A 56,576-nucleotide genomic window follows, 5' to 3' on the forward strand; every position below is an offset into this window, starting at 1 on the left:
ATATTTCTAGCAATAATAACTAGGCTTTTATTTTTCTCTAAAAGCGCAGCGTCTCTAACCCTCTTTGTGATTAATTTGCTTAAAGATTTTTTGCACAAAGAGAAAAGAATGAGAAGTAAATGAGAAAGATAGCCACGAGCCAACAGCGGCTAGGCTTATATTTCTAGCAATAATAACTTGGTTTTTATTTTTCTCTAAAAGCGCAGCGTCTCTAATCCTCTTTGTGATTAATTGGCTTTAAAATGAGCATTTAGAAGAGGGTGTAAAAACTGACAGCCTAAGTGGCTTTCACATACAGCTCAATATTGTTTGGCTTTACAGCTTCTAAAAAGCTAAGTTTATTCGCTGTATCAATCAGTATTTGCTGTTGTTGCTTTTCAAGCTTTAACTCGGCGCTTAATAGCTCTTGGCGTATTTTTGCATAGTCGCTGATACTTTCTTGATTGGCTTTTAAATAACGACGAGCGGCGCGCAATGGCTTAAGTGCCTGCGTATCAAACTCATTAATCGACGCTATTAACGCACTGAGCTGCTCGGCATTAATGCTCAGCTTAAGTGAGTCTAAATACAGCAAAAATAAGCACAGATTAACGTTTTTACCTTGCTGGTTTTGCAGTGCCAGCAAGGTTTGTTGTTGCCCTGGCTTTGCGTACAAAGCGCAGGAAAATTGCCAAAACTCGTTTTTATTGAGCAAGTTCATCGGCAAAGGCCTGCTCTTTTTCTTCCATTTCTTCAAGCGCCATCAGTAGCTCTTCTTCAGTGTTGTTTACTTTAGGGGTAAGCGTTGCTTGCTTAGCAATTAGCTCCTTTAACTGGGCTTTGTTATCGTCGTTGTAGAGTGTGTTGTCGCCAAGGGCTACTTCAACTTCGCTAAGCTCTGCAGTAAATTTATCGAGCTGCTTTTCAAGCTTTTCAATTTGTTTTTTAAGTGGTTGAATGGCTTTTCTAAACTCAGCTTCTAGGCGCTTTTGCTCTTTACGGTTAACGCTTGGATTTGCTTTTGGCTCGTCAGGTTGATGGCTTTTAGCGGCTTCTTTATTTGCATTGAGTAACCATTGGTAATACGCATCTAAGTCGTAACCAAATTGAGTGACTTTGCCATCATCCACTAAATAAAATTCATCGGCGGTGTTTTTAAGCATGTGGCGATCGTGCGATACGGTAACCATGGCGCCTTCAAAGCCTTGTAGTGCCATTACTAGCGCGTGGCGCATTTCTAAATCAAGGTGGTTAGTTGGCTCATCAAGTAGTAGTAAATTGGGCTTTTGATACACCAACATGGCTAGCACTAAGCGGGCTTTTTCACCGCCCGAAAACGGCGCCACGGGTTCAAGTGCTTTATCGCCAATAAATGCAAAGCCACCTAAAAAGTCACGCAATGATTGCTCTGTGGCTTGTGGGTTTAAGCGTTGAATATGGGTCACTGCGCTGGCTTTTAAATCAAGCGATTCAAGTTGGTGCTGCGCAAAGTAACCTATATTTAAGCCATGGTGCTGAACCACTTTACCTGCTTGAGGCTCAAGCTCGCCCGCTAATAGCTTTATAAGCGTTGATTTACCCGCGCCGTTACGACCGAGTAACGCAATACGGCTGCCAGGAACTAGGTTTAGCGCGATATTATTTAAAATAGTGACATCGCCATAACCTGCTTTTGCTTTATCTAGGGTCATTAGCGGGTTAGGCAGGGCTGTTGGCTCGGAAAATTCAAAGTCAAACGGTGAGTCGGCATGCGCAGGTGCCAGTTTTTCCATACGTTCGAGCGCTTTAACACGGCTTTGTGCCTGTTTGGCCTTACTGGCTTTGGCTTTAAAGCGAGTTATAAACTGCTCAAGATGGGCAATTTGCTCTTGTTGTTTTTCAAACATTGCTTGTTGTTGTAACAAGCGCTCTGCTTTTTGGCGTTCAAACTGTGAGTAATTACCTTTGTACACATTAATAAGCTGTTTATCGACATGCCAAATTTGATCAACCACTGCGTCTAAAAACTCACGGTCATGAGATATAAGTACCAAGGTGCCTGTGTAGGCGCGTAAAAAGCGCTCAAGCCAGTAAACGGCATCTAAATCAAGGTGGTTGGTAGGCTCATCGAGTAATAGTAAGTCGGCATCGCGAATAAGTGCTTGTGCAAGGTTTAAACGCATACGCCAACCACCAGAAAACGCGCTTACAGGGTTTTCTATTTGGTGATTAGCAAAACCTAAGCCGTGCAGCAACTCACCCGCTTTTGACTCTATGCTGTAGCCTTTAATATTTTCAAGCTGAATATGTACTTTGGCTTGGGTGTCACCATCGTTTGTTTGCTCAGCTTCACGCAGGGCAATGCGCAATGCATAGTATTCAGGGTGACCTTGAAGTACATAATCAATGGCGCTTATTTCAAGGGCTGGGGTTTCTTGTTTTACAGAGGCAATAGACCAATCTTTAGGTATATTGCAATCACCCGCATCGAGTTGCAGCTCAGATTTTAATAAACTAAATAAGGTAGATTTACCACAGCCATTAGCGCCAACTAAGCCCACTTTGTGCTGTGGAAATAAAGTAGCCGAGGCATTTTTTAATAAGGCTTTTCCGCCACGAAGTAGTTCTATTTCTGAGATTTGGATCATGAATGCGTTACTTTACTGTGCCCTGGTTAAGTTGGCGCTATCATACCATAGAACGTATTGCTCTTATCAAGCGTATCAACATAGGAAGTTATACGATAAAATATGTGCAGTTCAAACCACAGGAAAAATGTTGTGAGACAAAAGAAGCGATTTATTGCTGGTGCATCGTGCCCTGAGTGTAAAGCCATGGATACCATGATGCTGTACAGAGAACATGATGTTGAAAAAGTAGAGTGTGTAGAGTGTGGCCACAAAATGGCGCAACCCGATAACGCTGTTCAGGCATCTACTCGCCAATTTGAACAAGTAATTGGTGTATTTAAACCGGGCGATTAACCCGGTTTTATTTTGTCGGGTGCTTAGTAATGTGGCGGAGGCGGCTCTTGCATTTGCGACATTAGCGACGGCTGCTGCGCTTCTTTAAGTTTTTCTGCTAGTAACTCAGTTTGGCGCTTCATTTTTGCAAGCTGCTGTTGGTGTGCTTTTAGTTCGTCATTTAATATTTCTATTGTTTCGTCTTGAAAAGCAACTTTTGCCTCAAGCTCCATTAAACGATTTTCAATTGTGTTCATTTGCTTCTCGTATTGTAAAGTGCTCTGCAATTCCGCTCGAGCTCTCGGTTAACAACGACTTGCCGTTATCTATAAACGTTACATCTAGCACCACAGCCGATTTAGGCTTACTGCCTTCACGTGGTGTGACTTGCCAAGTTTGAATTTTCTCTCCGCTGGGTAACTGCCATAAATCAACGCGCTTATTGGGCGAGCCTGTGGCCAGCAATGTACCTTGTTCGTTAAAGCGTACCGCAGTAAAAATTTTCTGACGCGCAATATACGCCAGTTTACTCACAAGATCACCTGTAGTCAGCTTCCATACATGTGCTTGCTTCATACTATCTGCGGTAAATGCGTAGCGACCTTGTGGGTCTAGGGTTACTTGGGTAACACGCGTCGGGTGATTAAAGCGATGAATTACTTGCCCCGTACGTGTATCCCAAAAATAAGCAACGTAATCGTTTGAGCCGCTTAAGGCGTAGCGCCCATTAGGCGATAAATCAACGGTGTTTACTTTGTCTTGGTGGCCTAAAAACTCAATGCGGCGTCCGGTTTCTAGGTTTAAAAATACCACTACGCCGTCGCTTCTGCCGTATAAAACACTGCGGCCTTGGTTACTTATCGCAATATCGCGAATAGTGGCTTGTTGAATTTTATAATAGCCGCGGTTTTCGCCGCTGCTAATATCCCACACGGCAAAGGTGGTTTTTTCTGCGGTAACAGCCACGCTATTATCAAACGCAATAGCCACAGCATACACTAGGCTTTCTTGTGATTGCTGTTGAAACCATTGATATTTTAGCACCTGCTGTTGATTATCCCACAGGGCGACCCCATGGTGAATGGAGGAGACTAGGCTGTATTTACCATCGTTAGATACTGCCGAGGAAAACGCACCCTGTGCTGCGTGTTCAAAGCGTTGTGCAGCTTGCTGTTTTTGATCGCTACAAGCTAGGGCTAATAAACAGCTAAAAGCGATTAAAAAAGTACGAAATATCGACATATTACAGGTATTTCCTCTTAACTCTTAGTGACTGAGAGGTTAGACTAGGTCACGTTGAAGGCCTAGGGTGTTTGTCTAATCACTATAATAGGTTAGGTTTTAATTTAGTTAGTTATTAAACAAGCAGCCTATCATGTAGGCCGTTAATCTTTAACTAGTAATAATACAATAAATGACAACTGCAAAGTGTGTCGGAGATTTAAAATGAAAAAGACGATTAGATTGTCATTGATTGCAGCGTCGGTTTTAGCGCTTACAGCTTGTAATCAAGAAGCAAAACAAGAACAAGCTGAAGTTAAATTAGACACTGTAGAGCAGCAGCAAGCATACGGTATTGGTGCATCAGTAGGTAACTTTTTAAATAAAGACCTAGCTGATAAATCAGAGATTGGTATTGAACTAGACCAAGCACTATTAATTCGTGGTTTTGAAGACGCGCTTGCTGGTAATGCAAAAATCGATGAAGAAAAAATCCGTGAAGTGCTAACTGAGCTAGATACATCAGTGCGTGCAAAGCAAGAAGCTAAAGCTAAAGTTGAGTCTGAAAAAAGCAAAGAAGCAGGTAAAAAATACCTAGAAGAAAATGCTAAAAAAGAAGGCGTAACAGTAACTGAGTCAGGTCTACAGTACGAAGTACTTAGCGAAGGCGAAGGCGAAAAGCCAGCAGCAACAGACGTAGTTAAAGTACATTACAAAGGTACTTTATTAGACGGCACAGAGTTTGATAGCTCTTATGCGCGTAACGAGCCAACTACTTTCCCTCTTAACCGTGTAATTGCGGGTTGGACTGAAGGTTTACAGCTTATGTCAGTAGGGTCTAAGTACAAGTTCACTATTCCTTCTGAACTTGCTTACGGCGATCGTGACCTAGGTAAAATTCCAGCTAACTCAACGCTTGTTTTTGAAGTAGAACTACTTGAAATACAAGATGACGAAGCACCTGCGCAATAAGCGGTAGCTTATAACGCAAAAAGGGACCATAACGGTCCCTTTTTTGTAGGCTATTTTATTAATCTGTGTGGTTAGAAAACAAATTATCTATTAGCTCATCTTCTAGTTCAAAACGTGCTTCTAACGTTTCGCCAAGTACCGACAAATCGTTATCAAACTCTGCTAATAAGTCCTCTTTATCTACTTCTGCGTATTTATCGTTAAAATCTAAAGCAATATCTGTTGTGCTAGAAATGCGCGGGTAAATTGTATTTGCCAGCTCTTGGCTTTCAAGGCCCTTGCTTTCACAGGCTTTTGCAATGTCATCGTACACTTCAAAATGGCCGGCAGATAAGTAATCCATTAAAATTTGGCAAAATGATTGAATTTGTTCTGGCTCTGGTAAGGCGTGATCTTTTTTGTCGTATGGCGAAAACCCAGCCATTTTACAATAAAGTACAATTAACTCTTGGCGCTCGTTTAACCATTTATCAATGACAGTATGGCTACCACCCCATTTTTGTTGAGCTTTCTCTACGCGCGTCAGCATTACTGTTCTCCTAAGCTGGGTCACTTTTATGGTTAAATTTAAACTTTCTTATACATCAAGATATATTTTATTTAAGTGTATATCAACAAGTAAAAGGTATGAGCTGGTGCATGTGTGTATTTATTGTAGGTAAATTATTATTTTATTGCAGGCAAGAAAAAACCACCGGTTAAGGTGGCTTAATTTCTTGTTTTGGCCTGTTAATACAAGCTTTCTTATTGTTATAGAAGATTTTTGTTATTTTTATTATAAATATTTTTGTTATTGTTGTTTAAGATTTTTATTATTGTTCTTGTTAACGCGGGACAAACAATACCAAGGTTTTTGTTATGTTGCAAACATATTAACAAAAAGTTTTTATTGTTAGTTCTTTTTGGTTATTTAACACTCAAATGTGACTAAATAAGCAACAAACTAGGTTCTGTTAGCTGTAACACATGTTTTACGAGCTTAGCGATAGAGAGCCGGAGAATATGGTGGTACAATCTTGAACAATTTCTATAAGCCTCAGGATTATTTACGCTATGAGCGAATTAAAAAACGACCGTTATTTACGTGCACTTGCAAAACAACCCGTTGATGTAACACCGGTATGGATGATGCGCCAAGCAGGACGCTATTTACCAGAGTACCGTGCTACACGTGCACAAGCGGGCGATTTTATGAGCCTGTGCCGTAATGCTGAGCTTGCGTGTGAAGTAACACTACAACCCCTTCGCCGTTACCCGTTAGATGCTGCTATTTTATTTAGTGACATTTTAACTATTCCCGATGCTATGGGTTTAGGTTTGTATTTTGAAACCGGTGAAGGCCCTAAATTTGAAAACCCTATTTCGTCACTTGCTGATGTTAAAAAGATTCCTAAGCTAGACCCAACTGACGAGCTTGGCTATGTAATGAACGCAGTAAGTACTATTCGCCGTGAACTTAAAGGCGAAGTGCCACTAATTGGTTTTTCGGGTTCACCGTGGACACTAGCAACTTACATGGTTGAAGGTGGAAGCAGTAAAGTATTTGGTAAAATTAAAAAAATGGCCTTTGCAGAGCCGCAAACACTACATTTACTACTAGATAAACTAGCTGATTCAGTCATTGATTACTTAAACGCACAAGTAAAAGCCGGTGCGCAATCGTTAATGGTATTTGACTCGTGGGGCGGCGTATTAAGTCCGCGCGATTACAACGAATTCTCACTGCAATACATGCATAAAATTGTTGATGGTTTAATTCGCGAATACGACGGCCGTAAAGTGCCGGTAACGCTATTTACCAAAAATGGTGGCCAGTGGATTGAAGCAATTGCAGCAACAGGTTGTGATGCAGTAGGTCTTGACTGGACTATTAATATTGGCGACGCTAAACGCCGTGTAGGCGATAAAGTTGCATTGCAAGGTAATATGGACCCGTCAATGCTTCACGGTACGCCTGATCGTATCCGCCAAGAAGTAGGCACTATTTTAGAAGACTTTGGCACAGGTGATGGCCACGTGTTTAACCTAGGCCACGGTATTACACCAGATGTAGACCCAGAAAACGCCGGTGTATTTATTAATGCAGTACATGAGCTAAGCGCGCAATACCACAAATAACAGCAGTGGTATTAATAGCTATTAAAAAGCCCGCTAATTAGCGGGCTTTTTGCTGTGTAGTAATCGGGTTAAGTAAATAACCTATTTAATCCATTTAACGCCGCAACACGGTAGGCTTCTGCCATCGTTGGGTAGTTAAATGTGGTATTTACAAAGTAGTCAACGGTGTTGCCTGCTCCTTTTTGTTCCATAATGGCTTGGCCAATATGAACAATTTCCGAGGCACGCTCACCAAAGCAATGCACGCCAAGTACTTCTTTGGTTTCACTGTGAAACAATATTTTTAAACTACCAACTTCTGTACCCGCAATTTGCGCACGAGCCAAGTGCTTAAACTGAGCACGACCAACTTCATACGGTACTTTTGCAGCGGTTAGCTGTTGCTCTGTTTTACCTACCGAACTCATTTCAGGAATGGTATAAATACCGGCCGGTATATCTATAATTAGCTTATCTTCGCAATTACCGCAGGCAATAGCATCGGCAGCTATACGGCCTTGATCAAATGCTGCACTCGCTAAGCTTGGGTAGCCAATTACATCACCTACTGCGTAAACGTTGTCTACCTCAGTTTGGTACATTTCGTTGACCTTAAGTTGGCCTCGACCATCGGCTTTTAAACCAATAGCTTCAAGGTTTAGCGTATCGGTATTACCTGTGCGCCCGTTAGCAAATAAAATACAGTCGGCTTTTACACGCTTGCCCGATTTTAAATGCATTACAACGCAATCTGAGCGCGTTTCTATACGGTCAAACTCTTCGTTATGACGAATAACAATACCGCTATTCCAAAAGTGGTAGCTAAGCGCGTCAGAAATTTCTGCATCCATAAAGGCTAATAAGCGGTCGCGTGTGTTTACTAAATCTACCTTAGCGCCTAAGCCTTTAAAGATTGAAGCGTATTCACAGCCAATAACACCCGCACCGTATATAAGTACACGTTGTGGGTCGTGCTCTAGGCCTAAAATAGTATCGCTGTCGTAAATACGTGAATGGCTAAAGTCGACCTCAGGTGGGCGGTATGGGCGTGAGCCGGTAGCAATTACAATGGTTTTAGCGGTAATACGCTCTGCTGAGCCATCAAGGCGCTTAATTTCAACCGTGTGTTTATCTACAAAGCTCGCATCGCCTTGGTACATATGAATGCGGTTACGGTCGTAAAAGCTGCTACGTAAGTTTGACTGCTTAGAAATAACAGAACTTGCATGGCTTAAAATATCAGGAAACGTTAAGCGGCTAGGGCGCTCGCCAACATTAAAAAGTGGGTTTGCTTTGTATTCAATATAGCGGCTAACCGAGTGGCGTAATGCTTTTGAAGGAATTGTTCCCCAATGTACACAGCCACCGCCAACAGCTTGTTGGCGCTCAATAACCGCTACTTTTTTATCGTTTTTAGATAGGTTCATGGCGGTGCCTTCACCGCCAGGGCCCGTACCAATAATTATTGCGTCATATTGGTAAACTACGGGTGCTTTTTTTTGTTCTGGTTGTTTGGCCACAGCCACTCCTAAATTAATTAAAAGAGGCTTTTAATAACCTCGCATTAAGTGCTAGCCATGCCTGTTTTTGATTTTCCCAGGCGGCTTCCAGCTCATGGTATTGTGTCATTAATGCTGATTGTTCACACTGCTTTGCCATGTTATTTTTTTTAGCTTCTAACACTTGTTTTTGTAGTGAACAGTAATTTTGCAGCTTTTTCAGCAGTAAATCGTACTCTTGTTGTAATAATGTAAGCTTATCTTGCGCTAAAGGCAATTTTGAAAGGCGCGTTTGCGTTTTACTCATTAGCGTTTCGGCTTTGGCTTTTTCTATGCGCTCAACCGGGGTGCGCTTTAATTTACTGGCTAAACCGAGCGCTGCTAAAGAGCGGATCATCCATTTTGTTGGGTCGTAATGAAACCACTTAATACCGTTACGGTAATCGCTTGCAAAAATATGGTGGAAGTTATGGTAACCCTCGCCATAAGTAAATAACGCTAAAAAGCCATTATCGCGTGCGGTGTTTTTTTCAGTGTATGGGCGTGAGCCCCAAATATGAGCCAATGAATTAATGAAAAAGGTAAAGTGCTGGCTCAATACTAAGCGTAATAAACCTGCAAGTAGTAGCATGCCCCACACATCGCCTACTAATAAACCAAGCACAAGCGGTAAACCAACATTCATGGCTATAACAAGCTTTAAGTAGTGTTTATGCTGCCACATAACAATTTTATTGCGCTGTAAATCGCGACAATTACTGTAATCGTTATAACTGTCGCCTTGGTAATCACGTAGCATCCAGCCAATATGGCTGTACCAAAAGCCGTTAGTTGCGGCGTAAGGGTCTTTTACTGGGTCATCTACTTGGCCGTGGTGTATACGGTGATCGCTACTCCAGTGCAACGCACTGTTTTGCAAAGCAAATGCGCCACCAAGTGCAAAAATAAATTCTATTGCAGGGTGTACGTTATAGGCTTTATGCGCCCATAATCGGTGGTATCCGGCAGTGATAGAGAGGCCTGCGTAAAACATACAGCCTACAAATGCAATCCAATGCGCGCTGGTAAATCCGTAACTAATGCCGTACCAAGGTACAAGTGTGACAGCCGCCAAAAAGGTTAGGCTAAAAAATAGGACGTTTGTCCAAATAATCGGTGGTTTATTCATCGTTTTTACTCTCAGCGTACAACTGTAAGCTAAAATAGTGTTTCAATCTCTTGGCGTCAAGTATTAGACTAGACAATTCGGCTAATTATCATTAAAACTTCATATAAAATTACTCAGGGAGCTGTGGATGTCGGGTGTTAGAGCACAACAGAAACAAAAAACACGACAAGCCTTAATTGAGGCGGCATTTAATCAGCTTAGTGCTGATCATAGTTTTTCTAATTTAAGCTTACGCGAAGTTGCCCGCGAAGCCGGTATTGCCCCCACCTCTTTTTATCGCCACTTTAAAGATATGAACGAGCTAGGTTTAACCATGGTCGACGAAGCAGGCTTGACCCTTCGCCAACTTATGCGCCAAGCCCGCAGACGTATAGCCAGTGGCGGCAGCGTAATAAATACTTCGGTTGTTACCTTTATGGAGTTTATTGATAACTCAAGCAACCAATTTAGATTACTGCTGCGCGAACGTTCTGGCACCTCAAAAGCCTTTAGAGCCGCCGTAGCGCGGGAGGTAAAACACTTTATTTTAGAGCTTGCGCATTATTTAGAAAGCGAAACCAAGTGCGATTCAATCCATGCTTATATTCAGGCCGAAGCCATGGTAACACTGGTATTTAATGCCGGCGCTGAAGCACTTGATATAGAAGGTCAACAACGCGAAGAACTCATTGAGCGGGTTATTTGGCAGCTACGTTATATTACCCGCGGTGCAGGTCATTATATTCGTGAAACAAATAATCAGGTTTAGCTTAAAAAATTAGCAATAAGTTAATCTAAGCACGCAAGTTTACTCAACACATTAATTTAAGCTAAAAAGTCTATTCGTGTGATTTATAAAACCTGAATATGCTATTTTTAGGTATATAAATTTCTTCAATGTGGGGTTTTTATTCCTTTGTTTGGAATATTTATGCTTGCACCAACTGCTTTGTAATGTTAAAAATAGGCCTCACTGAACACACACACAAGAAACAAGATGCAAAATATTCGTTTAGTTACACTAAAACTTAACCTCTTACTGCTATGGTCAGTGAGCGGGGATTAGTGTGTTTGCATCGAGTTAAACACTAAAAACCCCGCAATTGCGGGGTTTTTTATTATCTCGCGGCTGGGATAAATTGAAATTTGGGTAACAGAGGAATGAGGGGCAGTTATGCAAGACAAAGATAAAGTATGGATTTTTGATACCACCTTACGTGATGGCGAGCAGGCACTTAAAGCAAGCCTTACAGAAGACGATAAAATTCAGCTAGCGCATACTATTAGCCGCTTGAACGTGGATGTGATGGAAGTGGGTTTTCCGGTTTCGAGCCCCGCTGATTTTCGCTCGGTGCAACGTATTGCAACCGAAGTTAAAGGCCCAATTATTTGTGGTTTAGCACGTTCAGTAGCAAAAGACATTGAAGCCTGTGGTGAGGCACTTCGCACAGCACAGCAAAGCCGTATTCATACTTTTATTGCCACAAGCCCTTTGCACCTTGAACACAAATTACGTATGAGCCTAGACGATGCAACGGCCATGGCGGTTAAATCAATTAAATTAGCGCGTAACTACACTGATGATGTTGAGTTTTCGTGTGAAGATGCAGGGCGTACGCCGCACTGGGATTTATGTAAAATTGTTGAGCAGGCAATTAACGCCGGTGCCTCTACTATTAATTTACCTGATACCGTTGGCTTTGTAACGCCAGACGAATACGCCGCAATGATCCGCCATTTAATGAATAACGTGCCGAATATAGATAAAGCGCGTTTAAGTGTACATTGTCATAACGATTTAGGTTTAGCTGTAGCTAACTCGGTAGCCGCGGTACAAGCCGGTGCTCGCCAAATTGAGTGTACAATAAATGGTATTGGTGAGCGTGCGGGTAACTGCTCGCTTGAAGAAGTGGCGATGATCATGAAAATGCGCAAAGACCACTTAAACGTTCACACCGATATTAAAAGCGAAGAAATTTATCGCGCATCTCGCCAAGTGGCAAAAATATGCAATATGCCAGTACAGCCAAATAAAGCGATTGTGGGCGAAAACGCCTTTGCACATAGCTCGGGCATTCACCAAGATGGCGTATTAAAAGCGCAAAATACTTATGAGATTATGTCGCCAGAAAGCGTCGGTGTGCCAAATAACCAATTAAATATGACCTCGCGTTCGGGTCGTCATGTTATTGAGCACCGCTTAGAAGAGTTAGGTTATCAAAAAGCTGACTACGATATGGACAGCTTATACGAAAGCTTTTTAGCGTTAGCTGATCAAAAAGGTACCGTATACGATTACGACCTTGAAGCCATGATTTACTTTAATCAAATTAACGACAAAGACGAAAAATACCAATTAGAGTTTGTAAACTCAGCGTCTAACTCACAGTCGGTAGCCAGCTCTACCATTGGGATGTTAATTGATGGCGAAGCAAAACAAGAAGCTGCTACAGGTAATGGCCCTGTTGAAGCCTCATTTGCGGCTATTGAGCGCTTAACTGGTATGAGCGTTGAAATGATTGAATACAATTTAGAAGCCACTGGTCAAGGCGCAAGCTCGCTTGGTCAAGTAAACATTATTGCTAAATACGATGGTCGCCCTTATCACGGTGCGGGTATTGCTGCGGATGTGGTAGAGGCGTCGGTACGCGCCATGATCCGTGTTTACAACTTAATTTATCGTGCACAAAAAGTGTCTGATTTAAAACAACAAAGGAAAGCAGGATGAGTAAAACAAACTACAGCGTTGCCGTATTAGCAGGCGACGGTATTGGCCCAGAAGTAATGGCAGCAGCAGAGCAAGTACTTGATGCTGTAAGCAATAAGTTTGGTTTTACCCTGAACCGTCAGCATCATGCTATTGGTGGCGCAGCCATTGACGAATTTGGTGAAGCATTACCACCAAAAACGCTAAGCGCGTGTGAAAACGCCGATGCCATTTTATTTGGCTCGGTAGGTGGCCCAAAATGGGAAAACCTACCACCTAATGAGCAACCTGAGCGTGCATCGCTTTTACCGCTTCGTAAGCACTTTGGTTTGTTTTGTAACTTACGCCCAGCACAGCTTTTACCGGCGCTTAGCGCAGCATCGCCATTACGTGCAGATATTAGCGAAAAAGGCTTTGATATTTTATGTGTACGCGAGCTTACAGGCGGTATTTACTTTGGTGAAAAAGGCCGAAGTGGCGAAGGCGCTGAAGAAGCTGCATTTGATACACAAACTTACTCGCGTAAAGAAATTGAACGCATTGCCCGTTTTGCCTTTGAGGCAGCAAAATTACGTAGTAACCATGTAACCTCGGTTGATAAAGCAAACGTGCTTGCATCAAGCGTATTATGGCGTGAAGTCGTTACCGAAGTAAGCAAAGACTACCCAGAAGTCAGTCTAGATTACATATACGTAGATAACGCAGCTATGCAATTAGTTAAACAGCCTAGCCAGTTTGACGTGCTACTTTGCGATAACTTATTTGGTGATATTTTGTCAGATGAGTGTGCGATGATCACAGGCTCAATGGGCTTATTACCATCGGCAAGCTTGAATCAATCGGGCTTTGGTTTGTACGAACCAGCCGGTGGGTCAGCGCCAGATATTGCTGGCAAAGGGGTTGCAAACCCGATTGCGCAAATTTTAAGTGCTGCACTTATGCTACGTTACTCATTAGGCCAAGACGAAGCTGCGCGCACCATTGAAAAAGCCGTAGCCGAAGCCGTAGAAGCAGGCGTTGGCACGCCAGATATCTACCCACAGGGTGGATACAGCACAAGCGATGTGGCAGCTGCCATCGTTTCACGTATTTAATATATAAATCGCAGCACCGTTATGCTGCGACTTAACAAAGTAGGGAATTAGCAAGTGGCCCAAACGTTATACGACAAAATTTGGCAAGCACATACCGTTGCCAGCATAAACGAGCAAACTGATTTACTTTATATTGACCGTCATTTAGTACACGAGGTGACATCACCACAGGCTTTTGCAGGCCTACGTGAAAAAAACCGTACGGTACGTTGCCCAGAAAAAACCTTTGCAACAATGGATCACAACGTATCGACTAAAAGCCGATCACTTGATGCAGCAAGCGAAGTATCTAAAAACCAGTTAATGGCACTTGATGCTAACTGTAAAGAGTTTGGCATTGTACTTTACGATTTAAACTCAATTAACCAAGGCATAGTGCATGTAATGGGGCCAGAACAAGGTATTACCTTGCCTGGCACTACCATTGTATGTGGTGATAGCCATACCTCTACGCATGGTGCGTTTGGCGCATTAGCGCACGGTATTGGTACGTCTGAGGTTGAGCATGTATTAGCAACGCAAACGCTACAGCAAAAAAAGGCAAAATCGTTAAAAATTCAAATTAACGGTGTGCTTCGCCCAACGGTAACCTCTAAAGATTTAATTATGGCGGTTATTGGTAAGTTAGGTACAGCTGGCGGTACAGGTTATGTTGCTGAATTTTGTGGTGAAGGCATTGAAGCACTTTCAATGGAAGCCCGTATGACGCTATGTAACATGAGTATTGAAATGGGTGCAAAAGCAGGTTTAATAGCACCAGATCAAATTACGTATGATTACTTAAAAGGTCGCCCATTTGCACCTAAAGGCGCTGACTTTGACGCTGCAGTTGAATACTGGGAAACCTTAAAATCAGATGAAGGCGCAGAGTTTGACTTGAGTGTTGAGCTTGAAGCTGACGACATTCAGCCGCAAATTACGTGGGGTACAAGCCCAGAGCAAGTAATTGGCGTTGATGAATGCATACCAGATCCTGACCAAGAACCAGATTTAATTAAAGCCGATGCTATACGCAGCGCACTTAGATACATGGACTTAAAAGCCGGCGATAAATTATCAAGCGCGAAAGTAGATACAGTCTTTATTGGTTCGTGTACAAATAGCCGTATCGAAGATTTACGTGCAGCGGCAAAAATTGTTGAAGGCAAGCAAGTAGTCGCAGGCATTGAAGCACTTATCGTACCGGGCTCTGGTCTTGTTAAAAAGCAGGCCGAAGACGAAGGCTTAGCAGATATTTTTAAAGCGGCAGGTTTTGAGTGGCGCGAGCCGGGCTGTTCAATGTGTTTAGCAATGAACGATGACCGCTTAGAAGCGGGCAAACGCTGTGCATCTACGTCTAACCGTAACTTTGAAGGCCGCCAAGGCCGTGGCGGGCGTACGCACTTAGTGAGCCCTGCAATGGCAGCCGCTGCAGCAATACATGGTCACTTTGTTGATATAAGAGGAGAAGCCTAATGAGCGTATTTTTTAGTGGCTTAATGGCCCCACTTGATAAAAACAATGTAGATACAGACCAAATAATTCCAAAGCAGTTTTTAACATCAACCAGCCGTGATGGTTTTGATGCAGCACTGTTTTACGATTGGCGTTACCTAGAAAACGGTGAACCAAATCCTGATTTTATTTTAAACCGCCCATGCTACCAAGGCGCGCAAATATTATTAACCCGCGACAACTTTGGTTGTGGCTCATCACGTGAGCATGCGCCGTGGGCGCTTAAGCAATATGGTTTTGAAGTAATTTTAGCGGAAAGCTTTGCTGATATTTTCTTTAATAACTGTGGCAACAACCAAATGCTAGCCATTGCGCTACCGGCTGATACGCTTGAGCAATTGTTTGTACTTAGTGAGCAACACGACGATATAAACATTCAAATCGATCTTGAAAACCAAACACTAACAAGCGATAAGTTTGCGCCAATTAGTTTTGATATTCGTAAAGACGTAAAAGAGCGTTTATTAAGTGGCTTAGATTTTATTGGTGTGACCGAAACGCTAAATCCACAAATTGATGCGTTTGAAAAACAACTTGCTGCTGAGCGCCCTTGGCAGTAATGAAAAGCAATTAATTACATATGAAAACAAAGCGCGGCTGAGTATATAAGCCGCGCTTTTTTTATGTTTAAGTTTTCTAATTATTAATGTCTAAAATCTGCCATTAGCGCAGGTATGCCTGGCAGCATACCAACAATAGCCATAACGGTAGTTAAAATAACAAACATAATTAGCGGAATAACCCAACGGCTCATTTTAGTTAAATTAGCACTGCGCTCTTTACAGCCAATTAAGCCTAAGTTATCAAGCAGCATAGTTAGAGACCAACCAAAAGCAGGGTTAACCAAGCTTGAGGCAAACACAACAATAGCGGCCGATTGCGTTGTTTTACCTTCGCGTGTCATTTCCATACCTGCCTCTAGCAGCGGAATAAAGACACCTACAATAAGCGCAACACACAGCACGGGTTGCCAAATGGCTAAATCCATTGGGTAGCCCCATAAACCCGCAATAATACAAAATACGGCTGTTAAAATGGCGCCTGCTGGAATAGGGCGTTTAGCAATAGCGGCAGGGACAATGTAAGTCCCCCACGATGAGGTAAAGTTAGCACCACCGGCCAGCGAGCCAAAGGTTTGTCTAACCGATGCGCTTAGCATGGTGTCGTCTATGTTCATTTGAACTTTTTCAGTGCGTTGCGGATAACTAATTTTTTGAAATACTTGATGCCCTAAAAAATCTGGGGACCACATAGCCACAGCCAATACCGCAAACGGCAGTACAACCACAAAGCTTTCAAGCGTAGGTAAGCCAAGCATCCAGCCTGTGTTCTCGCCCCACCAATAAGCTGGGTTCATATTTGGTAAGCCCGGCGCGGTATTAAATTCAAACGGCGCACCGAGTGCAAATGCAACCACACCGCCAATAAGGCAGCTAAGCGGCACAGCTAACCAGCGCTTTTTAAAGTGCTCAAGTAACGCATACAATAAAATGGTCGCCAAAATAACAATAAATGCAATGTGCGCCATATTAATGGCCTCAGCCCATGCAAACAGCTTTTTAACCTGCGAAATTGTGCCAATAAAGCCTAAATATATAAGTAAGCCCCCGCACACGCCTTTACTCGTTAAGCGTGCCAGCAAGCTCCCTCCTTTGGTTATGGCTAAAATAAAGCCAAAGGCACCAATCAGTAAGCCAAACGCCATAGGGTGGCCACCAGCGGCCACCACAATAGGAATAAGAGGAATAAGTGGCCCATGTGTACCCGCTAAGTTAGCGGTAGGTAAAATAAAGCCCGAAAACAAAATAATAAAAATAGAAACAATCAGTAATTCATAGCGTACGTTTTCTAACACAAATGCATCACTTAAACCCAGTGGCGCTGCAAATGTAGCGGCAATAGCACCCACCATAACGACTTTACCTATGGTGCCCGCCATGGCAGGAATAGTATCTTCAAATTCAAAGCGGTAGTCTCTAAAGGGTAAATTAGGCCGCCAGCGCTTAGGCTGCATAATTTGCAGCTCGTGCTCTAGGTATTCGTCGCGGGTTTTAAACTCTGAACTAGCTTTATGCTTATTTTGATAGCTGTTGGCATCATCTACGTGGGATGCGCTTGTTTTTTCTGGCTCGTTACCCTTTGGGGTTACTGACATAGTCCCTCCTGTTACTCGTTGCTTATTTATTAATACGGCTTTTGTTAAAGCAAATGAATAGTGAAGGAGCAGAGTAGATCAGCTTTTACTCAGGAATGTATAGGCAAAAGGTCGTGTATGGCGAAAAAGGTAGCCAATATACCAACAATCATTTATGTGTAGTTAAAAATAATTAATAAAACTCATTATTAATCAAAATATTATGTTCTTTCTGTGCAAGGTGAAAGTGAATTTATTGCAGCTTTTTACAATATAAGCCATTAGTCTAATAACAAAGAAATTACTTATATTCAGCTGTTTTTAGCCACTTGTCGCAGCTATTTCCCATTATTAACTTAAACCGCTATGGTATTAAAAAACTATTATAAGAGTACTTTATGAAATTATTAACGGCAGCAACGTTATTACTTGCCTCATCAGCGGCTATTGCGCGTCCTGCGCCTTTGGTATCTATACCTACACACGATGCATTTTTAAAAATATAGCTGCACATTGTGGTAAAGCGTTTGAGGGCAAAGTAAGCGTAGATAACGCAAAAGGCCCAAGCTCATTTGAGAATAAAAAACTAATTATGCATGTTCGTAAATGCACAGATAGCGAGCTACAAGTACCATTTCATGTGGGAGATGATGCATCGCGTACATGGCTCATTACTAAAACGGGCAGTGGTTTGAGCTTAAAGCATGATCATCGCCATGAAGATGGCAGCGACGATGCCTCAACTATGTATGGCGGTCATACTCTTGATGCGGGTTTTGCACAAATGCAGTCTTTCCCGGCCGATCAATACTCTAAAGAGTTATTTGTAGCACAAGGGATAGCGCAGTCGGCAGGTAATACATGGCAAATGTATATTTATCCTGAGGTATTTACGTATCGGTTAATTCGCCAAGGGCGCGAGTTTAAGGTGGACTTTGATTTAACTAAACCAATTACTCCACCAGCAGCGCCGTGGGGCTACGAAAAATAAACTATTTTTCTTTTTTCTCGGGTGCGTCACATTGTAGTAAAACGTTTAATGGTGGTTGATAAGCGCGTGGTTTAGTAGGAAAACGTTCGTACTCTTGCACGCCTTCAAGCACTTTTAACATAAAGGTTCTGCCGCGGCATAATCTGTCTGCGTGGCGCAGTAAAAACATACTTTGATTAGCAAAGTGTTTGTAATCGTCTGATTGTATTTCTATTTTATAGTTGTCTTCACCAATTTTGGTTTGGTAATAATGTACTTTGTTATCAAAGTCGTATGACTTTTCTTTTTCGCCTACTTCTGCAAAGGCGCTCCCTATACCAGAAAAGGCTAGCAATGCAGCGCCAACAACTAAATGCGGTGTGTATAAGCCTTTCATAAAAATGTATCCTTTAATTTGCGAACTTAATACCCATTAATAAAGCATTAAGTGCGATGTATTTAAGTTAAGTCTAACACCCAAAAAGAGAATATGTGATGTTCAAACAAATAAAACAACTGTTTGCCGCTTTTGACGAGCAACAGCCAAGCATAGAGCAGCATGATCTAAAAACAGCGGTTGCTGCGCTGCTTATTGAAGTAATGCGTGCTGATTCTAAGCTCGACCATAATGAACAACACACCCTGACTGTAACCTTAAAAAAATACTTTAATTTAACAGAATCGGAAGTTGATGAGCTCACCAACAATGCCGCTGGTAGCTTAGATGGGGCTATTGATTACTTTCAATTTTCTAAGCAGATTAACGATCACTGCAGTGCGGCGCAGCGCATTGAAATAATTGAGCTATTATGGCGATTGGCGTATGCCGATGGAGAGATAGACCCCCAAGAAGAGTATGTAATACGCAAAGTGGCTGGGCTTTTATATGTAGCGCACACCGATTTTATCGCTGCTAAATTAGCAGCGACACAATCGTAAAAATTAGCTTAATTTACTAGCAACAGAAACGAGCTGCTGCGTTAATACGCTAACTTTTTCTGCTGTGGTAGGGTCGCTAATTTTTCCATCTTCGTCAAATACAGTAAATGCAGATGGGATAGCGAGCTGATCGGCAAGTACTAACGAGCCAATCCCACTTAAAATATCGCGCACATGGTTTAAGCCGCGCAAACCACCAAGCCCACCCGGTGATGTAGCAAATAACGCCACTACTTTGTTGCGAAATGCGGGGACTGCGCCTTGCTCAGTTCGCGATGCCCAATCAATTGCATTTTTAAGTGCAGCAGTAATTGAGCCGTTGTACTCTGGGCTTGCTAGTAAAATACCATCAGCATTACGCAGTTTATCTTTTAATAGTTGGGCATCGGTGGGTGTGCCTTGCGCTTCAATGTCTTCGCTAAATAATGGCAAATTTAACTCAGCGAGTGTAATTACTTCCACTTCAGCACCGGTTTGCAGAGCAAAACGAGCTGCTTCGTTAATGAGTTTTTGGTTAAAGCTATCTTTACGCAGGCTACCCGCGAGCGCGATAATTTTTGGTGCTGACATAATTAAGACCTTTTATTGGTTGGGTATGACACTAATGTAGCAAATTTTTGCTTGTAGAAAACCCGAATAAACGCAACACTTATGTGCGTATATGCACATAAGTAGAAGGTGGGTAGCGTGGCAATAAAATTTGACGACTGGCAAGACGTAAAAGTTGCCTTTGAAGTGGCAAGGCTAGGTACTTTGACCGCCGCAGCAGAGGCATTAAGTGTGCACCATAGCACAGTGCTGAGACGCATAAATAACTTAGAGAAAAACTTAAATGTACGGTTATTTCATCGCCATGCGCGCGGATATAAAGTAACCGAAAGCGGGGCAAAATTATTTGAAACCGCACAAGCAATAGATAACTCACTCGAAGGTTTACATAATGCCATTGCCGCAGCCGATAGTGAGCTCAGAGGGAGCTTGTTACTGACTACCGTAAGTGGTTTTATGGATATGCTAAGCAACGTGTGTGAGCAATTTCAAACATTGCATCCGCAAGTGCAGCTAGAAGTGATTTTAGAGCAAAAGCGCTTAAGGCTTGACCACGGACAAGCTCATATAGCAATACGTGTAGGCCCCAAACCTGATGAAGGCGACTATATAGCGCAGCACTTAGCTAAGCTATCGGCCGGCCTATATGCGCACAAACGTTATATTGCTAAACACGGCATGCCAAAAACCTTAGATGACTTAAAGCAGCATAATTTTATATCGGGTATTGCGGGATTTAATGCGCGTGTACCGTACTTTAGCTGGGTTGATGAGTTTATTCCTCAGTCGCAAATTAAATTAAGAGTATCAGAAACCTCAGAAGCGGCGCGCGCGGTTATTAAAGGCTTAGGCATAGGGGGGTTGCACCAAAGCGCGATAGAAAATAACCCCGACGTAGTGCCTATATTGCACGACAAATTACATTGGGAGTTTGACTCTTGGTTGGTTACTCACCATTTAGTACACCGCACCGCGAAAGTACAAGCTTTTACTGGCTTATTAAAAACCTACTTTAGTAACATGCCACACGTTAAATAGTTTTTTTAACTTTAATGCCTAGGCGTTTGGCAAGCCTAACTAGGTTGGCTCTGTCGAGTTCAAGGGTTCGTGCAGTAGCTGCCCAATTATAATTATGCTGTTTTAATTGCTCGGTAATAACCGTAAATTGCAAAGATTCAACGGCCTGTTTTAAAGGCTGATGATGGGCAGTGTGGGCGGTAATTGGCGTGCTAACGTGCGCGTTGTTGTTTGGTTGTTGGGTTAAATCGCAGTGCTCGCTTGTAATTGTTATTATTGGGTTTTGCCACTGGCTTTGTTTAGCTTTTAATGCGCTGCGGCTAATAACATGCTCAAGCTCGCGTACATTACCAGGCCAACTGTATTGGTTGAGCAATACTTGCGCTTCAGTGCTTAGCTTTAATTGTTTAATACCTAATTTACGGGCAGTTTGTTCAATAAAATAACCAGCCAGTAAAGTTATGTCGTGCTCGCGTTTATTAAGTGGCGGCACGGTAATAGGGTAAACACTTAGCCGGTGATATAAATCGGCTCTAAAGCGGCCTTGCGCTACCTCATTTTTTAAATCACGATTAGTGGCTGCTATTACCCTTACATCCACATATTTTGGCGTGTCTTCTCCCACTGTTTGTATTTCACCACTTTGCAACACCCGCAATAATTTGCTTTGCATAGCCAATGGTAGCTCGCCAATTTCGTCTAAAAATAACGTGCCGCCATCAGCTAGCTGAAACTTACCTTGGCGGGCATTTTGTGCGCCAGTAAATGAGCCTTTGGCGTGGCCAAAAAACTCACTCTCTGCAAGGTTCTCGGGAAGAGAGGCACAATTTAAGTGAATCAGCGGTTGATCTTTTCGGGCAGAATTTAAGTGAATATTACGCGCTACTAGCTCTTTTCCTACGCCCGTTTCTCCTAACACCAATACACTAAAATTAGAGGCCGCTACGAGTTTTATTTCATTTTTAAGCGTTTGCATTACAGGGCTTTGGCCAATAATTTCGCCGCCATCGCGAGTAAGTGCATCACGCGTTAGCGCTTGTACAAGGGCGTTTGAATGCTGTGCATGGTGTTTGTAATGGGCAAGCTCCAGGGCTGTTTTAAAATGCGCACTGCACAGTGTTTGTAAGGTACTGAGTGTATCTGCGCTAATTCTGCTAAAGGCATTTGCGTTTAAGCTATCGAATGTAAGCACGCCTAGCAAAGTGCTTTTATCGTAAAGGGGTAAACCTAAGCAAGCATGCACAGGAATATCGCCCGTTTTGGCCAGCAGCAGGCCGTCGTATGGGTCGGGCAGGGGGCAGTCGTGTGCAAACTGTAATGCGTGGTTTGCACTACAAATGGCCGCTAATCGAGGGTGCTCTGCTATTTTAAAGCGCCTGCCAAGGCTGTCGGGCATCAGACCTTTGATGGCTAAGGGCTTAAGTTGCTCGCCCTGCACGACAAGTAATGCACTGGCATCGCTAGGTATTACACGCTCAACCGTTGCCAATAATTGATCAAAGCTGTGCTCGTGCAGAGTGCTTTGGGCAAGCTCTAAAGCCACTTGGGTAAGGTTGAATTGTTGATTCATGTCAAAATGACCTATTCGTGTTTTTATGATTTAAATTAGAGTGTGTCATAAAGACTCAATTTGTAAAGTGTTTATATTTAACTTACTGAATATTAGTGTTTTATTTTATTGGCACACTATGTGTAATAGCTAAGTAACGTTAATGGTTGCTGAGGTAGTTATGAACACACTTACACTAAATAATATAAACAACCAGGTTGAGTTAGGCGCATTTTTTAAATCGCTATTATTTACTGCTAATGCAGTATTAGGGCTTAGCGCTATTTGTATGGTTGTGAGCATTTTAATTAGTTACCCGTACGCAGAGCACTTTTCGATGCAGGTACAAATATCAGCGCATATTAGTACGATTGTAGTGGCAGCTATTTTAAAAGTTAGTTATGTGCTGCGTTGTGTTGCGCAACATGGTTTAGGGCAGGAAGTACGCTAATGCGCCCACTAAATTTAACAGAGCCAATGCCAGCGCACATAGCTATTCATCACGTAACAAAATGGCCGTTATGGATGCTTGCATTTAGACCCTACTTTTTAGCAGGCGGTTTGCTGGCATTTTTATCGATAGGGTATTGGCTACTTATTTTAACGGGCTATGCTAGTTGGCACTTAACCATGCCAGCCACACTTTGGCACGCCCATGAAATGCTATTTGGCTTTGCAGGAGTGGTAGCCGTCGGTTTTTTACTTACGGCGGCACAAACTTGGACAGGCGTTGAAAGTATAAATGGCAAAGCACTTATGCTGCTTACTTTTGTATGGATAAGTGCTCGTTTAGCGTTTTTTATAAAGCTGCCTGATTTTGCTAATGCTAATTTATGGCTTGTTACTGTGCTACAGCTAGCATGGTGGCTAGGGGCAATTACGGCACTGGCTAATATGCTAATAACAGTACGCAGTAAAAATAATTACCCGTTTTTAGTTATTTTAAGCGTGTTGTGCGCCCTTAATACTCTTTATTTACTCCTTGTTTTAAATAACAACATGCAGCTTGCATTAGCTGTGGTTGACACTGCGGTACTGGTTGTCAGTTTACTGGTCGGCATTGTAGCAGGGCGGGTTATTCCTTTTTTCACAGCTAAAGGCTTAGCGCTTAGCGAGCAAGTACACACTTCTAAAATTGATAAAGCACTGCTGTATTTATCAATATTGGCAATTACTTTATTTTTTATCAGTAAATTATTTTTAAGCTCAATTAGCCCTGCATTCATTGTTGCAATAGTGGCTGTGCTTCACTTAATTCGCGCAAAACTTTGGTGGCATGCAAACGTGCTAAAAGTGCCTTTATTATGGTCTTTGCATTTTTCTTATTTTGCTTTAGGTGTTGGCTTAATGATGATTGCACTGAGCTTTTACACAAGCGAAGTACATTTTAAAGATGCGCTCCACCTTATCACTATTGGAACAATAGGGATGATGATTTTAGCCATGATGACCCGTGTATCGCTAGGGCATACAGGGCGTACGCTTAATACACCTAAATATATATCTGTTGCTTTTGCGCTTGTGCTGGTGGCAGCTATTACTCGCTCCATACTCCCTTTAATTATTGCGCCACACTTTGCTTGGCAGATCAGTGCCTTGCTGTGGTTAGTGGCTTTTTTGTTATTTTTAATTTACTGCACACCTATATTAACGCGCCGTCGTGTTGATGGGCGCCGTGGTTAGTTTACCTACAGGACTACATTATGTTATCTAATAAAACCATTGAGATTGTTAAAAGCACTGTTCCGTTATTAGCGCAAGCCGGCACGGTTGTGACCGATCATTTTTATAAGCGACTATTTAGCCATAACCCAGAGCTTAAAAATATTTTTAATATGAGCAACCAAAACACCGGGCGCCAGCAATTTGCTTTGTTTAACGCCTTAGCGGCATACGCCCAAAACATTGATAACTTAGCGGTGTTAAAAGAGGCATTAGCGCGCATTAACCATAAACACACCAGTTTAAATATTTTACCAGAGCACTACCCCATTGTTGGTGCTCACTTAATTGGCACCTTAAAAGAGCTAATACCAGAGCAGTTTACGCCAGATGTAGAATACGCTTGGCGTGAAGCATATGCACTGCTTGCTGATATGTGTATTACTGAAGAAGCGGCTTTATATGAGCACAGTAAAAATAAACACGGTGGTTGGGCGGGCACGCGCCAATTTGAAATAACCAACAAACAGGTTGAATCAGCACTCGTAACAAGCTTTACACTAACGCCTATAGATGGCAAAGCGGTGATTACCCATAAACCTGGCCAATATTTAGGGGTTAAAGTTAAACCAGCGGGCGCTGAATATGAAGAAATTCGCCAGTATTCTATTTCACAAAAAGCTAATGGTAAAAACTACCGTATTAGCGTTAAAAAAGAGCTACAGCCAAAGCCTGGCATGGTGTCTAATTATTTACACTCACTAGCTCAAGGTGACATAGTTGAACTGTACCCGCCTGCAGGTGATTTCTTTTTACGAAATAGTAAAAAACCAGCGGTACTTATTTCAGCAGGTGTAGGGCAAACGCCAATGCTTGCGATGCTCGAAACGCTATTAAGCGATAACCCTAAGCAAAATATTATGTATTTACATGCGTGCGAAAATACGCAGCAGCACTCGTTTGCACACTATTTAAATGAATTAAGTATGGCTTATAACAGCTTGCAAACTATAACGTGGTTTAATCAAAGTAGTGAAGGGGCTGATTTTACAGGGTTAATGGACTTAACTGCCATAAAAACACAGTTACCTCTTACAAATGGCGATTTTTACTTATGTGGCCCCGCTGGGTTTATGGCGTTTGTGAAAAGCCAATTACTGGCACTAGGCGTTAAAAACGAGCATATTCATTACGAAGTGTTTGGCCCGCATCAAGACTTATAAACCAAGTGAAAAATGATAAAGGCACACAGCATAAATGCTGTGTGCCTTTTTAATAGTATTTTATCGTGCTTTACAATTTACGTTTTTAAGCTCAATAGACATATCTTTTTTAGGATAATAAAGCACGCACTGCTCGGCAATTATTTGTAAAACAAACTTTTCTGGCTTGATATTATGCGCGCCCATTATGGGCATACCATTTGAGTCTTTACTATTTCCATGGCTTAATAATAACTCGCTGCGTTTAGTAAAAACGGTGTCGGCCAGCGTAACTAGTGTGCCGCCCTTCGCTTTTATAATCGCTTGCTGGAGCGTGGCTATAACGCCTGGGTTTACCTCGGTTAGTAGTGCAGGCTTAGCAGTGGCATTACTCATACTGTTACAGCCTCCAATAAATAATAAGGTTAATATTGCCAGTAGTTTAGCCATTACTTATCCTTATTTAACGTAGGCCAGGTTAAATCCATATTGCCACGGTTAACGTTATTAGGTGCGTTTAAAGGTAATAGCTGCTTGCTATCGCCAGCAGCGCTTTGTACTTGCGTTTTAATACTTGCAGAGGCGGTGCTAACAGGGCACGTGCCGTTATTATCAATATGATAAAGCGCAGTAGAGAGTATCCCTTCGTTTGGATCGCCTAATTGATTATCAAAGTCGTCACTGACTACACAGCCTTTTACATCAGCATCAAACTGCGGTGTAGGCGTTGGCGTAAAGCCTGCTGCATATTCACCAAACCCTTTACTGTTAATACCGCTAAATTGAATGGTGTAATAGGTGGTGCCACAGTTATGTGTTGGGGTAAAACCGTATGGTTTACCGCAGGTTGTGTCGCCAATGAGCACTACCTCGGCGTCAATGCCTTTTAAGCCATTAATAAAGGCTTCTGATGCCGAACACGTACCCGATGTACTAAGCACATACACCTTAGATAGGTTTAAATCGGGGAGGCTTTCGCCAGTGCTGAAAAAAGTTGAGTAATCAATTTCTTCATCTATAAACGGAAAAGGCGACTCTACCGGTTGTTTATCGTTTTGCTGAGTTTGGTAATAAATACGGTTTTGAATGTTGGCGCTGCCCGCCACCATGTAAGCCAGCTGCGAAGAAAGCGCTAATAAACCGCCTCCGTTATATCTAAAGTCGATAACAAGCTCTTCCACGTTATCGGTTTTAAATTTATTAACTGCAGCAATTAAGCCTTCTTGGGCAATACCTATATGGCTATTAAACTGCATGTACCCTACGCTAGTGCCATTTGCAGTGGTAATAGTTTTTACGTTTTGTACAGGTGTTTGCTCTATGTTGCCGGCAGTTACGTTAAAGGTTTTTTCAGCGCCATCGTTACTGCGCACAACGATGGTGTGCGAGTCGCCATTAGTGGGGCTAAATAAGCCTTCGTTTAAGGTATCTACGCCTGCTTGTGTGCTGGTATTAATGCTTACGCCATCAACTTCAAGTACGGTATCGCCACGTTGAAAACCAATTTGGCTTGCTGGTGAGTCGTCTTCTAGGTAGGCAACACGTAAAATTCTATCAGCTGGGTCGCCAATAAATGCCCAATTTATACCATAGCCTGAGGTTACACCTGATTGCGCTTCTTGAAAGTAGTCCTCAGAAGGCTCTGAAAAATGAAAATTATCTTTTTTATCACCAGAGTCGGTTAGTTCTTCGGTTTTTAGTTGGGCAAAATAATCGGCCACTGTAGGAAAGTTTTCAGGGTCGTTATCGGCTATTTCATCATACCAAAGGTAGGTTTCGTCGCTCCACGAGCGAAGCCAAAGCTTTTCGTAAAGGGCTGAACCGGCTTGGTCAGGGTAAGGCGCATTATTATTAAACGGATCGTTACCTGTGCGTGGGTTTTCGCAAAAGTTTTTTAACTCCTCCGATGGCTCAAATACACCTGCCGTCCAAGTTGGGGCTGAACTAGCAGGGGGGGTGACGACTGGGTCGGGCGTTTCATTCATGCTGCTACCACCGCCACAGCCCACAAGCGTTAGGCTTGAAAGTGCAGCAATAATAGCGAGTGTTGCTTTATTATTTTTAAACATACAAAACTACTTTTTGTAAATAAGTTGTTTAAAATACTACAACACCCGCTCATTTATTCAACGTATTCGCCCCTAAATTATGTAAATGAATGTATACACTTAGGTGTGCTACAGCTTACTTGCGCTGCTTTTATCTGCAAATGCTTGTTTTTGCCAGGCATCAAATAGTTTTTGTTGTTTAGCTGATATTTTTAAGCCGTATGTTTTTTGCATATAGGCGTAGGTGTCGGCAATGCGCTTACGGGCATAAAAAGGAGGCTCTACAACGCGTTGTTTAAAGTTAACCTTTACTTGGCAGCGGCCATATTGGGTGGCGTTTTCGCTAAGCATACCAAAGCGATAGTTAGAGCGATCTGCGTTAATTTCGCCAATAGCAGGGGCTAAATTGTTTATATCGGCTTCCATTTTTCTAAATTTAGCACTGACCTTGCGACAGTTTTTACGACCACCGTTTTGCCAGCATTGTAACTGGTGACCAAATTCCCACGCCGGCACTATATGCTCCCACTCTATACGCAGTGCACGTACATTAACCTTGCCAGAGGAAGTTAACGTATTACGTGGAATATAACCACAGTTGCTAGGGTCGGGGATTAGCTTTTTACCTTGTTTTTTAATGTCGCAGCCGCAGTAAAGGCTTTTGGCGTTTTCGGGTAGGGTTTTAATTAAGTGCCTTTTAGCCGTTGAAAAACGGGTAAATTCTTCACTCGATGTAGAAAAACAAATACAACAAGCCACAAAGGCCAAAATAAATTTAAGCATATCCATCACATACGTGAACTACAGGAGGCGCTAGTCTAAAGTTTTGCTGCTAAAAGATAAAGCCTGAACAAATTTTAATCCGCAATGCTTAGTACACTCTATACTGATATAAAAAATAGCGAGGAGATGACTATGCTAGGTGCTTTTTCAATAAGTTTAACAGTTAAAGATATTAGAGTCTCAAAAGCGTTTTACGAAAAGCTGGGCTTTAGCGAGTTTGCAGGTGAGATAGAGCAAAACTGGCTAGTGATGAAAAACGGTGAGCATTTAATTGGCTTGTTCTCGGGTATGTTTGATAAAAACATGCTGACCTTCAATCCTGGCTGGGATCAAAACGCACAAACCGTTGCAGAGTTTAAGGATGTTGATGCGCTTAGCGAATATTTTCAAAGCGCTCATATCCAGGTTGAACCTGTGGGTGATAAAAGTTTTATTATTACCGACCCAGACGGCAACCCTATTTTGATTGACCAACACGTGTAAGTTTTTTTAGCCTAACGTTTTGTATTAATAAAATAATACCGCATAAACAAAATAGTACGCTGGTGGCTGCAAAGCTGATGAGAAGCGGGTTGTTAAAATCTTCTCGCTCGTCGTAATCCATTATGTGTAGCATCCAAAAAAAGTCGAATATGCGCCATAGTGTGCTGCGAACTATGATAACTTTGCCGTTAATTGCGTTTAAATACAGCGTAGTATTAAAGGTGTCGTTAAATTGTACTTGCCACACATTTTTTTTGTATCCCACCTCTCGAGTGCCTTGTTTTAAAAGTGTAGTGCTAATTGGCTTAGCGTCGATGAGTAAATGCGCTTGTGCATTAGCGGTAATTTGTATTTTAGTCGGTGGCTGAAAAGGGCGCCCCGTTAAACCATTAAAGCTTTGCTGCTCGTCAGTATTAATAACAGTAATAAGCGGGGTCGTTAAAAAGTGCTCAAACACTATTTGCGTGGGGTTAGGTACTTGGGCAGTAATATTATCGAGTGATGTGGGGTAGTCTGCTTGAGTAAATGGGTTTGTAAGTGTGCGCTTAGCAAGGTGCTTACCGTGTACGTATTCAAGTGGTATCGCGCTCATTACTAAGCCGCCTAAAAGCCAAGCTAAAATTTGTAAGGCAAGTAAATAGCCTAGCCACTTATGTAGTTTTCGAGCGCGCTTAAATAGTTGTTTTCTCATTTTGTGCTTCTTATTATTTTTAGCGTTAGTGTATTACAGCAGCCCATGCTTTTACTGCGGCATTTTGTCGCAGTTATTCATAAGCTTACTCTAACTTTATAAAAATAATAAAAAGGAGCGATAAAAAATCAGTGAGGCTGTGTTTAATGCTCACGTAAGGCATTTATTAGCCCTTGTTTGCTCATTTTAGAGCGGCCACTAATGCCGAGCTCTTTAGCTTTATTGTACAGCTGCTTTTTAGTGCGCTGCTCATACTTTGAGGCTTTGCCGCCTTTGACAGCAGTTTTATGAGTATTGCTATTAGCAATGCGCGCGGCTTTTTTTTTGCTCATGCCTTCATCTCGAAGCGCATCGTACTGATCGTCATTTTTAATTTGCGGGCCATGATCTACCATAATTGTCCTCCTGAAGCGTTTAATTACACAGTGTGTGTGTATAACTTTCATACATAAACGGTAAAATTAAGCGTAATTAGCCTAACCCGTTTTATAAGGCAAATTAGGTGCCAATGGCGTTTAAACAGGTATTTTCTATGAATAAAGCCATGTTTAGCGCTTAGTTGATTTGGTATAAAAGTAAAACTGCGTTAAAGTTTGCGATGAAACTATAAGAGGGTAAAAAGCAGACAATGTCGGAAATTCAATTTTTAAATGTAGATCTAGAGCTTGAGTCTAAACAAGATATTAGCGCCCTGGTGGCAGACTTAAAGAAAAACGCGATGGTTTTGCATTATGACAAAGACGAATATCGTCAATTGGCGCGTATTGAAGCCTCAGGTGATATAACCACGCCAGACAAAGCAATCAACCACTTATGTGAATTAATAGAGTCGTGTTCACGTAATGCGCTTAAGCAGTGGCTAAGCTGTTCGCGCAGAACGTTTGATATAGGCTTTGAGTCGGGCACGTCACCTAAGTGTTTTAACCAAGCTCTACATGCAGATACACTACTACGTATATCTGCCATTGGCGCTGGTATGGAAATAACGATTTACCCTATCGAAAAGTAGCCATAGTTAATTATTTGCGCTCGACAACCGCTGCGGTCATTTTTGATACGCAGCAAAGCTCGCCGCGGCTATTGGTTATTTTTATTTCCCATACAGAACTGCGCTTACCAATATGAAATGCACGAGTAACGGCGGTTAAAGTGCCATTTCGAGAGGCCTTTAAGTGGCTGGCGCTAATTTCCTGTCCAACACAATAAAATTTTGTAAAGTCCACTACAAAGTTAGCGGCGTAGCTTGCTACGGTTTCGGCAAGTACCACATTTGCGCCACCATGTACCATACCAATAGGATTATGATGCTCAGGAATTGCGGGCATGGTAGCCACTAGGTAATCATCTCCTATTTCGGTTATTTCTATGCCCATGGTTTTCATTAGCGTGCCTTGGCCGTTTATTCCCTCATCTAACTGTTTGCAAAGCTCTAATGTAATGGGTTGATGCCAAATACTCATAATTACTCCTTTATATTGAAAGCAAATTTATAGCATTTTAAATACTGAACGTCTGTAATTACCTAAAATTTATCCAGGTGCGGTGTATTTAGCTATTTTAAAGCACAATTTAAATTTGCGATTTTTATTTAACTGTATATACTCACAGTTAAATGTACTGTATGGAAAACCAGTTGTATGCGACCATTAACTAAACGCCAAGCTCAAATACTCGAACTAATAAAAGTTTTTATTAAAGACACTGGTATGCCTCCTACACGTGCCGAAATTGCGCAAACACTCGGTTTTAAAAGTGCCAATGCCGCAGAAGAGCACTTAAAAGCGCTTGCCAAAAAAGGTGTTATTAAAATGAAACCAGGCGCAAGCCGTGGTATTCAATTGGTTGAAGAAGAGGAGCCTGAGCAACTGGGTCTGCCATTAATAGGTAGAGTTGCAGCGGGTTCGCCTATTTTGGCGCAAGAGCATGTTGAGAGTCACTGTAAAATAGACCCACTTATGTTTAAACCAGCCGCCGACTTTTTACTGCGTGTTAACGGTATGAGTATGAAAGATATAGGTATTATGGATGGCGACTTACTTGCCGTACACCGTACTCAAACTGCAGAAAACGGCCAAGTTGTGGTTGCACGAGTAGATGAAGACGTAACCGTAAAACGCCTAGAAAAAGCAGGCCGAAAAGTATTATTACACGCCGAAAACGAAGAGTTTACGCCAATTGAAGTAGACCTTGAAAACGAATCTTTTAATATTGAAGGGTTAGCCGTTGGCGTAATAAGAAATGCCGATTGGATGTAATTTTTAACTATTTTTAAGTAATATCTATAAATGCGCACTTTTTAGTGCGCATTTTTGTTTTAAAAACAAACCTTCCACCATCTCAAAGCGCCCTAAAATTATTTAGGCTGTAAACTTTTTTTCACTCATACTTTTATCTTCCTAAGCGTGTTACATCCCTTAATTTTGCTCGTATCTTGGCTGTTAAATAACAATTTAATACGCCGTCATTTAGTCAATTTTAAAATATCACTTGATTGTTTTTTATACTAAAACTTGCTTGTTGTACGTTTTTTAGCTAATCATTAATGTGCTGGACTAACAATAACTCACAGCTTTTTAGTTATGAGAACACACAATATACACAAACCTTTTGTTGTCCTAGCGATACCAATCAAAAATAAGATTGGTTAAAAAATAAAAATAACGAATTGGCGTTTAAGCCGTATGCCTCTTCGCTTTGCATTCGCAATAGCATCAAAGGAGCCGTCACATGGGTAAACTGACCTCTACCTTGTGGCTTGTGTTGATTATGTTCCCGCAGCAAGTGCTGGCTAATAGCCAATACAATATGCGCAAGGGCGTAACCGATATAAGTAATAATGTATATCAGCTACACATGACCATATTTTTAATATGTTGTGTGATTGGGGTGATAGTGTTCGCAATAATGTTTTGGGCACTGATTCATCACCGTAAATCTAAAGGGGCAGTTCCTGCCCAATTTCATGAAAGTACCAAAGTAGAAATTCTTTGGACTGCCATTCCGTTTGTTATTTTAATTGCCATGGCAATCCCTGCCACTAAAACCCTCATTGCGATGGAAGATGCCAGTAAGGCTGACTTAACCATTAAAATTACAGGGTCACAGTGGAAGTGGCATTATGAATATATGGGCGAAGACGTAGAGTTTTACTCTATTTTATCTACCCCTCAAGACGAAATAGCCAACCTTGCTAATAAAAACCCTAATTATTTACTTGAGGTTGATAAACCTTTAGTACTGCCAATTAATCGAAAGGTGCGTTTTTTAATGACCTCTGATGATGTTATCCACTCTTGGTGGGTACCCGATTTTGCCGTTAAAAAAGATGCCAATCCGGGGTTTATCAACGAAACGTGGACCAACATTAACGAAGAAGGTATTTACCGAGGACAGTGTGCAGAGCTGTGCGGTAAAGATCATGGTTTTATGCCCGTGGTGGTTGAAGCTAAATCGCAAGAGGACTTTAACGCATGGCTTGCAGATGCTAAGCAAGCTAAGCAAAAAGCCGCACTTGCTGATGCAGCATTGCTTGATAAAACAATTCCTAAAGAAGAGCTAATGACACTAGGTGAGCAAGTGTATATGGCAAGTTGCGCTGCGTGTCATCAACCTACAGGTATGGGGCTACCGGGCGTATTTCCTGCGTTAAAAGGCAGCCCCATTGTTTTGGGTGATATAAAAGATCACATTGATGTAGTGATTCATGGCCGCCCAGGAACTGCAATGCAGGCATTTGCAAAGCAGCTCTCAATTAAACAACTTGCAGCGGTAATTACCTATAAACGTAATGCGTGGGGTAATGAAACGGGTGATGTCATCCAACCTAGTGAAATTCAGGCAGCACTTGATGCGGAGGCGAACTAATGAGTAGCATAGTAGAACAACCTAACGCCAATGACGCTCACCACGGCCATCACCCAGCCAAAGGTTTTAAACGTTGGTTATACACAACAAACCATAAAGATATTGGCAGCATGTACTTAATTTTTTCGCTGACTATGTTTTTAATTGGCGGTGCAATGGCCATGGTTATTCGGGCTGAGTTATTTCAGCCAGGATTACAATTGGTAGACCCACACTTTTTTAACCAAATGACCACAGTACACGGTTTAATTATGGTGTTTGGTGCTGTTATGCCAGCCTTTACGGGGCTTGCTAACTGGATGGTACCGCTCATGATTGGTGCGCCAGATATGGCGCTGCCCAGAATGAACAACTGGAGCTTTTGGATTTTACCCTTCGCTTTTTTAATTTTATTGGCCTCGTTATTAATGCCTGGAGGCGGCCCCGCATTTGGCTGGACGTTCTATGCGCCGCTTTCAACAACGTATAGTAACGACAACACTGCAATGTTTGTGTTTGCAGTGCACATTATGGGGATTAGCTCAATTATGGGCGCAATAAACGTAATTGTGACCATTGTTAATTTACGTGCCCCAGGCATGACATGGATGAAACTACCATTATTTGTTTGGACATGGCTAATAACCGCATTTTTATTAATTGCTGTTATGCCCGTACTGGCCGGAGCGGTCACTATGGTGCTCACCGATAAATACTTTGGAACCAGCTTTTTTGATGCGGCAGGTGGCGGCGATCCGGTGATGTTTCAGCACATATTTTGGTTTTTTGGCCATCCCGAAGTGTACATCATGATTTTACCCGCCTTTGGTATTATTTCGACCATAGTGCCTACATTCTCACGTAAAAAACTATTTGGTTATGCCTCAATGGTTTACGCAACCTCCTCTATTGCATTACTGAGCTTTATAGTGTGGGCACATCATATGTTTACGACCGGTATGCCCGTTGCTGGCGAGCTATTTTTTATGTACGCGACCATGCTGATATCGGTGCCTACAGGGGTAAAAGTATTTAACTGGGTAGCCACTATGTGGCGAGGGTCAATAAGTTTTGAAGTGCCCATGCTATTTAGTATTGCCTTTATTGTGCTGTTTACTTTAGGGGGCTTTTCGGGGCTGATGTTGGCTATAACGCCTGCTGATTTTCAGTATCACGATACTTACTTTGTGGTGGCGCACTTTCATTACGTGTTAGTTACGGGGGCAATATTTTCGATTATGGCGGGGGCTTATTATTGGCTGCCTAAGTGGACGGGCAACATGTACAACATTACCTTGGCTAAGTGGCATTTTTGGTTATCGCTGGTAAGCGTAAATGTATTGTTTTTCCCTATGCATTTTGTAGGGCTGGCAGGTATGCCGCGCCGTATTCCCGATTACGCCCTGCAGTTTGCTGATTTTAACGCAATCATAAGCATAGGTGGGTTTGCCTTTGGTTTATCGCAGTTACTCTTTGTGGCGGTGGTAATTAAATGTGCCCGAGGGGGCGATAAAGTCCCTGCAAAAGTATGGGATGGTGCTGAAGGTTTAGAGTGGGAAGTGGACTCTCCTGCGCCGTATCATACTTTTTCTACGCCGCCGGAAATTAAATAATGACACATGCACCGCTATTAAAGCGCCTAATTCTTATTTGTATAGGTATGTTTGCTTTTGCATTTGCCTTAGTGCCCTTATATGACGTGTTTTGCGACATAACTGGGCTTAATGGCAAGCCGTCGCTTGAACAAGCTAAGCAAAGTACACAGGTTGCACAAAATCGAGAAATAGGTGTGAGCTTTACAACCCATGCGCAAAGTGGTGCGCCGTTTATTGTTAAATCTAAAGAATACAGTGTTGATGTGAAACCAGGTGCCATGCGTGAGGTGATGTTTAGCGCAAAGAACACCAGTGATATCGATAAAGTAATGCAAGCGGTACCTTCTGTATCGCCCGGAAAGGCAGCCAAGTACTTACATAAAATAGCGTGCTTTTGCTTTGATCAACAACCCCTAAAAGCGGGTGAAGAACTTGAGTTTAAGCTGCTTTTTTATGTTGATACTGCACTGCCGAGCGATGTAGAAGAGCTAACTTTATCGTACACCGTATTTGATATTAGTGAGCAGCTAGTAGCAAGAAATAACTAGCCTGCATGTCTAGTGTAAAACTAGGAGCAAGTAACATGAATCAAGATTATGAAAACTACTACGTACCCGAGCAAAGTCCTTGGCCCATAGTGGGCGCGGTGGCGTTATTTTTTATTGCCGTTGGTGCGGCTTTAACAGTCATGAACTTAGAAAGTGAAGGGGGCAGCGGTGTGTACCTGCTATATGCAGGCATTGCAGTGCTGCTGTATATGATTTTTAGCTGGTTTAAAAATGTAATTAGCGAGTCTGATCAGGGCTTATATTCAGCGCAAATGGACCGCTCATTTCGACAAGGAATGAGCTGGTTTATATTCTCTGAAGTTATGTTTTTTATGGCCTTTTTTGGCGCATTATTTTACGCCCGCATACTGTCGGTGCCTTGGCTTGGCGGCGCTGGGAATAATGCAATGACCAACGAGGTGCTTTGGCCGACCTTTGAGGCCGTATGGCCACTACTAACCACACCAGCAGGTGAAACCACGCAAGCTATGGGGTGGCAAGGCTTACCCCTTATTAATACGCTTATTTTATTAGCGTCTTCGGTTACTTTGCATTTTGCTCACGTAGCCATTGAAAACAATAAACGTAAACCGCTAAAAGTGATGCTAGGGGCAACCATTTTATTGGGTGTGTGCTTTTTAGCATTGCAGGTAGAAGAATATATTTATGCCTACAACGACTTAAACTTAACACTAGATGCAGGCATTTACGGGAATACATTCTTTTTGCTGACAGGTTTTCATGGCATGCATGTGACCCTTGGCGCCATCATTTTGTTTGTTGTATTTGTGCGTATTTTAAAAGGCCACTTTACGAAAGATAAACATTTTGCTTTTCAAGCAGCGGCTTGGTACTGGCATTTTGTTGATGTGGTGTGGCTGTGTTTATTTGTTTTTGTGTATGTGTTGTAACGGTTAATGGTGAGTGATTAGCCTTTATAAAACCAAGTTTTACAGCGGCTATCACCATCACCAAAACCACCACAGAAAACAGCACGCGACGGCCTAAAAAATGCGACATAGGCCGACCGCCAGATTTATCGGTCACCATAATAAATAGCGCTCTAAACAAGTTGAAAAGTATAAATAGTAACAGCAGCACAATAATAATTTTAATAATCACTGGGTTGACCCTTTATGCAGTTAATTTTAAGGCGTAAACAAAAGCTTAGCTCATTTATCGCACTTTGCGTTGTGGTAGCTGTGGTGCTGGTATGTGTACGTTTAGGGTATTGGCAATTAGCAAGGGCTGAGCAAAAGCAGCAACAGCTAACAGCTATAGCTAACATGCAAACCCAAGGCGTAATGAGCTGGCAGCAATTACAGGCAATGCCTTCAAAGTGGAATAAAACAGGTGTAGTGGTTGAGCTTGTCGGAAAAATAATAAATCAGCAATACTGGCTTTTAGATAACCAAGTTTACCAAGGGCAGGTCGGTTACGATTTATTGGTGTTATTTAAGCCAAGCCAAGCAAGTGGCGCTTTACTCGTTAATTTAGGGTGGGTAAAAGCGCCTATTTCACGCAGCGAACTACCGAACATCCAACTTCCTAAACGTAATATTACGTTTAAAGCGCAGATAAAAGAGCGAAATTTAACGAGCTTTAACTTACAAACCAATGCGACAAAACAAGACCTTCAAAAACGAATCCAATCAATAGATTTACAAAAGCTAAGTGAGCAGAGTAATCAATCGTTATTTAATTTTATGGCTTATCGTCAAGGTGCTGGAGATGCGCTAGCTATACCGCATTATAAAGCGGTGGTGATGAGTCCGCAAAAGCACCAAGCGTATGCAGTGCAATGGTTTTTAATAGCCTTAGCCTGTGTAGTGGTGGCCATTTTTGCCAGTAAAAAGAGGACTAACAATGAAAAATAACCCCTTAGTTTTGTTTGTTGTATGTTGCGCTGTACCGCTAATACTTGCATATGGTGCGCTAAAACTAGACTGGTTGCCGAGCGCCATTACTAATAATGGCGAGTTTTTACAGCAGGAAGTAAAGCTTGAAAACTGGCAGCAGCATAACCCTAAGCAATGGACAATTGCGCTTAATTACTCCAATAAATGTAACGCTTCGTGCAATGAGCAGCTCAATGCGCTTAATAACTTATATATCGCCTTAGGAAAAAATCAGGGCAAGGTTGATATGGCTGTAATGGGAGCGCCTAAAGTTAAAAACATTCCTTGGAAAACCTTTAACGCGCAACAAAATTTGCAGCCCGCTAGCTTATATTTAATCGATCATATGGGGTTAGTGGTGCTTGAGTATCCGTTTAAAGAGCAGCCACAAGAAAACCGTTTAGTGCAAAAAGGTTTATTAAAAGATTTAAAAAAACTGCTTAATTATTCTCGTTCAAGCTAATTAATAGCGCATTGTTAATGGGAGATTCCTATGTATAAAAATTATAAAAACTGGGTACTTGCAACGGGGTTACTTGCGCTGTTAGTAGTAGGGCTAGGTGCTTATACACGTTTAAGTGACGCAGGTCTTGGTTGCCCAGATTGGCCCGGTTGCTATGGCTTTTTAACTGTACCAAAGCATGAAGCCGATATCGCACTGGCTACCCAAAGTTACCCAGATATGATGTTTGAAACCGCCAAAGCGTGGAAAGAAATGATCCACCGTTACTTTGCAGGCGCGCTGGGGGTGCTTATTTTAGCGCTATTTGTATTGGCTTTTGTAAAGCGCCATTACTCAAACACGCCGGTTAAATTACCGCTAGCCTTATTATTGTTAGTTATATTTCAGGCTGCGCTGGGTATGTGGACCGTTACTATGAACTTACAACCGCTTATTGTAATGGGGCATTTGCTGGGGGGATTTAGTATTTTATCGCTAATCACTCTTTTATACCTGCGTTTAACTACTAAACCCATAGAGGGCGGAGATAGTAGCGCTAAAGGCTATTTTTCATTGAGCTTAGTTGCATTGGCTGTGTTGGTTATTCAAATTGCATTAGGAGGATGGCTTGCAGCAAATTATGCAGCGCCACACTGTAATGGCTTACCGCTGTGTAGTTATGCGCAGCCATTTTCACTCAGTAGTGTGTTTCAGCTGCCGCTTGAGCACAGTAATTATGAGTACGGAGTGCTATCGCAACAGGCGCGTATGTCTATTCATCTACTACACAGAATTTGGGCGCTAGTTACATGTATTGTGTTGGCGCTAATTATGTGGCGTATATACAGTCAGGCGCAATCTGCAAAAATAAAACACTGTACTGTCAGCGTGCTTGTTGCGCTACTTTGCCAAATTAGTTTGGGGCTTGCAGTGGTGCATTGGCACTTTCCGCTTGGAGTGGCGCTGGCACACAATTTAATGGCAGCTATCTTGTTATTGACTATGGTTAGGTTGTGTTACTACCTAAAAGCACGCACTTAAAGGGGAATAATTATGGCACTCACACTCGACAAAAAAGAACTACAGGTTATTAGCGCACACCCTTTTATTCAACGTGCTTATAATTTACTGCAAGATTACTTAGCTATTAGCAAGTTTAAAGTAGTGGCTATGTTGGTACTTACTGCCTGGGTTGGCTTGGCACTGGCGCCTGATGTAGGGCGAGGCATTGCAGTACAATTTATTAGTTTATTAGGCATTGGTTTGCTCTCTGGCGCTGCGGCGGTAATAAATCATGTTGTTGATAGCGAAATAGATACAAAAATGGCGCGTACACGCCACCGCCCTGTAGCCAAAGGCCGGCTTAGTAAAACCCATGCGCTAAGCTTTGCAGGCGTGATAGGGGTTGCTGGTTTTATAATGCTAATGCTTTGGGCAAACACTCTAACAGCCGTACTTACTTTGTTTGCATTAGTTGGGTATGCTTTTATTTATACCTCTTTTTTAAAGCGTGCCACACCGCAAAACATTGTGATTGGTGGCTTAGCTGGGGCAATGCCGCCTTTATTGGGTTGGGTTTCTGAAACCAATCAAATGGCAGCCGCGCCATGGTTACTCGTAATGATTATATTTACGTGGACCCCACCGCATTTTTGGGCACTAGCAATAGCACGCAAAAGCGATTACGAACGCGCTAAAATTCCTATGTTGCCAGTAACTCACGGTATCGACTTTTGTAAAACGTGTGTTGTGGCTTACACCATATTACTGGCGCTTGTATGTGTATTACCTTATTTAATTGGTATGTCGGGCGGTATTTATTTAGTAGGCGCATGTGTGCTCAATGCACTCTTTTTGTATAAAGCGGTTAAGCTTAAATTAGCCCCTAGCGATGACACCGCAATGGACTTATTTCGCTTTTCAATTGTGCATTTAATGGTACTCTTCGTGATCTTATTTATAGATAAATGGCTCCCTTTATGAAGCAGTTACGGATTAGCTTAGTTGTAATTTTTTCGTTTTTATTAGTCGCTTGCTCAGAGCAAAATAGTGCACCCGATATGCAAGCCTTAGTGTATGAGCAAGCAAAGCCTCTTTCTGATTTTACACTTAACGACCAAAACGGTGAGTTAGTCACCAAAGCGCAATTTTTGGGGCAGTGGAACTTAGTGTTTTTAGGCTATACCAGTTGTCCAGATATTTGCCCATTAACGCTTGCTAAACTAAACAGCGTGTATAAAAAGTTACATAACGAATACCCACTGCAAATTTGGTTTATGTCGGTAGACCCTCAACGCGATACGCCGGAAAAACGCAAAGCGTATATTGATTATTTTAACCCTGACTTTTTAGCTGTTTCGGGTGAGCACAAAAACCTATTCCCGGTGGTTAGAGAGCTTGGCCTAATTTATGCCATTAGTGACTCACAAGAATCAGAATATGCGGTCGATCATAGTGCTTCGGTGGCTTTAGTTGATGCAAATGGAGCTGTAAGAGCCATATTTAAGCCTGAGTTCCAACAAGGAAATGTGCCCCTTATTAATACCACTCAACTCATTAGCGAATTTAAACAAATAGCGGATTACTATAAAAACTAGTTTTAAACTTTTCACGAATTTTAAAAGGAGCTTAGGCTCCTTTTTTGCTTTTTAGCGCCACTTTTAAAAGTTTTATTAATTTTTTTGAGCCTTTTATGGCAATTTTAATAACTAAGGCTAAGCTTTTGTTATGAATTGAATTGACAGGGAAAGTCCTGAAAAAATGCTAAAACTTCCAAGCGAACTTGCGATTATGCAAGTAGAGACTCTTCACCAAGATTTATTACAAGAACTCAATAGCAACAACGATATTTGTTTAGATGTCAGTGAGGTTGTTTCAGCCGATACCGCGTCAATTCAACTTTTGTGTGCCTTACAAAAACACCTACTTACCATACACCATAAAATTGTATGGGTAGGCAGCAGTGATGCACTTCAAAACGCCATTAATCAACTTGGCTTAAGTCAATATTTAACACTTGAAAGTAAAGGTTAGAGGTTTATATGAAGAAAATTTTAGCGGTTGATGATTCTGCGTCAATGCGTCAAATGGTGAGCTTTACGCTTAAAACCGCAGGTTTTGATGTTACCGAAGCAAAAGATGGCAGCGAAGCCCTCGCGATTGCCAAGCAGCAAAGTTTTGATGCGGTAATTTCAGATGTAAATATGCCCATTATGGATGGCATTACGCTTATCAGAGAGCTCAGAGGCCTTCCTGATTACAAATTTACGCCGCTACTTATGCTAACCACAGAGTCAGGATTAGATAAAAAAGTAGAAGGTAAAGCAGCTGGCGCAACAGGCTGGATTGTAAAGCCTTTCAACCCGGATCAGTTACTAGCGGTACTTAAAAAAGTAATTCGTTAACTGAGGAGTGCGGCGTGAGTATAGATTTAAGTCAATTTTTTGAAGTGTTCTTTGAAGAAAGTTTTGAAGGCCTAGATACAATGGAGGCCGAGCTATTAAATTTAGAGCCCGGCGAAGAAGACTTAGAAACAATAAATACTATTTTTAGAGCTGCGCACTCAATTAAAGGGGGCAGTGGCACCTTTGGCTTTAACTCTGTTGCTGAGTTTACCCATGTGCTAGAAACCCTACTGGATCAAATACGCCAAGGTGAGCGCGAACTCACCACTGAGCACGTTAATTTATTGCTTAAAGCTGTTGATTGCTTGCGTGGGTTACTCGGTGAGCTGCAAGCAGAGCAAGAGCCTGATTTATCACACGCTACAACCTTAAAAAAACAGTTTGAAATTGTACTCGAAATGCAAGCCGATTCAGCCCCAAGCGAGGCAAGCGAAGTAACGGCTGCTGCTGAGGTAAATACCTTTCAAATTGATTTTAAACCGCATCATCACCTTTTTAAAACAGGCAACGAGCCTTTATTTATGATCAGCGAATTAGCTGAACTCGGTGAGCTTGAAACACAGGCATTTTTAGACGATATCCCAGATATTAAAGATTTAAGCAGTGACGAGTGCTACTTACACTGGCGCTTTTTTTTAAATACCAGCGAAAAAGAAGCCGCCATTAAAGAGGTATTTGAATGGGTAGAAGATGATGCCGATATAAAAATAGAGCTTTGTGGCGGGTTATTTGATGAAGACACTTCTCACACCGCAAACGCTGATGAAAAGAGCAACGATAGCACAGCTCAAACACAGCCTATTAGCGATGCTAAAAAAGCACCCGACAAACCTAAAAGCAAACCCACAGCCGATAAAAAGCCAACATCAGCACCAGAGTCTACCTCCATAAGAGTAGGAATAGACAAAGTAGACTCGTTAATAAATATGGTTGGTGAGCTGGTAATAACACAAGCCATGTTAAATCAGTTGAGCGAGCAAGAAATTAGCGAATCAACCATTACGTCATTACAAGAAGGTTTGGCACAACTGGCGCACAATACCCGAGACCTGCAAGAAAATGTTATGCGTATTCGTATGTTACCGATTAACTTTGTATTTAGCCGGTTTCCGCGTTTAGTGCGCGATATAGCGCAAAAACTAAATAAACAGGTGGAGTTAAAATTATTAGGCGAGCAAACCGAGCTAGATAAAACGGTAATGGAAAAAATATCTGACCCTATGGTGCACCTAGTCAGAAATTCGCTCGACCATGGCCTTGAAACAATTGAACAGCGGGTTGCCGCAGGTAAAGACCCAGTGGGCACCGTGACCTTAAATGCCTTTCATCAAGGCGGCAATATCGTGATAGAAATTATGGACGATGGGCAAGGCTTAAATACGCAAAAAATTAAAGAAAAAGCCATTGCTAATGAGCTGATCACCGCTGATTGTAATTTAACAGATGATGAAATTAACGAGCTTATTTTTATGCCCGGCTTTTCTACCGCCGATGCGGTTAGCGACTTATCTGGGCGTGGTGTAGGAATGGATGTTGTTAAGCGCAATATTCAATCTTTAAATGGCTCGGTTGAGGTTTCATCAGCGCCTGGCGTTGGCTCTACCTTTACAATTAGGCTGCCCCTTACACTTGCCATTTTAGATGGTCAATTAGTTAAAGTTGCCCAGCATACTTATATTATTCCGCTTATTTCTATTGTTGAATCACTACAGATTGATATCACTAAAGTAAGCCGAGTAGGTAAAGACTTAGATGTACTAAGGCTGCGTGACGAATACATTCCTATTTTACGCTTATATCAAATTTTTAATCATCAAAACGCCATAGAGTCATTAGACAAAACCTTGCTGGTGGTTGTTGAAACCGACAACCAAAAAGTGGGTTTGCTGGTTGATGACTTACTTTCGCAGCAGCAGGTAGTCATAAAAAGTTTAGAGGCCAATTACCAAAAAGTAGATGGGGTGTCTGGAGCAACTATTTTAGGCGACGGGCGTGTATCGTTAATTGTTGATATTAGCGGCTTAATAAAATTATCAGGGCTTAAAAAACCAGGTAGCCAAGAGCTAATCATAGAATCTAAAACACCTCTGGAGGCTTCATGATTAGTGAACAAAGCGAGCTAAACAACAAAATTGATTTAGGGCAACAGCAAGGCGTTAAGCAGTTTTTAACTTTTATTATGGCTGGCGAAGAATACGGCGTAGATATATTAACCGTGCAAGAGATCAGAAGTTGGGAAGAAATTACCGTACTACCCAACGCGCCTGATTTTGTTAAAGGAGTGATAAACCTTCGCGGCACCATAGTGCCAATAATAGATTTACGCTTACGTTTTGGCTTGCCAAGCACTGAATATGGGCCATTAACGGTTGTTATTGTTGTAAAAGTTATTTTTGAAAACGATTCAAAAATAATGGGCATCGCAGTAGATGCGGTTTCAGATGTTTACAGCATTGCTGAGCAAGACGCCAAGCCCGTCCCTAGCCTGTCTGATTCGAGTAATTGTGAATATGTCGCAGGGTTGGTGAACGTGGGCGAAAAAATGGTCTCGTTAATTGATTTACAAAGAACAATGGATATATAGCCACAGCGCTATGTAGCAACAAAAACAAACATAAAGGTGGTGATGGGCATGGGATGGTTTAGTAATCCGAAGCAGTCAGAATCAAGTAATGACTTAATCGTTAATGCATTAAATAAATCATTAGCGGTTATTGAGTTTGAACCCAGTGGCAGAATAATTACGGCTAATTCAAACTTTTTAAATGCAATGGGATACCGTTTAGAGGAAGTGCAAGGGCAGCACCACTCTATGTTTGTTGAACCAGATGAAGCACAAAGCAGCGAGTATAAAAGTTTTTGGCAACGCTTGCGCGGTGGTGAGTTTATTTCTAATGAGTTTAAGCGTCTTGCTAATGGAGGGCGAGAGGTATGGATCCAAGCTACCTATAACCCAATTATTGATAGCCAAGGGCAAGTGCTAAAAGTAATTAAATTTGCTACCGACATTACCGAACAAAAGAAACAGGCCGCTGAAGCGCAAGGCCAACTTGAGGCAATTAGTAAATCTCAGGCGGTGATTGAGTTTAATCTTGATGGCACAATCATTACTGCCAATGACAATTTTTTAAATGGTTTAGGCTATCAACTTAGCGAAATAAAAGGCCAGCATCATAAATTATTTGTCGACCCAGAATACGCTAAAACAAACGAGTATAAACAATTTTGGGATAAGTTAGGACGAGGCGAGTACGACTCGGGCGAGTACATGCGAATAGGCAAACAAGGGCAAGAAATATGGATTCAGGCCTCTTATAACCCTATTTTCGATTTAAACGGCAAGCCTTATAAAGTTATTAAATACGCCAGTGATATCACCGCGCAAAAACAGCTAGAGCGCGAGTCTAAAAAGGCTGCCGATTTAGCAAGTGCGTTAACTGTTTGCCAAGCCAATGTAATGATTGCCGATAAAGACCTAAATATTGTATTTGTAAACGATCAGGTTAAGTTAATGCTCAAAGCGCGAGAAACTGAGTTGCAAGGTGTGCTACCTAGTTTTTCTGTTGATAATTTAATAGGCACGTGTGTTGATGATTTTCATAAGCACCCAGCTCATCAACGCGAACTATTAAAAAACTTAAAACAACCTTATAAAACTGAGTTACGTTTAGCGGGGCTTATTTTTAGTTTAATTGCTACACCGTGGATAAATCATGAAGGTAAGCATTTAGGCACCATTGTTGAGTGGGAAGATATTACCGATAGCGTAGCAAAAGCAGAGCAAGAACGTGCTGAAGCACAAGAAAACTTACGAGTAAAACAAGCGCTTGATACCGTAGCAACAAACACCATGATAGCCGATGCTTCAAATGTAATTGTATACATGAACAACGCGGTTAAATCAATGATGAGTATCGCTGAAGATGATTTGAAAAAGGAGCTGCCTAACTTTGATAGCACTAATTTAATGCAGCAAAACATTGATATATTCCATAAAAATCCGGCTCATCAACAAAACCTACTAGCTAAGCTTACAACAACTTACCGAGCCGAAATAAAAGTAGGCGGGCGCACCTTTGGTTTAGTTGCAAACCCTATTTTTACACCAGAACAAGAACGCATAGGCACCGTAGTTGAGTGGGAAGATAGAACGGGCGAAGTTGCAATAGAAAAAGAAATTGCACAATTAGTCAGCGATGCAGGTAATGGCGATTTAGAAACCCGAGTAGATGAAAAAGGTAAAGAAGGCTTTTTCTTACGCTTAGCGCAGGGCTTAAACAGCTTAGTTGAAATTGTGGATGATGCCGTTAGTGATACCGCGCAAATGCTTGATGCAATGGCCAATGGCGACCTATCAAAACGCATAGAAAAAGAGTATCAAGGCTCGTTTGATAAGCTCAAGCAAGATGCTAATACCACAGCAGATAAATTGACCGATGTGATTAACCGAATTAACTCATCGGCCACGTTAGTGGCCAGTGGCGCAGAGGAAATTTCGCAAGGCAACGCCGATTTAAGCCAGCGTACCGAAGAACAAGCTTCATCACTTGAAGAAACCGCGTCAAGTATGGAGGAAATGACCAGTACCGTAAGGCAAAATGCAGATAACGCAAAAGTCGCTAACGATTTAGCCGAAGAAACCTGTGAGAAAGCAATTCAAGGTGGTGAAGTAGTTAATAGGGCTGTAACGAGTATGTCGGCCATTAACGAGTCGAGTAAAAAAATTGCAGACATTATTGGCGTGATTGATGAAATTGCCTTTCAAACTAATTTACTGGCACTTAACGCCGCCGTTGAAGCAGCCAGAGCGGGTGAGCAAGGCCGTGGCTTTGCCGTTGTTGCTGGTGAGGTGCGTAATTTAGCGCAGCGCTCAGCTGGAGCAGCCAAAGAAATTAAAGAGCTTATTAGAGACAGCGTTGCAAAAGTAACCGATGGCTCTGTGCTTGTAAATGAGTCGGGCGAAACACTCAGAGAAATTGTTTCAAGCGTACAACGTGTTACGCAAATGATTTCGGATATAACCGAGGCCTCTGAAGAGCAAAGCGCAGGCATTGAGCAAGTCAATAAAGCGGTTGCCCAAATGGATGAAATGACCCAGCAAAATGCGGCCCTTGTAGAAGAAGCGTCTGCGGCGGGCGAGTCAATGGCTGAGCAAGCAAACGAGATGCGTCAGTTATTGCACTTTTTTTCACTCGGGCAGCAAGGCATGAACACATTACCAAATACGCACTTTGAACGCTCAGCGCCCCCTGCGCGCCAACCTAGTGGCTATTTAAAAAATACCCAACCCAAAGGCGAAAACTTTATAGACTCAGCAGATGAATGGGAAGAGTTTTAGTCATTACTGGCTTGCTAGTTAATACCCTAGCAAGCCTGCTTTACAAGGGATGGTATGACAATGAAAGAATTTTTATGTACCGATAAAGATTTTAAAGACATTGCCACTTTAGTTTATAACGCGTGCGGAATTGTGCTTGGCGATCATAAACGCGAAATGGTGTATTCCCGCTTGGCAAGAAGGGTAAGAGAGCATAAACTTAAAAACTTTTCTCAATACTTAGAGTACTTACACAATAATAAAGAGGCTGAGTTTGACGCATTTATTAATGCTATTACCACTAACTTAACCTCCTTTTTTAGAGAGCCCCACCACTTTGAGTTTTTAAAAAACACCATAGTGCCGCAGTTACTTAGCAGTAACAAAGTAACAAAACGAGTACGCGTATGGTCAGCGGGTTGCTCTACAGGCGAAGAGCCTTACAGCTTAGCAATAACCCTTGCCGATTTATTCCCAAGTTCTTGGGATGTAAAAATTTTAGCAACCGATTTAGATTCTAATGTATTAGCCAAAGCACAAGCGGGTATTTATACCGCGGCTAATGTAAATGGCTTAGAAAACAATGTACTTAAAAAGTGGTTTTTAAAAAGCAAAGATGGGCAAACATATAAAGTAAAACCACAGTTAAATAAACACATTTTTTTTAAACGCCTTAACCTTTTACAAGAATGGCCCATGAAAGGGCAGTTTGACTTAATTTTATGTCGTAACGTGGTTATTTATTTTGATAAAGAAACAAAAGATACCTTATTTAAACGTTATGCAAATGCACTTAATCGTGACGGTTATTTGTTTTTAGGGCACTCAGAGAGTATGGGAAAAGAGCATTCTGAGTTTAAAAATTTAGGGAAAACCATGTATCAAAAGCAACACAATGCACGCACAGTTTAGGCCGGTGCTCCCAGGGTTTGAACATATAAAACGTTACTGGGATGCAGGGCGCACAAGCGTGGTGGCAAAAATATTACCTGGCGAATTTTATGTCTCAAAAAATGATGAGCTTATTTCTACAGTGCTTGGGTCGTGCATAGCCGCGTGTGTTTACGATGAGAAAGCCGGTATAGGTGGCGTAAATCATTTTATGTTGCCGGTAAAAAAAGGCCTAGAATTAAACAGTGCCCATAGTTTGAGCTGCCGCTACGGAAACTGGGCAATGGAATACCTGATCAACGAAGTACTCAAAGGTGGTGCTGCGCGAAAAAATTTAAAAATAAAACTCTTTGGTGGCGGCAAAATAATTAGCGCAATGACTGACATAGGGATAGGTAATATTAGCTTTGCCAATGCGTATATTCAGGAAGAGTCGCTCAATCTTGTTGCACAAGATATGGGGGGGCCGTGGCCTCGAAAAATTTTTTTTCATCCGCATACGGGCAAAGTCCACGTAAAAAAGCTGAAGAATTTGCACAACAATACAATTGAAAAACGCGAAGTGCGCTACCTGCAAAACCTTAAGCAACAAGATAAAGCCACCGAGACTAACATAGAGCTGTTTTAGGAGCCGTAATGGTTAAAGTTCTGATAATAGATGATTCACCACTGATAAGGCGTTTGCTGAGCGAAATATTATCTCAGGCTAGCGATATCGAGGTTGTTGGCTGTGCTGAAGACCCTTATCAAGCACGAGAAATGATTAAATTGCTCAATCCAGATGTGCTTACCCTCGATGTAGAAATGCCAAAAATGGACGGCATTAGCTTTTTAAGAAACCTAATGCGCTTAAGACCTATGCCCGTTGTGATGATTTCTACACTAACCCAGCAAGGCTCGCCTATCACCTTAGAAGCGCTTGAGCTTGGTGCAGTGGATTTTATTGCCAAGCCAACTGTGAATGTTAAGCAGCAAATGAGTCAATATGCATATGTTGTGCAGCAAAAAGTGCGTGTGGCGGCAGGTGCAAGGGTAAGAAGTTTCAAAAAGGTAAGCACCGTAAGTGAGTCTTTACCTAGCAATGCACAATTTTTATTAAACAAGATAATAGCGATAGGGGCTTCAACAGGGGGCACAGAAGCAATAAAAGAAGTGCTTATAAAAATGCCGACCAATTGCCCTGCGATTGTGATTACCCAGCATATTCCTCCGGTATTTAGTACCTCGTTTGCCCAGCGTATGGACCGCACCTGTGCAATTAACGTAAAAGAAGCGCAGCACGGCGACAAGCTCACTGCGGGATGGGCTTATATAGCCCCAGGTGGTTTGCACTTAAGCATAAAAAAAAGAGGAGCAAGTTTATATTGCGAGCTTGATGATTCTGAGCCTGTTAACCGCCATAAACCGGCAGTAGATGTATTATTTAACTCGTTACTTGAGTGCGGCGCAAAAAACATTGTGGCAGCGTTACTAACCGGTATGGGGAGCGATGGAGCAAAGGGTTTGCTTAGTATTAAACAAGCGGGTGGTTACACCATTGCACAGGATGAGTTTTCTTCTGTGGTGTGGGGAATGCCCAAAGCGGCGGTTGATTTAGGTGCCGCTCACGAAATTGTTGCGCTTGATAAAGTAACCCAGCGCTTATTGCATCAGACTATAAAAGTGTAATTGCTACTGAATAACCCACGGCTGCGAAAACCAATAGTAACTACCAGGGTGCTTAATCGAAGGGGCGGTACAATTAAAGCGTGAACGGCCTTTATTTAGCGCCTTTGGTGAGTCAATTTTTACAGTTGTGTCGTTTGCCCAAGTTAACTTAGCCTGGCCAACACTTGATACATAACACGCAAACTGACTCTTATGAAAATCACCCATTTCAAACTCAATGCTGAGCGTTGGTGGGTTTTGTGAGGTTACACTGTCTTGGTAATCTAGGGTTTTAATACTAAACGCCCGAGAGTTTAATTTTGTAATTAGCGTATCTAATTTACTGTAAAAGCCAGAGGCTGGAAAACGCGGTAAGCGGGTAAAGTTAGCGTTTTTATTTACAGCGCCTGAGTGCTGACCAATGCCAATAAAGCCAAGCTCTTCTACAAGCGCTTGTAGTTTGTTATTAAACTCACCATACGGGTACGCTAGGTATTTATAGTCGTGGCCTATTTCTTCTTTAATACGCTGTTGAGAATGCAAAATATCTTGTTTTATACGTGCTTGCCACTGTGCATCGCTCTCATCTTTTAGCTTAATATGCAGGTAGTCATGCTGGGCAGTGTGATTGGCAATTAACGCCCCTTTGCCTGCGAGCTCTTTTAATTTATCCCACCCCATTACGTAGCCTTTGCCTTCATCAATAAGGGTAGGGTTTACAAAAATAGTATAGGGGTAACCAAATTTTTCTAAAATAGGCGCAGCTTGTTCGTAGTTATTGTTGTAACCATCGTCAAAGGTGATAGCGACTGTTTTCTCAGGTAAGGTTTTGCCTTGTTGTATAGCGCTTATTAGCTCATTTAGTGCAATAACATTAAAATTATGCTCTTTTAAGTAGCTCAAATGCTTGGTAAACGTATTTGCGCTTACACTGGTCACAGCCGGAAGGGTTTCGCTTACATGGTGATACTGTAAAATAACCGCCGCATGAGCACGTACTGATAAACAAATGAGAGTAATTAAAACTAAATGAAACAATTTCTTAAACATAATAAGGCACACCATAAAAGCTTGCTGTTGCTAGCGGGTCCAATGATATTATCAAATATTACTGTCCCACTGTTAGGAATTGTTGATACCGCTGTTATTGGCCACTTAGGTAGCGCACATTACTTAGCGGGCATCGCACTTGGCTCAGCTGTTATTTCTATTTTATTTTGGCTCGCCGGTTTTTTACGTATGAGCACCACAGGGTTAGTGGCCCAAGCATACGGGCAAAATAACTTAACACAGTTGGCAGCGCTTTTAAAACGCAGCTTATTGCTTGCCGTGTGTGTGGCGTTAGCCCTTATTACCTTATCGCCCTTGATAAAACAAGCCATTGCATTTTTATCAGGCGCAAATAGTGAGGTTCTTGCTCAAGCATATCAGTATTTTAGTATTCGTATATTTAGTGCCCCTGCCGCACTTTGTAATTTAGTGCTGCTTGGCTGGATGCTTGGAGTACATTATGGGCGAGGGCCATTTTACTTGCTGTTAGTGACCAATATTACCAACATAGTGCTCGATATATATTTTGTGGTGTATTTAGACTGGGCAGTAGCGGGAGCCGCGTGGGCATCGTTAATTGCGGATTACAGCGCGTTGGCTTTTGCGTTGCTACTAGTGATTAAGCTCGCTAAAAAGCAAGGCGTGGAGCTAAGCGTGCCCAACTGGCTCAGTGTTAGCAAAATGGCAGAGCTACTTAGTTTAAATAGAGATATATTTATTCGCTCTTTAATTTTGCAATTATGCTTTAGCTTTATGACCTTTTATGGCGCCCGCATAGGTGAAACAACGCTTGCAGCGAATGCCGTGTTACTTAACTTTTTAATGTTGGTAAGCTTTGCACTTGATGGAATAGCCTATGCAAGCGAAGCCAAAGTTGGTCAAGCTAAAGGCCAGCGAAGCGTTAATAACATTAGATTATGGGTAAAAATAAGTGTGTTTTGGGGGATGCTTTTTGGCGTGTTATACAGCGTATTTTTTGCTGTGTTTGGCAGCGCTATTATTAAGCTTTTAACCAATGTACCCGAGGTGATAGAAGCTGCGACAAATTACTTACCGTGGGTAATAGTATTGCCTATGTTAGCAATGAGCTGCTTTTTGTTTGATGGCGTATTTGTAGGGCTCACACGGGCAAAAAATATGCGTAACAGTATGATTCTTTCTGCTGCTGTTGGCTTTTTTGGGGTGTTTTGGGTGTTTATAGAGTGGCAAAATAATGCTTTATGGCTGGCTATGAGTTGCTTTATGCTTATGCGCGGCGTTACGTTAATTATTAAGTATTTGCAGTTAAAAGCAACTAATCAGCTGCTAGATTAAGCGAACGTGTCATTTCCATAGGTCGGGGTCGTGATCTTTTGGCCCCATATCTTTTAAAACTTGCGAGAAACGATTGGCAAAAATACCGCTATAACCCCATGCAGCAAAAAATAAAGCCGGGATTAAAATAACTACACCTATAATTTGTAAACTAAAGTGAGTGTAGTAGCCAAGGGCAATAAATATCACGGCTAGCACAAACAGTGCTAAGCCGCGAAAAAAGCGCGTTAAACTCAACTTAGGGTTACTCCCTAAGCGATAAATAAGCGGCTTTAACATTATTGCTTAGTAATAAGAGTGATCGCCCGCTTGGTGCTCGGTAATGTCGGCAACACCGGTGATTTCATCAAACTTTGCAATCATTTCTTTCTCGATGCCTTCTTTAAGCGTTACATCGATCATAGAACAGCCATTACAACCACCACCAAATTGAAGTACTGCAATACCTTCAGCGGTTACTTCAACTAGGCTTACTTGGCCACCGTGGTTAGCTAGCTGCGGGTTTACTTCGGTTTCTAGCATATGTTGAACACGCTCATTTAGCGATGCGTTATCGCCTAGTTTACGTGCCTTTGCATTAGGCGCTTTTAAAGTTAACTGAGTGCCCATTTTGTCGGTAACAAAATCAATTTCAGCTTCTTCTAAAAAAGGAGCACTTTCTGTGTCTACTACGGCATCAAAACCATTAAAGTTAAGACGAATATCGCTGTCTTCTACGGCGTCTTCTGGGCAATAAGAAACACCACATTCCGCTTGTGATGTACCAGGGTTTACAACAAACACACGAATATTAGTTTGTTGTGCTTGATCTGCTAAAAGTTTAGCAAAATGCGCTTGTGCTGTTTCGGAAATAGAAATCATAAAACCGTCTATACTTGACTAAATTACTCGGATACTGCATATCATACTCCGCTCATCGTGTTGCGGCTAGTGTTGAGCGTAAAAAGTTGGCATCTATTTTAAGCAATGCTAGCGTGCAAATAACAAACATTTTTAGAGTGATTTATATGCGCTGGATAGTAACTATAATGGTGGCAATGCTTAGCTTTTCAAGTATGGCAAAACCACTTTCGTATTATTTTGAACAAGATGTAGAGTTTGATAAAACAATACCCACCCCACAAGACGTACTTGGTTACGAAGTAGGTGAGTGGCATGTAAGGCACGACCAACTGGTGCGTTACATGGAAATTCTAGCGCAAAAAAGTAATCGTATAAATTTTGAAGTAATAGGGCGCACACACGAGCAACGTCCGCTTGTGATGCTAAGTATTAGCAGCGCTGAAAAACTAGCTAACTTAGAGCAAATTCGCCAAGCGCACTTAGCCCGTTTAACAAACAGTGAGCAAGCTAAAAACACACAAAATGAGCCTGCTGTAGTTTGGATGGGATACAGTGTGCATGGCAATGAGTCATCAGGCAGCAATGCCGCTTTATTGGTTGCGTATTACCTTGCTGCAGCGCAAGGCCCAGAAATAGAAAAATTATTAAATAATACCGTTATTTTGCTCGACCCTTCACTTAACCCTGATGGCTTGGCTCGCTTTGCCAATTGGGCTAATAGTAATCGGGGGATGAACTTATCAAGCGACCCTAAAACGCGTGAACACGTAGAAAGCTGGCCAAGTAGCCGTACAAATCACTATTGGTTTGATTTAAACCGCGATTGGTTATTACTACAACACCCAGAGTCACGTGCACGCATTGCTAAATTTCATCAATGGAAGCCAAATATTCTTACCGACTTTCATGAAATGGGGCCAAACAGCAGCTACTTTTTTCAACCTGGCATTGCCAGTCGCAAGCACCCAATTACCCCAGATGAAAACGTAACGCTTACTAAAGCCATAGCCAATTACCATGCTAAAACTTTAGATAAAAATAACGCTCTTTATTTTACCGAAGAAAGCTTTGACGACTTTTATTACGGCAAGGGTTCAACCTACCCCGATGTAAACGGCGGTATAGGTATTTTATTTGAGCAAGCCAGCTCACGTGGGCATGTACAAGAAACCATAAATGGTACGCTTACGTTTCCTTTTACTATTAAAAATCAGTTATTAACAAGCCTATCAACCTTTCAAGCAGCGGTAGATAACCGCGAGGCGCTATTAACCTATCAGGCTAAATTTTATAACCAAGCAGTTGATTTAGCTCATGATGAAAGTTTTGAAGGCTATGTGGTTGAGGGTGCTAAAGACAACACCCGGATTAAACTATTTTTAAACCTGTTAAAGCAGCATCAAATTAACGCCTATCCACTTACAAAAGCGCTAAAAGCCAATGGCAAAAACTTTAGCACCCAGAGCTATTTTGTGCCGTTAGCTCAGCCACAGTTTCGTTTAGTAAAAGCTATTTTTAGTGAGCAAAAAAGTTTTGCCGATAACACATTTTATGATGTGTCGGGCTGGACACTCGCCCACGCTTTTAATTTAGAGTTTGCACAAGTAAAAAGTAGTTGGGGCTTAGAAGTAGCCAGCACTGCGTGGCAAAAAGCAGTTAAACCATCATTTGCTGCGTTAAAGCAAAGCTATGCATTTGGCTTTGCCTGGGACGATTACTTAGCGCCTAAAATGTTAAATAGCTTGCTAAAGCAAGGCATTAAAGCGCGTGTCGCGTTAAGCGCCTTAACAGCTAAAAGCAGCTCCACCGAAATAGACTTTGCACCTGGCAGCATTATTGTTCCTGCAGGGCTGCAAACAAACCCTGATTGGGTGGCTATTTTAAACGATGCTCAAACCCAGTTTGGCATTGCGATAAAGCCTATTACCACGGGCCTTACAGGGAAAGGCGCCGATTTAGGGTCGCGCACTATGGCGGTATTAAAAGAGCCAAAAGTACTGCTTGTGGGCGGTAAAGGCGTAAGCCAATACGAAGCGGGTGAAGTATGGTATTACCTTGACCGATTTGTCGGTATTTCTCCGACCATTGTAGAAATGGAGCGTTTAGGTAGCCTAGATTTAAATAATTACAGCCATATTGTGCTGGCGAATGGCAATTATTCGGGCTTACCCGATAGTGATAAAGTTGCTATTAAAAGCTGGGTAAGAAAAGGCGGCGTAATTTGGGGCCACAAAGGCGGCGCTAAATTTTTAGCTGATCAGCAATTACTCAAGGCTAATTATTTATCTAGGCAAGATGTAGCCAGCGCTTTTAATACTCAAGGGCTAAATTACGCAGATAAAGATCATTTAGCTGGGCGACAACGTATAGCCGGCGCTATTTTTAATACCGATGTAGACACCACGCACCCACTAACGTTTTCGCTTAATCGTGAAACGCTGCCTGTATTTAAAAATAGTACCTGGTTATTAGAAAAATCATCCGCCCCGTTTGTAAACATACTCACTTATCCGCAAAAACCACTATTAGCAGGGTTTACCGATGGCGTAAATGAGCAGCAAATTGCTGGTGCAGCAGCCATGATGGCCCACTCATACGGGCGTGGCAGCGTTATTGCGATGACAGATAACCCTGTATTTAGAGGATACTGGTACGGCACAAGCCGATTACTCAGTAATGCTTTATTTTTTGGCCACACATTTAGAGTAAGAGGTGATTAACTACACCTTTAAAGTGGCGTTAAACACGTAGCAAAAGCCCAGACTTGTTTAGCGCCCGCTTGTTTTAATACTCGGGTAGCCGCGTTGAGCGTGGCGCCTGTGGTCATTACATCATCTACAATAACCACCGTTTTACCGCTCATATCTTGTGTACATACAAAGGCATTTTTTACATTTTTAATCCGCTTGGCTCTAGATAATTGTGACTGTGCTTGCGTGGCTTTATTGCGTATTAGCGCATTACTTATACAAATATGTTTTGCCAAACACGGTTGCCACACTTGGCTTACCTGATTAAACCCGCGTGTTAAAAAGCGCCCTCGGTGCAAAGGTAAAATAATAGCTATGTCGGGCTGGGTAGTTAAATTTTCAAAAAACACCGATAGCTGGCGTTTAATTACTTGTTGCAGCGCTTTTTTATAGTGAATTTGATTATTAAATTTGAGCCGTTTAAGCCAATGCTCAAAAGGGGGCTGATAAAAAGCACAGGCAAAGAGCTTATCAAATTCGCAATGCGGAAACATTTCTACAATATCCGGGCGGTGCAATAAATTACTGTGCTTATTTAAATCAAACACGCTTAAATCCGCTAAGCAATAGTCGCACAACCCCTCTTGAGCACTAACTACTCCCTGACATTGCACGCAATAAGAGGGGAATAACCAATTAAAAAATGAGTGTTGCATTGGCTGCTCCTTGCGTTGCTTTCGTCAATGTAAGCGTTATGATGTGGCTAAGTTTGGTTAAGGTTAGGCAAATATGCAAAGCGAGTTAGTTTTATTACATGGTTGGGGCATGAACCAAGGCGTATGGCAATTAGTGCAGCCAGAGTTAACGTTTTTATACAGTGGCTCGGTGCGCAGCATTGACCTGCCTGGCTTTGGCAACAGCAATAGCTGCCCAAGTCCTTATAATTTACACGATGCAGCTGAAATCGTAAGCGAGCAACTTAGCCCTGGCTCTATATTAATGGGCTGGTCGCTAGGAGGATTGTTTGCACTTTATATTGCTAAACACTGGCCAAATAAAGTAGCAAAAGTAATTTTAGTTGCCTCAAGCCCTTTTTTTGCCGAGGCAGATGATTGGCCCGGAATAAAAACCAGCGTGCTTGAGCAATTTAAAGAGCAATTAGTTAATCACCGAGAAAAAACTATAGAGCGCTTTTTAGCTATTCAGGCCATGGGTAGCGAGTCGGCACGCGATGATATAAAGCAGCTAAAGCACTTGCTAAATCAGTACAGCGCGCCTAAAAATGAGGCGTTAAGTGCGGGTTTAAATATTTTACAAAATGATGATTTACGCAACGTATTTGTGCATTGCCCAGTGCCTGTAAAAGCGATATTTGGCCGTTTAGATGCGCTGGTACCTTACAAAGCAATTAATAAAATGGCAGCACTAAATACTGAGTTTGAATACGAAGTACTAGACAAAGCCTCCCATGCACCGTTTATTTCTCATAAAAAAGAGTTTTTATCTGCCGTTAAATCAATGCTTTAAAATAGCCTAAAGAAAGGTGCTGTTTAAAGCTTTATTTTGCCCATGAAGTGAGCGATAATTAAACAATATTTATTTTTTGGAGGTACAGCATGGCTATTGGTTCAGTATTTAATAGTGGTGTAGAAGGGTTTAATCGTGCAAGCCAAGGTATAGAACGAGCAAGCGCAGAGATAAACCGTGCCACCATTGAAGAGCAAGACGATACGCAACTAGCCCAACAGCGCCAGTTAACAGCTGCGCGACCTGAAGAGGCTGTAACAGCGCCTGTTGCTCAACCAGCTCGGGTTGACGAAGCGCTTGTTAATTTAAAAGTTGAAGAGTTTAATGCCAAGGCAAACACCCAATCTATTCAAACTGCAGATGAAGTGCTTGGTACGCTAATCGATAT

Annotated in this window: 59 protein-coding genes and 1 pseudogene (1 of these 60 running past the window's edge); 38 read left to right on the plus strand and 22 right to left on the minus strand. The window is 42.0% G+C overall.

The genetic code is table 11. The features are described 5' to 3' along the window. Positions 1 to 277: 277 nt before the first annotated feature. Complete coding sequence (locus CWC04_RS07705; RefSeq protein ID WP_138685068.1) at positions 278 to 700, minus strand: TIGR02444 family protein; 423 nt, start codon at positions 698 to 700, stop codon at positions 278 to 280. After that, positions 684 to 2,606, minus strand: coding sequence for an ATP-binding cassette domain-containing protein (locus CWC04_RS07710; protein WP_138685069.1), 1,923 nt, complete (start codon positions 2,604 to 2,606; stop codon positions 684 to 686). Before CWC04_RS07710 ends, CWC04_RS07705 begins: the two co-directional genes overlap by 17 nt. Before the next feature lie 132 nt (positions 2,607 to 2,738). Between CWC04_RS07710 and CWC04_RS07715 the strand changes: the two genes are divergently transcribed. Beyond that, entirely contained in the window at positions 2,739 to 2,942 is a 204-nt protein-coding gene (locus CWC04_RS07715) for a YheV family putative zinc ribbon protein (RefSeq protein WP_004589620.1), read from the plus strand. Between the two features lie 23 nt (positions 2,943 to 2,965). Here CWC04_RS07715 and CWC04_RS07720 read toward each other — a convergent pair whose 3' ends face one another. Together CWC04_RS07720 and CWC04_RS07725 are read right to left on the minus strand one after the other, a co-directional pair. Further along, positions 2,966 to 3,178, minus strand: coding sequence for a SlyX family protein (locus tag CWC04_RS07720; RefSeq protein WP_004589619.1), 213 nt, complete (start codon positions 3,176 to 3,178; stop codon positions 2,966 to 2,968). Then, positions 3,165 to 4,163 carry a WD40 repeat domain-containing protein gene (locus tag CWC04_RS07725; RefSeq protein WP_024033936.1) on the minus strand — a complete coding sequence of 333 codons (999 nt, stop codon included), beginning with the start codon at positions 4,161 to 4,163 and terminating at the stop codon, positions 3,165 to 3,167. The genes CWC04_RS07720 and CWC04_RS07725 overlap by 14 nt, the downstream gene beginning before the upstream one ends. A 204-nt stretch (positions 4,164 to 4,367) precedes the next feature. Here CWC04_RS07725 and fkpA point away from each other — a divergent pair, with 204 nt between their 5' ends. Next, positions 4,368 to 5,114, plus strand: a complete 747-nt coding sequence (fkpA, locus tag CWC04_RS07730) for an FKBP-type peptidyl-prolyl cis-trans isomerase (protein ID WP_004589617.1) — start codon at positions 4,368 to 4,370, stop codon at positions 5,112 to 5,114. 58 nt (positions 5,115 to 5,172) lie between these two features. Here the strand turns inward: fkpA and CWC04_RS07735 are convergent, their stop codons facing one another. Continuing rightward, entirely contained in the window at positions 5,173 to 5,643 is a 471-nt protein-coding gene (locus CWC04_RS07735) for an Rsd/AlgQ family anti-sigma factor (RefSeq protein WP_004589394.1), read from the minus strand. Positions 5,644 to 6,167: 524 nt separating this feature from the next. Here CWC04_RS07735 and hemE point away from each other — a divergent pair. Beyond that, positions 6,168 to 7,232, plus strand: coding sequence for a uroporphyrinogen decarboxylase (gene hemE / locus CWC04_RS07740; protein ID WP_024033935.1), 1,065 nt, complete (start codon positions 6,168 to 6,170; stop codon positions 7,230 to 7,232). A gap of 68 nt (positions 7,233 to 7,300) precedes the next feature. On the opposite strand, the gene sthA is transcribed toward hemE, so the two are convergent. Beyond that, complete coding sequence (gene sthA, locus CWC04_RS07745) at positions 7,301 to 8,731, minus strand: Si-specific NAD(P)(+) transhydrogenase (RefSeq protein ID WP_029774151.1); 1,431 nt, start codon at positions 8,729 to 8,731, stop codon at positions 7,301 to 7,303. Positions 8,732 to 8,744: 13 nt separating this feature from the next. Further along, complete coding sequence (locus CWC04_RS07750) at positions 8,745 to 9,878, minus strand: acyl-CoA desaturase (RefSeq protein WP_054983308.1); 1,134 nt, start codon at positions 9,876 to 9,878, stop codon at positions 8,745 to 8,747. A 127-nt stretch (positions 9,879 to 10,005) separates the two neighbouring features. On the opposite strand from CWC04_RS07750, the gene fabR reads away from it, so the two are divergent. The 5 genes from fabR (at position 10,006) to leuD (ending at position 15,712) form a co-directional block, all read left to right on the plus strand. Beyond that, complete coding sequence (gene fabR / locus CWC04_RS07755) at positions 10,006 to 10,626, plus strand: HTH-type transcriptional repressor FabR (RefSeq protein ID WP_004589390.1); 621 nt, start codon at positions 10,006 to 10,008, stop codon at positions 10,624 to 10,626. A 405-nt stretch (positions 10,627 to 11,031) separates the two neighbouring features. Further along, positions 11,032 to 12,585 carry a 2-isopropylmalate synthase gene (gene leuA, locus CWC04_RS07760; protein WP_004589389.1) on the plus strand — a complete coding sequence of 518 codons (1,554 nt, stop codon included), beginning with the start codon at positions 11,032 to 11,034 and terminating at the stop codon, positions 12,583 to 12,585. Next, positions 12,582 to 13,658 carry a 3-isopropylmalate dehydrogenase gene (gene leuB, locus CWC04_RS07765; RefSeq protein WP_004589388.1) on the plus strand — a complete coding sequence of 359 codons (1,077 nt, stop codon included), beginning with the start codon at positions 12,582 to 12,584 and terminating at the stop codon, positions 13,656 to 13,658. The genes leuA and leuB overlap by 4 nt, the downstream gene beginning before the upstream one ends. A 54-nt stretch (positions 13,659 to 13,712) precedes the next feature. Further along, entirely contained in the window at positions 13,713 to 15,113 is a 1,401-nt protein-coding gene (leuC, locus tag CWC04_RS07770) for a 3-isopropylmalate dehydratase large subunit (RefSeq protein ID WP_024033932.1), read from the plus strand. Further along, positions 15,113 to 15,712 carry a 3-isopropylmalate dehydratase small subunit gene (gene leuD / locus CWC04_RS07775; protein ID WP_004589386.1) on the plus strand — a complete coding sequence of 200 codons (600 nt, stop codon included), beginning with the start codon at positions 15,113 to 15,115 and terminating at the stop codon, positions 15,710 to 15,712. The genes leuC and leuD overlap by 1 nt, the downstream gene beginning before the upstream one ends. A gap of 83 nt (positions 15,713 to 15,795) precedes the next feature. On the opposite strand, the gene CWC04_RS07780 is transcribed toward leuD, so the two are convergent. Next, positions 15,796 to 17,307, minus strand: a complete 1,512-nt coding sequence (locus CWC04_RS07780) for a DUF3360 family protein (RefSeq protein ID WP_138685070.1) — start codon at positions 17,305 to 17,307, stop codon at positions 15,796 to 15,798. Positions 17,308 to 17,684: 377 nt separating this feature from the next. Here CWC04_RS07780 and CWC04_RS07785 point away from each other — a divergent pair. Next, positions 17,685 to 18,277, plus strand: a pseudogene (locus CWC04_RS07785) (hypothetical protein). A gap of 1 nt (position 18,278) precedes the next feature. Here CWC04_RS07785 and CWC04_RS07790 read toward each other — a convergent pair. After that, on the minus strand, positions 18,279 to 18,653 hold the full coding sequence (locus CWC04_RS07790) for a hypothetical protein (protein ID WP_004589382.1): 375 nt from the start codon (positions 18,651 to 18,653) through the stop codon (positions 18,279 to 18,281). 98 nt (positions 18,654 to 18,751) lie between these two features. On the opposite strand from CWC04_RS07790, the gene CWC04_RS07795 reads away from it, so the two are divergent. Further along, complete coding sequence (locus tag CWC04_RS07795; protein WP_024033928.1) at positions 18,752 to 19,195, plus strand: tellurite resistance TerB family protein; 444 nt, start codon at positions 18,752 to 18,754, stop codon at positions 19,193 to 19,195. Positions 19,196 to 19,198: 3 nt separating this feature from the next. Here CWC04_RS07795 and CWC04_RS07800 read toward each other — a convergent pair whose 3' ends face one another. Continuing rightward, positions 19,199 to 19,765, minus strand: coding sequence for an NADPH-dependent FMN reductase (locus CWC04_RS07800; protein WP_029773331.1), 567 nt, complete (start codon positions 19,763 to 19,765; stop codon positions 19,199 to 19,201). A 117-nt stretch (positions 19,766 to 19,882) separates the two neighbouring features. Here CWC04_RS07800 and CWC04_RS07805 point away from each other — a divergent pair, with 117 nt between their 5' ends. Beyond that, on the plus strand, positions 19,883 to 20,782 hold the full coding sequence (locus CWC04_RS07805; RefSeq protein WP_138685071.1) for a LysR family transcriptional regulator: 900 nt from the start codon (positions 19,883 to 19,885) through the stop codon (positions 20,780 to 20,782). On the opposite strand, the gene norR is transcribed toward CWC04_RS07805, so the two are convergent. Then, positions 20,775 to 22,331, minus strand: coding sequence for a nitric oxide reductase transcriptional regulator NorR (gene norR, locus CWC04_RS07810; RefSeq protein ID WP_138685072.1), 1,557 nt, complete (start codon positions 22,329 to 22,331; stop codon positions 20,775 to 20,777). The genes CWC04_RS07805 and norR overlap by 8 nt on opposite strands. Positions 22,332 to 22,491: 160 nt before the next feature. On the opposite strand from norR, the gene CWC04_RS07815 reads away from it, so the two are divergent. From CWC04_RS07815 to hmpA, 3 genes are read left to right on the plus strand one after another with little or no spacing between them, the layout of a single operon-like run. Further along, entirely contained in the window at positions 22,492 to 22,761 is a 270-nt protein-coding gene (locus CWC04_RS07815) for a hypothetical protein (RefSeq protein ID WP_138685073.1), read from the plus strand. Then, positions 22,761 to 23,993: an NnrS family protein gene (locus CWC04_RS07820; protein WP_138685074.1), complete on the plus strand. Its 1,233-nt coding sequence runs from the start codon at positions 22,761 to 22,763 to the stop codon at positions 23,991 to 23,993. The genes CWC04_RS07815 and CWC04_RS07820 overlap by 1 nt, the downstream gene beginning before the upstream one ends. A 20-nt stretch (positions 23,994 to 24,013) precedes the next feature. Further along, positions 24,014 to 25,195, plus strand: coding sequence for an NO-inducible flavohemoprotein (hmpA, locus tag CWC04_RS07825; RefSeq protein WP_138685075.1), 1,182 nt, complete (start codon positions 24,014 to 24,016; stop codon positions 25,193 to 25,195). A 60-nt stretch (positions 25,196 to 25,255) separates the two neighbouring features. Here hmpA and CWC04_RS07830 read toward each other — a convergent pair whose 3' ends face one another. The 3 genes from CWC04_RS07830 to CWC04_RS07840 all read right to left on the minus strand — a co-directional run bounded on the left by CWC04_RS07830 (position 25,256) and on the right by CWC04_RS07840 (position 28,011). Then, the gene (locus CWC04_RS07830; protein WP_138685076.1) at positions 25,256 to 25,624 is read right to left on the minus strand and encodes a hypothetical protein; all 369 of its coding nucleotides are present in this window, start codon (positions 25,622 to 25,624) and stop codon (positions 25,256 to 25,258) included. After that, positions 25,624 to 27,243 carry a S41 family peptidase gene (locus CWC04_RS07835; protein WP_138685077.1) on the minus strand — a complete coding sequence of 540 codons (1,620 nt, stop codon included), beginning with the start codon at positions 27,241 to 27,243 and terminating at the stop codon, positions 25,624 to 25,626. The genes CWC04_RS07830 and CWC04_RS07835 overlap by 1 nt, the downstream gene beginning before the upstream one ends. Before the next feature lie 108 nt (positions 27,244 to 27,351). Continuing rightward, positions 27,352 to 28,011, minus strand: a complete 660-nt coding sequence (locus CWC04_RS07840; protein WP_138685078.1) for an endonuclease — start codon at positions 28,009 to 28,011, stop codon at positions 27,352 to 27,354. Positions 28,012 to 28,137: 126 nt separating this feature from the next. Between CWC04_RS07840 and CWC04_RS07845 the strand changes: the two genes are divergently transcribed. Further along, positions 28,138 to 28,488, plus strand: coding sequence for a VOC family protein (locus CWC04_RS07845; RefSeq protein ID WP_138685079.1), 351 nt, complete (start codon positions 28,138 to 28,140; stop codon positions 28,486 to 28,488). Here the strand turns inward: CWC04_RS07845 and CWC04_RS07850 are convergent. Both CWC04_RS07850 and CWC04_RS07855 read right to left on the minus strand, forming a co-directional pair. Next, positions 28,463 to 29,179, minus strand: a complete 717-nt coding sequence (locus CWC04_RS07850) for a hypothetical protein (protein WP_138685080.1) — start codon at positions 29,177 to 29,179, stop codon at positions 28,463 to 28,465. The two genes, CWC04_RS07845 and CWC04_RS07850, sit on opposite strands and share 26 nt — an antisense overlap. A gap of 143 nt (positions 29,180 to 29,322) precedes the next feature. Beyond that, complete coding sequence (locus tag CWC04_RS07855) at positions 29,323 to 29,574, minus strand: DUF7218 family protein (protein ID WP_249326082.1); 252 nt, start codon at positions 29,572 to 29,574, stop codon at positions 29,323 to 29,325. A 233-nt stretch (positions 29,575 to 29,807) separates the two neighbouring features. Between CWC04_RS07855 and CWC04_RS07860 the strand changes: the two genes are divergently transcribed. Next, a complete protein-coding gene (locus CWC04_RS07860) occupies positions 29,808 to 30,188 on the plus strand; it encodes a hypothetical protein (protein ID WP_004589368.1) in 381 nt (126 codons plus the stop codon). A gap of 10 nt (positions 30,189 to 30,198) precedes the next feature. Here CWC04_RS07860 and CWC04_RS07865 read toward each other — a convergent pair whose 3' ends face one another. Beyond that, positions 30,199 to 30,639 (minus strand): PaaI family thioesterase, encoded by a 441-nt coding sequence (locus CWC04_RS07865; RefSeq protein WP_004589367.1) that lies wholly within the window; start codon positions 30,637 to 30,639, stop codon positions 30,199 to 30,201. A gap of 177 nt (positions 30,640 to 30,816) precedes the next feature. On the opposite strand from CWC04_RS07865, the gene lexA reads away from it, so the two are divergent. The 5 genes from lexA (at position 30,817) to CWC04_RS07890 (ending at position 36,076) form a co-directional block, all read left to right on the plus strand. Then, positions 30,817 to 31,434, plus strand: coding sequence for a transcriptional repressor LexA (gene lexA, locus CWC04_RS07870; protein WP_004588213.1), 618 nt, complete (start codon positions 30,817 to 30,819; stop codon positions 31,432 to 31,434). Between the two features lie 472 nt (positions 31,435 to 31,906). After that, the gene (gene coxB / locus CWC04_RS07875; protein WP_138685081.1) at positions 31,907 to 33,043 is read left to right on the plus strand and encodes a cytochrome c oxidase subunit II; all 1,137 of its coding nucleotides are present in this window, start codon (positions 31,907 to 31,909) and stop codon (positions 33,041 to 33,043) included. After that, positions 33,043 to 34,635 carry a cytochrome c oxidase subunit I gene (gene ctaD / locus CWC04_RS07880; RefSeq protein ID WP_138685082.1) on the plus strand — a complete coding sequence of 531 codons (1,593 nt, stop codon included), beginning with the start codon at positions 33,043 to 33,045 and terminating at the stop codon, positions 34,633 to 34,635. Before coxB ends, ctaD begins: the two co-directional genes overlap by 1 nt. After that, the gene (locus CWC04_RS07885) at positions 34,635 to 35,165 is read left to right on the plus strand and encodes a cytochrome c oxidase assembly protein (protein ID WP_138685083.1); all 531 of its coding nucleotides are present in this window, start codon (positions 34,635 to 34,637) and stop codon (positions 35,163 to 35,165) included. The genes ctaD and CWC04_RS07885 overlap by 1 nt, the downstream gene beginning before the upstream one ends. A gap of 35 nt (positions 35,166 to 35,200) precedes the next feature. Further along, complete coding sequence (locus CWC04_RS07890) at positions 35,201 to 36,076, plus strand: cytochrome c oxidase subunit 3 (protein ID WP_004588217.1); 876 nt, start codon at positions 35,201 to 35,203, stop codon at positions 36,074 to 36,076. On the opposite strand, the gene CWC04_RS20030 is transcribed toward CWC04_RS07890, so the two are convergent. Beyond that, a complete protein-coding gene (locus CWC04_RS20030) occupies positions 35,976 to 36,287 on the minus strand; it encodes a DUF2909 domain-containing protein (RefSeq protein ID WP_138685084.1) in 312 nt (103 codons plus the stop codon). The genes CWC04_RS07890 and CWC04_RS20030 overlap by 101 nt on opposite strands. 14 nt (positions 36,288 to 36,301) lie before the next feature. On the opposite strand from CWC04_RS20030, the gene CWC04_RS07900 reads away from it, so the two are divergent. The 13 genes from CWC04_RS07900 (at position 36,302) to CWC04_RS07960 (ending at position 48,785) form a co-directional block, all read left to right on the plus strand. Further along, entirely contained in the window at positions 36,302 to 37,042 is a 741-nt protein-coding gene (locus CWC04_RS07900) for an SURF1 family protein (protein ID WP_054983320.1), read from the plus strand. After that, positions 37,032 to 37,526: a transmembrane cytochrome oxidase associated protein gene (locus CWC04_RS07905; RefSeq protein ID WP_138685085.1), complete on the plus strand. Its 495-nt coding sequence runs from the start codon at positions 37,032 to 37,034 to the stop codon at positions 37,524 to 37,526. The genes CWC04_RS07900 and CWC04_RS07905 overlap by 11 nt, the downstream gene beginning before the upstream one ends. A 30-nt stretch (positions 37,527 to 37,556) precedes the next feature. After that, entirely contained in the window at positions 37,557 to 38,546 is a 990-nt protein-coding gene (locus CWC04_RS07910) for a COX15/CtaA family protein (protein ID WP_138685086.1), read from the plus strand. Between the two features lie 12 nt (positions 38,547 to 38,558). Then, complete coding sequence (gene cyoE / locus CWC04_RS07915; RefSeq protein WP_024033912.1) at positions 38,559 to 39,488, plus strand: heme o synthase; 930 nt, start codon at positions 38,559 to 38,561, stop codon at positions 39,486 to 39,488. After that, positions 39,485 to 40,102 carry an SCO family protein gene (locus tag CWC04_RS07920; protein ID WP_138685087.1) on the plus strand — a complete coding sequence of 206 codons (618 nt, stop codon included), beginning with the start codon at positions 39,485 to 39,487 and terminating at the stop codon, positions 40,100 to 40,102. The genes cyoE and CWC04_RS07920 overlap by 4 nt, the downstream gene beginning before the upstream one ends. A gap of 139 nt (positions 40,103 to 40,241) precedes the next feature. Further along, positions 40,242 to 40,538, plus strand: coding sequence for an STAS domain-containing protein (locus tag CWC04_RS07925; protein WP_491567972.1), 297 nt, complete (start codon positions 40,242 to 40,244; stop codon positions 40,536 to 40,538). An 8-nt stretch (positions 40,539 to 40,546) separates the two neighbouring features. Then, positions 40,547 to 40,909, plus strand: a complete 363-nt coding sequence (locus CWC04_RS07930) for a response regulator (RefSeq protein WP_029773320.1) — start codon at positions 40,547 to 40,549, stop codon at positions 40,907 to 40,909. A 14-nt stretch (positions 40,910 to 40,923) separates the two neighbouring features. Further along, a complete protein-coding gene (locus CWC04_RS07935) occupies positions 40,924 to 43,011 on the plus strand; it encodes a chemotaxis protein CheA (protein WP_054983324.1) in 2,088 nt (695 codons plus the stop codon). Continuing rightward, entirely contained in the window at positions 43,008 to 43,493 is a 486-nt protein-coding gene (locus CWC04_RS07940; RefSeq protein WP_004588228.1) for a chemotaxis protein CheW, read from the plus strand. The genes CWC04_RS07935 and CWC04_RS07940 overlap by 4 nt, the downstream gene beginning before the upstream one ends. A gap of 48 nt (positions 43,494 to 43,541) precedes the next feature. Continuing rightward, complete coding sequence (locus CWC04_RS07945; RefSeq protein ID WP_138685088.1) at positions 43,542 to 46,247, plus strand: methyl-accepting chemotaxis protein; 2,706 nt, start codon at positions 43,542 to 43,544, stop codon at positions 46,245 to 46,247. Between the two features lie 60 nt (positions 46,248 to 46,307). Beyond that, a complete protein-coding gene (locus CWC04_RS07950; RefSeq protein ID WP_054983326.1) occupies positions 46,308 to 47,138 on the plus strand; it encodes a CheR family methyltransferase in 831 nt (276 codons plus the stop codon). After that, on the plus strand, positions 47,122 to 47,745 hold the full coding sequence (gene cheD / locus CWC04_RS07955; protein WP_029774194.1) for a chemoreceptor glutamine deamidase CheD: 624 nt from the start codon (positions 47,122 to 47,124) through the stop codon (positions 47,743 to 47,745). Before CWC04_RS07950 ends, cheD begins: the two co-directional genes overlap by 17 nt. An 8-nt stretch (positions 47,746 to 47,753) precedes the next feature. Continuing rightward, entirely contained in the window at positions 47,754 to 48,785 is a 1,032-nt protein-coding gene (locus tag CWC04_RS07960) for a protein-glutamate methylesterase/protein-glutamine glutaminase (protein ID WP_138685089.1), read from the plus strand. 3 nt (positions 48,786 to 48,788) lie between these two features. Here CWC04_RS07960 and CWC04_RS07965 read toward each other — a convergent pair whose 3' ends face one another. Beyond that, positions 48,789 to 49,814: a polysaccharide deacetylase family protein gene (locus tag CWC04_RS07965; protein ID WP_138685090.1), complete on the minus strand. Its 1,026-nt coding sequence runs from the start codon at positions 49,812 to 49,814 to the stop codon at positions 48,789 to 48,791. Between the two features lie 42 nt (positions 49,815 to 49,856). On the opposite strand from CWC04_RS07965, the gene CWC04_RS07970 reads away from it, so the two are divergent. Further along, positions 49,857 to 51,128: an MATE family efflux transporter gene (locus CWC04_RS07970; RefSeq protein ID WP_138685091.1), complete on the plus strand. Its 1,272-nt coding sequence runs from the start codon at positions 49,857 to 49,859 to the stop codon at positions 51,126 to 51,128. Positions 51,129 to 51,137: 9 nt separating this feature from the next. On the opposite strand, the gene CWC04_RS07975 is transcribed toward CWC04_RS07970, so the two are convergent. Together CWC04_RS07975 and nfuA are read right to left on the minus strand one after the other, a co-directional pair. Beyond that, entirely contained in the window at positions 51,138 to 51,407 is a 270-nt protein-coding gene (locus tag CWC04_RS07975) for a hypothetical protein (protein WP_029774191.1), read from the minus strand. Between the two features lie 6 nt (positions 51,408 to 51,413). Beyond that, positions 51,414 to 51,989: a Fe-S biogenesis protein NfuA gene (gene nfuA / locus CWC04_RS07980; protein ID WP_096042447.1), complete on the minus strand. Its 576-nt coding sequence runs from the start codon at positions 51,987 to 51,989 to the stop codon at positions 51,414 to 51,416. Positions 51,990 to 52,135: 146 nt separating this feature from the next. Here nfuA and CWC04_RS07985 point away from each other — a divergent pair, with 146 nt between their 5' ends. Continuing rightward, on the plus strand, positions 52,136 to 54,691 hold the full coding sequence (locus tag CWC04_RS07985) for a M14 metallopeptidase family protein (RefSeq protein WP_171038567.1): 2,556 nt from the start codon (positions 52,136 to 52,138) through the stop codon (positions 54,689 to 54,691). 8 nt (positions 54,692 to 54,699) lie between these two features. Here CWC04_RS07985 and CWC04_RS07990 read toward each other — a convergent pair whose 3' ends face one another. After that, positions 54,700 to 55,377: a ComF family protein gene (locus CWC04_RS07990; protein WP_138685092.1), complete on the minus strand. Its 678-nt coding sequence runs from the start codon at positions 55,375 to 55,377 to the stop codon at positions 54,700 to 54,702. Between the two features lie 73 nt (positions 55,378 to 55,450). Between CWC04_RS07990 and bioH the strand changes: the two genes are divergently transcribed. Continuing rightward, positions 55,451 to 56,188: a pimeloyl-ACP methyl ester esterase BioH gene (gene bioH / locus CWC04_RS07995; protein WP_138685093.1), complete on the plus strand. Its 738-nt coding sequence runs from the start codon at positions 55,451 to 55,453 to the stop codon at positions 56,186 to 56,188. Positions 56,189 to 56,277: 89 nt separating this feature from the next. Beyond that, positions 56,278 to 56,576, plus strand: the 5' portion of a protein-coding gene (locus CWC04_RS08000) for a hypothetical protein (protein ID WP_004588240.1). The gene runs 10 nt beyond the window's last position; the window shows 299 of its 309 coding nt (coding positions 1-299); its start codon is at positions 56,278 to 56,280; the stop codon falls past the right edge of the window.

Origin of the sequence: Pseudoalteromonas sp. S2893 (genome assembly GCF_005887105.1) — a bacterium.
GTDB lineage: Bacteria > Pseudomonadota > Gammaproteobacteria > Enterobacterales > Alteromonadaceae > Pseudoalteromonas > Pseudoalteromonas atlantica.

Excerpts from the sequence above, each read along its gene's own strand:
- CWC04_RS07705 (WP_138685068.1), bottom strand. The coding sequence starts at position 700 with ATGAACTTGCTCAATAAAAACGAGTTTTGGCAATTTTCCTGCGCTTTG.
- CWC04_RS07710 (WP_138685069.1), bottom strand. The coding sequence starts at position 2,606 with ATGATCCAAATCTCAGAAATAGAACTACTTCGTGGCGGAAAAGCCTTA.
- CWC04_RS07720 (WP_004589619.1), bottom strand. The coding sequence starts at position 3,178 with ATGAACACAATTGAAAATCGTTTAATGGAGCTTGAGGCAAAAGTTGCT.
- CWC04_RS07725 (WP_024033936.1), bottom strand. The coding sequence starts at position 4,163 with ATGTCGATATTTCGTACTTTTTTAATCGCTTTTAGCTGTTTATTAGCC.
- fkpA (WP_004589617.1), top strand. The coding sequence starts at position 4,368 with ATGAAAAAGACGATTAGATTGTCATTGATTGCAGCGTCGGTTTTAGCG.
- CWC04_RS07735 (WP_004589394.1), bottom strand. The coding sequence starts at position 5,643 with ATGCTGACGCGCGTAGAGAAAGCTCAACAAAAATGGGGTGGTAGCCAT.
- hemE (WP_024033935.1), top strand. The coding sequence starts at position 6,168 with ATGAGCGAATTAAAAAACGACCGTTATTTACGTGCACTTGCAAAACAA.
- CWC04_RS07750 (WP_054983308.1), bottom strand. The coding sequence starts at position 9,878 with ATGAATAAACCACCGATTATTTGGACAAACGTCCTATTTTTTAGCCTA.
- fabR (WP_004589390.1), top strand. The coding sequence starts at position 10,006 with ATGTCGGGTGTTAGAGCACAACAGAAACAAAAAACACGACAAGCCTTA.
- leuA (WP_004589389.1), top strand. The coding sequence starts at position 11,032 with ATGCAAGACAAAGATAAAGTATGGATTTTTGATACCACCTTACGTGAT.
- leuB (WP_004589388.1), top strand. The coding sequence starts at position 12,582 with ATGAGTAAAACAAACTACAGCGTTGCCGTATTAGCAGGCGACGGTATT.
- leuD (WP_004589386.1), top strand. The coding sequence starts at position 15,113 with ATGAGCGTATTTTTTAGTGGCTTAATGGCCCCACTTGATAAAAACAAT.
- CWC04_RS07780 (WP_138685070.1), bottom strand. The coding sequence starts at position 17,307 with ATGTCAGTAACCCCAAAGGGTAACGAGCCAGAAAAAACAAGCGCATCC.
- CWC04_RS07790 (WP_004589382.1), bottom strand. The coding sequence starts at position 18,653 with ATGAAAGGCTTATACACACCGCATTTAGTTGTTGGCGCTGCATTGCTA.
- CWC04_RS07795 (WP_024033928.1), top strand. The coding sequence starts at position 18,752 with ATGTTCAAACAAATAAAACAACTGTTTGCCGCTTTTGACGAGCAACAG.
- CWC04_RS07800 (WP_029773331.1), bottom strand. The coding sequence starts at position 19,765 with ATGTCAGCACCAAAAATTATCGCGCTCGCGGGTAGCCTGCGTAAAGAT.
- norR (WP_138685072.1), bottom strand. The coding sequence starts at position 22,331 with ATGAATCAACAATTCAACCTTACCCAAGTGGCTTTAGAGCTTGCCCAA.
- CWC04_RS07815 (WP_138685073.1), top strand. The coding sequence starts at position 22,492 with ATGAACACACTTACACTAAATAATATAAACAACCAGGTTGAGTTAGGC.
- CWC04_RS07820 (WP_138685074.1), top strand. The coding sequence starts at position 22,761 with ATGCGCCCACTAAATTTAACAGAGCCAATGCCAGCGCACATAGCTATT.
- hmpA (WP_138685075.1), top strand. The coding sequence starts at position 24,014 with ATGTTATCTAATAAAACCATTGAGATTGTTAAAAGCACTGTTCCGTTA.
- CWC04_RS07830 (WP_138685076.1), bottom strand. The coding sequence starts at position 25,624 with ATGGCTAAACTACTGGCAATATTAACCTTATTATTTATTGGAGGCTGT.
- CWC04_RS07835 (WP_138685077.1), bottom strand. The coding sequence starts at position 27,243 with ATGTTTAAAAATAATAAAGCAACACTCGCTATTATTGCTGCACTTTCA.
- CWC04_RS07840 (WP_138685078.1), bottom strand. The coding sequence starts at position 28,011 with ATGGATATGCTTAAATTTATTTTGGCCTTTGTGGCTTGTTGTATTTGT.
- CWC04_RS07845 (WP_138685079.1), top strand. The coding sequence starts at position 28,138 with ATGCTAGGTGCTTTTTCAATAAGTTTAACAGTTAAAGATATTAGAGTC.
- CWC04_RS07850 (WP_138685080.1), bottom strand. The coding sequence starts at position 29,179 with ATGAGAAAACAACTATTTAAGCGCGCTCGAAAACTACATAAGTGGCTA.
- CWC04_RS07855 (WP_249326082.1), bottom strand. The coding sequence starts at position 29,574 with ATGGTAGATCATGGCCCGCAAATTAAAAATGACGATCAGTACGATGCG.
- CWC04_RS07860 (WP_004589368.1), top strand. The coding sequence starts at position 29,808 with ATGTCGGAAATTCAATTTTTAAATGTAGATCTAGAGCTTGAGTCTAAA.
- CWC04_RS07865 (WP_004589367.1), bottom strand. The coding sequence starts at position 30,639 with ATGAGTATTTGGCATCAACCCATTACATTAGAGCTTTGCAAACAGTTA.
- lexA (WP_004588213.1), top strand. The coding sequence starts at position 30,817 with ATGCGACCATTAACTAAACGCCAAGCTCAAATACTCGAACTAATAAAA.
- coxB (WP_138685081.1), top strand. The coding sequence starts at position 31,907 with ATGGGTAAACTGACCTCTACCTTGTGGCTTGTGTTGATTATGTTCCCG.
- ctaD (WP_138685082.1), top strand. The coding sequence starts at position 33,043 with ATGAGTAGCATAGTAGAACAACCTAACGCCAATGACGCTCACCACGGC.
- CWC04_RS07885 (WP_138685083.1), top strand. The coding sequence starts at position 34,635 with ATGACACATGCACCGCTATTAAAGCGCCTAATTCTTATTTGTATAGGT.
- CWC04_RS07890 (WP_004588217.1), top strand. The coding sequence starts at position 35,201 with ATGAATCAAGATTATGAAAACTACTACGTACCCGAGCAAAGTCCTTGG.
- CWC04_RS07900 (WP_054983320.1), top strand. The coding sequence starts at position 36,302 with ATGCAGTTAATTTTAAGGCGTAAACAAAAGCTTAGCTCATTTATCGCA.
- CWC04_RS07905 (WP_138685085.1), top strand. The coding sequence starts at position 37,032 with ATGAAAAATAACCCCTTAGTTTTGTTTGTTGTATGTTGCGCTGTACCG.
- CWC04_RS07910 (WP_138685086.1), top strand. The coding sequence starts at position 37,557 with ATGTATAAAAATTATAAAAACTGGGTACTTGCAACGGGGTTACTTGCG.
- cyoE (WP_024033912.1), top strand. The coding sequence starts at position 38,559 with ATGGCACTCACACTCGACAAAAAAGAACTACAGGTTATTAGCGCACAC.
- CWC04_RS07920 (WP_138685087.1), top strand. The coding sequence starts at position 39,485 with ATGAAGCAGTTACGGATTAGCTTAGTTGTAATTTTTTCGTTTTTATTA.
- CWC04_RS07930 (WP_029773320.1), top strand. The coding sequence starts at position 40,547 with ATGAAGAAAATTTTAGCGGTTGATGATTCTGCGTCAATGCGTCAAATG.
- CWC04_RS07940 (WP_004588228.1), top strand. The coding sequence starts at position 43,008 with ATGATTAGTGAACAAAGCGAGCTAAACAACAAAATTGATTTAGGGCAA.
- CWC04_RS07945 (WP_138685088.1), top strand. The coding sequence starts at position 43,542 with ATGGGATGGTTTAGTAATCCGAAGCAGTCAGAATCAAGTAATGACTTA.
- CWC04_RS07950 (WP_054983326.1), top strand. The coding sequence starts at position 46,308 with ATGAAAGAATTTTTATGTACCGATAAAGATTTTAAAGACATTGCCACT.
- cheD (WP_029774194.1), top strand. The coding sequence starts at position 47,122 with ATGCACGCACAGTTTAGGCCGGTGCTCCCAGGGTTTGAACATATAAAA.
- CWC04_RS07960 (WP_138685089.1), top strand. The coding sequence starts at position 47,754 with ATGGTTAAAGTTCTGATAATAGATGATTCACCACTGATAAGGCGTTTG.
- CWC04_RS07965 (WP_138685090.1), bottom strand. The coding sequence starts at position 49,814 with ATGTTTAAGAAATTGTTTCATTTAGTTTTAATTACTCTCATTTGTTTA.
- CWC04_RS07970 (WP_138685091.1), top strand. The coding sequence starts at position 49,857 with ATGATATTATCAAATATTACTGTCCCACTGTTAGGAATTGTTGATACC.
- CWC04_RS07975 (WP_029774191.1), bottom strand. The coding sequence starts at position 51,407 with ATGTTAAAGCCGCTTATTTATCGCTTAGGGAGTAACCCTAAGTTGAGT.
- nfuA (WP_096042447.1), bottom strand. The coding sequence starts at position 51,989 with ATGATTTCTATTTCCGAAACAGCACAAGCGCATTTTGCTAAACTTTTA.
- CWC04_RS07985 (WP_171038567.1), top strand. The coding sequence starts at position 52,136 with ATGCGCTGGATAGTAACTATAATGGTGGCAATGCTTAGCTTTTCAAGT.
- CWC04_RS07990 (WP_138685092.1), bottom strand. The coding sequence starts at position 55,377 with ATGCAACACTCATTTTTTAATTGGTTATTCCCCTCTTATTGCGTGCAA.
- bioH (WP_138685093.1), top strand. The coding sequence starts at position 55,451 with ATGCAAAGCGAGTTAGTTTTATTACATGGTTGGGGCATGAACCAAGGC.